The organism is Alcanivorax sp. (assembly GCF_002726155.1).
Lineage (GTDB): Bacteria > Pseudomonadota > Gammaproteobacteria > Pseudomonadales > Alcanivoracaceae > Alcanivorax.
The window spans coordinates 1-54,983 of sequence record NZ_PBSH01000025.1; the positions used below are offsets into that span (position 1 = coordinate 1).

Sequence of the window (54,983 nt, forward strand, 5' to 3'; positions counted from 1 at the left end):
GGCCCTTCCTCCGCTCGCCAATGGCCTGTCACCCTCTCACCCTCTAACGGTTTCCTGCCCGCGTAACGCGCAACGCCCCTGTCTTTTGGCCATTTCTGCCCCGCACTGATGCTTTCGGTCATTGTGGCACTCAGCCACGCCCCTATCATCGCTCAGAACTGATGAGTTTCGGAGCAGCTTATCCCATGACCGCACCAACCATTCTTGTTACCGGCGCCACCGGAGCCCAGGGGGGCGCCTTGATCCCGCACCTGCTCGACAAGGGCTTCCCCGTACGCGCGCTGACCCGCAACCCGGGCAAACCCGCCGCCCAGGCGCTGGCAGGCCGGGGCGTGGACGTGGTCGTTGGCGACCTGGATGATGCCCCGTCACTGGCCCAGGCATGCAGCGACTGTTATGGCGTTTTTGCGGTGCAGAATTTCTGGGAAAAGGGCGTCGGGTACGAGCGGGAAGTGGCTCAGGGCAAACGCCTGGCGGATGCGGCCCACCAGGCCGGCGTGCAACACTTCGTGCAAACCTCCGTAGCCGGCTGCGAAGAAGCCGGCGACGTGCTGCACTTCCGTAGCAAATGGGAAATTGAAAAACACATTCGCGACCTCGGGCTACCCAGCACCTTTCTGCGCGAAGTGTTCTTTATGGAGAATTTTTTCGAGCCCGTCATGGGCAACAGTGGCAAGAAAGCCGTCAACCCGGCACTGGTGCTCGCCACACTGGCCGGCTGCCTGAAACCGGATACCCGTTTTCACATGGTCACCGTGGACGACATTGCCCGTGCCAGCGCCGAGATTTTCGCTCAACCCGATACTTTCCTGGGAGAAATTGTCGACCTGGCCAGCGATGCGCTGACGGTTTCGGAAATGCAGACCGTCTACCGGCGCGTATCCGGCAAGCGCCCGCTGCCCTTCAAGATTCCCTTGTGGGCCTTGCGGCTGACCAATGCGGAAGCGGCCCGGCAATACGTGTGGAATAACACCGTGGGCTGGCAATTTCCGCTGGACCCGGTCCGCGACCAATTCCCGTTCCTCACCTCCTTCGAACAATTTCTGCAGCAGCGTCTGCGCCTGCAGCGCTAGCCGCCTGGCAAACGTACCCGCAGATAGCCCGACACAGGAGCCACCATGAGTGCCATCGATGTACAACAGGACTACCGGTTCAGCGCCGACAGCGTCTGGCAGCGGATCCACGGTTTCGGCGATTTACAGAGCTGGTTACCCGGCGTCACAGCTTGCCAGGTGCAAGGCGAAGGCATCGGTGCGGTGCGCACCGTCACCGTGGCAGACGGCAGCCAGGTGGTAGAAGAACTGGTGGCGCTGGACCCGGCGGCACGGCAATTTTCCTACCGCATTCTGCAAGGCCCCGGCGTGGACCAGCGGGCCAACTTTACCGCCACAGTCAGCATCACCGAGACCGCCGTTGGCTGCACGGTGCGCTGGCAGGCTGACTTCGACGCCGGCAATGCGCCAGAGGAAAAAGTGGAGAAAGCCCGGCAAAGCGCCACCCGGATGTACCAGTTTTGCCTGACACATCTGGGGCAATTGCTCGACCGGGAAAGGTAAGGATCAGGGTTCGCAGATCCAGGCTTTGGCAGCGTCGGCGTCATCACTGGGGAACACCTTCACCTCAATGGACGGCAGCAGCTTGTCTGCCAGCACCGACAGGCGGCGCATCCAGTCCTTATCGGTGACCACGGCTTCGCGGTCGAAATGCTTCCAGTGGGCAAGACCGAACTTCAGATCCTGAAACAATACATCCATGGACACCCCGCCAAAGGTTTCCATCTCTGCATAGAAACGTACCGTTTCATGTTTTTGCAGCGCGGCTTCCAGCGCCGTGGTCACAGAATCGAATTCTTCGCGGGTGATCTTGCCGGAGATACGTGCACCCACAACCCGGTCGTCATCAAAAGGAATCAACGTCAGCATGGTCCGTCTCCCGTCCCTGTGGTGCCTGCCTTGTGCGTCGGTGTCGATTCGCACGGCGCACGATCAGACACGTCATTGTGCCTGCCGCAATGGGTAGAGGGCGCTACTCCTGTTCCGGCGCGGGCGCCGTCAGGCTTTGCCAGCCCTGCTTGGCGGCCTCCCAGCTTTGCTGGAATTTTACCTTGGCCGCATCCCAATTGTCCTCACCCGCATTCTGCAAGGCCTGATAACGGGTTTCCAGCTGGGCCTGCTGCTCTTTCAGCGCGGTGAGCGCATCCTGCTTGTGCAGGCGTGCGTCCTGGGACAGATCGCGCCACTGGCTGTTGATATCACCCTGTAGCAGGGTAATTTGCTGATCCAGATCATCGATGGCATGGCGCGCCACGCGCATGGCCTGGTTCTTCTGTTCTACGGAATAACTCTGGATATCGTCCAGGGTTTCTTCCATCTGGGTTTCCACTTTTTCCGGTTCCGGCGTTTTCACGTTGGGAACGCCTTCGGTCTCAGCCCACGCCGTGGCGGTGGTGACCAACATCAGGGTGGCGGCGGCCAATAATCGGTGTGTCATCGGGACAACTCCTCGTTCTGCCTTTTGTGCCAAATCTGGCTATGCCTGTACTGGAATGTGACAAGTCAGACGGCAAAACGCTCCCCCGATCATGCAAAAAGCCGTAAAACGGGGCCGTAAGCCCCGTTTTACCGGGGAATTCATGCGTTGAGAATATACGCCAGCATCTCCACCACCTGCTCCGGGGTGCGCGCTACCGCATCGGCGGCGGCATCCACCTCTTTCAACGGATGATCATGCTCTTCATCGTGCAAAATGATCATCGGCGTGCCCAAAGCCGCCGTGTAGCCGGCATCAAATGCCGCATTCCATTGCTTATACTTGGGGCCAAAACGCACCACCACAAGGTCCGCCTCATCAATCAGCTTTCGCGTACGAATACCGTTGATGCCCGCCCCGAGACGGTCTTCCCAAAAACGCTTCTCTTCTGCACCGAGAATATTCACCCCCACCTTGTCACTGGCTTCGTGGTCCGTCACCGGCGCGCTGAATTCGATATCCAGCTCTTTGTCGGCACAGCCCTCAACAATGCGCTCGCGCCAGTCGGTGTGAATTTCCCCGGAAAGGTAAACGGTCCAGAAACTCATGGTGATTCTCCCGATTGATTCTGAAAAACGGCAGGATAGGCCCGCCGGATTGCAAAAGCCACCTTGTCGAGTACCACGCGCTCAACGCCTGATGCCTGACGCTAAATTAAGGAGCCTCTGTGCAGAACGCTGCAGCCACGTGATCCCATTACACCTTGAACCGGGGCGGTGGCTGCCGTTAAATGCCCCCATTCGTTCTCATTGATTTCAGGAAGGGTTTGCCATGCGTATGACACTTTTGCTCCTGCTCGCCACCGCGCTGCTGGCAGGCTGCGACGACCCGGACGCGCCAGCAAAACCCGCTGACAAACCTGCCACCACCACCAAGAGCGACGCTGCACAAGCCGGTGTCGCCCCGGAAACGCTGGTGCGCATCGTCCATACCTTGAATAAAACCGACGAACAATGTGACGCTGACGGCTGCCCGAAAGTGGACCTGCAATGGCTTACCTTCGAGAACCAGCCGGAGCTGAACGAGGCCATCACCCAGCACCTGGCCGCCATGCTGATTCAGGATGAAGGCAACGCGACCCACGATGGCACCATCGAAGGCCTGGCCGATGCGTTTTTGCAAGATGCGTCCGGCATGGCCATGGCCTCCGAGCAGGGCTGGGAACTTAGTGCCACTGTGAAGAAGCAAGGCCGTCGCGGCGATTTGGTAACCCTGTCCATGGAAACCTACGAATACACCGGGGGCGCCCACGGGTTACCCAGCGTGCAGTATTTCCATTGGGATTTGGCCAAACAGCAAAGCGTGAAACTGGACGACCTGCTGGTACCCGGTCAGCAGTCAGCCTTCTGGGAAAAGGCCAGCGAACAGCACACGGCCTGGCTGGATGAGGAAAACCTGGACCAGACTTTCCGTGACAGCTGGCCGTTCGACAAGACCGATAACGTCTTCTTCAATGACAAGGGTGTAGTGCTGCAATATAACGTGTACCACATCGCGCCCTACGCCATGGGCCAGCCCACCCTGACGATCCCCTATGCGGAGCTAGAAGGCATTGTGCGCGGGCAGTATTTGCCACAGCAGTAACGAGTTATGAGAAGCGAGTTTCGAAGAGCGAAGAGCAAAATAACCAGGCACGCATGTTTTTGCCTTTCGGGACTCGCTTCTCGAAACTCGCAACTTTTTCCCTCGCTTACGCGGCCACCAACGCTAACAGGAACACCAGCTCCGCCAGAATCACGCTAGCGCCCAACGCATCGCCGGTATACCCCCGCAACTGCCGCCACAGATACCCACCCCACAGCAACGCTACCAGCGCAACAGATAACAGTGCAGGCACCAACACCCCCGCCAGGGCAGCTACTGTCACCGTCATCGCGGTAGCGGCAGCCAGGCGTTTTGCGCTGAAGCCTTCTGCAACCGGTTTGCTTTTACTGGTGTCCGGGTCCGTCACATACGGCAGAAACCGCATCAACCACAGCGGCGTTAAACGGCTGATTACCGGGCTCAGCAACAGGGCCAGCCAAACGGGATTCGCGTCCGCCAGCAACAATCCTTTTAAACCCAGCGCCATGATCAACGCCACCGCCCCATAGGTGCCGATACGGCTGTCCTTCATGATTGCCAGACGGCGTGCCACGGTATAACCACCACCCAGCGCATCCACACTGTCTGCCAGTCCGTCTTCGTGGAAAGCCCCGGTGATCCACAGGTGGAACGCCAGCACCAGTGCCACACTGATACCGGTGTGCCAGTAGCTATCCACTACCACGAACAGCCCCGCGTAAAACACACCCAGCAGCAAACCCACCAGCGGAAAATACACGCCGGAACGGTTCATCAGTGCCTGGCTGTAATCAATGCGCACCAGCATGGGCACGCGGGTCAGAAACCCCACCGCCAGCCAGAACGCCTGCCATTCATCGTGAATACGCGGCTGCGAAGAACGGTTACTGCCTGTCGGTTGTGTCATCAATAATCCTGCTGTCGATAGGTGTCGGGGCTCACACCGTACCAACGGCGAAACGCCTTGCTGAAATTGCTGGCATCGGAAAACCCGAGCCGGTGAGCCACCTCTGCCAAGCTATCACCGCCGCGCACCAGTTGACCGGCCCGCTCTGCCCGCCAGGCATCCACCAGTTGCCGGTAACCGCTACCCAATTCGGCCAGCCGCCGGCGCAGGGAACGCTCGCTCATGGCCACCGCGACAGCCAGCTCACCCAAACCCGGCAAGACATCACCATTAGCGCGCAATAATCCCTGCAGGGTTTGAATTAACGGGGGGGTGGCATCCAGTGCGGCCAGCTCTTGCCGCGCCAACGTCTCGTGCTGCCGCCACAAACCAGCATCCCCCAGCAACAACGGTGCGGTCAGCCGATCGCGATGGTGCCAGATGATATTGCCCGGCTGACCGAACGTCACCGGGCACCCCAGAACCTGTGACCAAGGCGCAGAATCGGCAGGTGCCGAACGCTGCAATGCCACCTGCTGCACGCCACCCTCCGGTGACAGGCGCCGCAGGTTACTCACATGGGCCGCCACAAACGCATCGATGGAGGCCGGGTGCAGGGCCACATCCGGCAGGCAGCAAATCTCCAACCCCACCGCATCCGGGCGTTGCTGCAACCGCACCACCACCCCGGTGGAAATCAGCCGCTGATAGCGCACCGCCACATCCAGAATGTGGCCCAATGTCGGCGCAGTCTGGATCAGCAAACCCATCACCCGCAGATGCATGGGCAGGGACGTCTTGCCCACCCGGAGTCCCATGCCCGGGTCGTCACTCTGCTCGATGGCCAGCGTCCACAGTCGGGTCATGGCATCGGTGGGTACCCGCCCACCGGGGTTGGCGCGTAGCACGGCCAGGTCCAGCCCCGCCTGGGCCAGCAAAGCCGGGCCATCCACACCATAGCCATTGAGGGTTTCCAGCACCGCCAACGGCCAGGCGGCCACCGTCGTAGACGTCATTGGTGAGCGCTCAGTGGCCACAGAGCACTGCACTCTGGCCACCGGGAACCTTTGCCCAAAGCCGGGCCGACACTAGCCTGCAGGGATCACCCACAAAAAAAGAGAACACCATGCGCTACCTGTTTGTTTTATTGGCCGCCCTGCTGGCGGCATGCGGGGAAGAGCAACCCGTTAAGAGTACCACCCAGCTGGCCCCAGATGCGCTCAAAGCGCACAGCGAGCTGTTCCATAAAGGGGTGGAGAAGGTCACCGACGGGGTTTATGTGGCCATCGGCTACGGACTCGCCAACTCCATTATGCTGGAAGGTGACGACGGCATCATTATCGTCGATACCATGGAGAGTGCTGATGAGGCGCGCACTGTACTGGCGGAATTTCGCAAGATCACCGACAAGCCAGTGAAAGCCATCATCTATACGCACAATCACAGCGACCACGTTTTTGGTGCTGCCGGTTTTGCCGAGGGCAAAGACATTCCTGTTTACGCCCACGAAAGCACCAGCTATTACATCAACCGGGTGGTCAACCAGATTCGCCCCATCATTACCGCCCGCTCCATGCGCATGTTTGGCAACCATCTGCCCCATGGCGAACATATCAATGATGGTATCGGCCCGCATCTGAGCATCACCCCGGAAAGCGAGCTGTATGCCCTGCCGCCCACTCACACCTTCGATGACAAGTTGTCCGTCAACATCGCCGACATCCAGATCGAGCTGGTGCATGCCCCCGGCGAAACGGAAGACCAGCTTTTCGTCTGGCTGCCGGAAAAACAGACTGTCCTCACCGGCGATAACATCTACCAGACCTTCCCCAACCTCTACACCATTCGCGGCACCTACTACCGCGACGTGAAACAGTGGGCCAACAGCCTGGACCAGATCCGCGCCCTGGGCGCCAAGCATCTGGTGCCCAGCCACACCCGTCCGGTGCACGGCCAGGACAAGGTGGCTGAGCTACTGACCGACTACAGCGACGCCATCAACTTTGTACACGACCAGACCCTGCGCTACATGAACCTGGGCCTGACCCCGGACCAGATCGTCGAGAAAGTGCAGCTGCCCGAACACCTGGCCAGCAACCCCTGGCTGCAGGAGTTCTACGGCAAGGTCAGCTGGTCGGTGCGCTCCGTGTTCGATGGCTACCTGGGCTGGTTCAGCGGCAATCCCAGCGAGCTGCAGCCGCTGGCCGAACCGGAAGAAGCGCACCGCATGGCCACCCTGGCCGGCGGCAACGACGCCCTGCTGGAGAGCGCACAAAAAGCGCTGAATGATAGCGATGCCCAATGGGCGCTGGATCTCAGTGACCATCTGATGATCCTGATGCCGGACAACGATACGGTGAAAACCCTGCGTGCCGACGCATTGCGCCAGCTGGGCGAAAAAGAAGCCAACCCCAACGCGCGCAACTACTACTTCACCGTGGCCCGGGAAGTGCAGGACGGACTCAAGCCCGGCTTCCGCACACAGATGAGCGAAGACTTCCTCGCCACCCTGCCCATCGAGAACTTCCTGCATGCCATGCCCGCACTGCTCAAGGCTGAAGAGACCCTCGAGGAAAACGTGGCGCTGGGTTACGCCTTCCGGGAGAGCGGCAAGCAATTCACCCTGCGCATCCGGCGTGGTGTGGCCAAGGTACACAGCGGCATTGATGACGACGTGGTCGCCACGCTGGATACCACCGAAGTCACCTGGAAAGCCATTGCCGCCGGAGTCCAGAATCCGGCCACCGCCCTGGCCGGTGACGACCTGGATATCGACGGCAGCACCCTGGCCGCCATGAAAGTGCTGGGCTATTTCGAGAAAATTGACTGAATCAGGCGTCCTGCCTGATAACAAAATGCGTCGTGGGGTCCAGGAAGAACATCTTCTTCCAGCCCTGCGGCGCCTCGTCTGCCCGCCAGAACAGCGGCAACAGACTCACCAGAGAATAGTGCAGATGCGGCGGTTTGCCCGCCGCATTGCCACTGTCCCCCACGGTGCCCACCAACGCACCCGCCCCCAGCCAAATGCCACTGTCGGCGATGCCCTGCAAGTGGGCGTAGTAGTGCAGCCGCCATTTCGGCCCCAACATCAGCACCACCTTGCCGCCCCGCGACAGCTCCCCGCGATACAGCACCAGGCCGCCACTGCTGGCGATCACCGGCGTTCCCGCATCAGCAAAGATATCCACGCCCTTGTGGACCCCGGACTTGCCCCAGGGGTGATACCAGAAAGTCTGAGGGTGCCAGTCATTGCGGTCTGCGCCCTGCACCGGCACCTGCCGGGCCTCCGGCAGCAGCAAACCGGCCACCAGCACCAACAGCAGCAGCCACAGGCCGCGACGGATTACAGTACGGATTCGCGACATAATTCCAGCCACCTCTCAATGCCAGGGCTGCGGTACTTCTGCCGATGCAGCACAAAATAGAATTCCCGGCTGAAATCCCGGTGCGGCACCGCCAGCTCCACCAGCGAACCCCGCTTGAACGCCTCCTGCAGGCACACCCGCGACAGGCAACTGATCCCCAACCCGGTTTCCACCGCCCGCTTGATTGCCTCGGTATGCTCCAGCTCCAGTGCCAGATTCAGCTCCGGCACCAGGCCGTGCAATGCACGCTCAAAGGTCTGCCGGGTACCAGAGCCCGACTCACGGACAATCCAGTGCGCTGCGCGTAAATCCTCATCAGTAAGCGCTCCCTTACTTGCCAGCGGATGGTCCGGGCTGCAGAACACCACCAGCTCATCCTCCCGCCAGGGTAGCAGCTCCAGATCAGGGTGATTCAACTCGCCCTCAATCAGGCCCAGATCCAGCTCAAAGGTGAGCACCCGATCCACAATGGAACGGGTGTTGGCCACCTCCAGATGCACCCGCGCCCCCGGCTGCTGAGCCATATACTCCGCCATGATCGCCACCGCCAGGTAATTGCCGATGGTCAGGGTGGCGCCCACGTTCAGACGCCCCAGATCCCGGTGAGACTGTAGATCCGACTCCAGCTCCCGGGCCTGGGCCAGCAGCGCTTCCGCCCGCGGCCAGAATTGCCGGCCCAGCTCATTGAGCTTCAGCCGCTTGCCGGCCCGCTCGAAGAACTTCACGTCGTAAAGCCCTTCCAGCTCTTTCAACGCCCCGGAGGCCGCCGACTGGGACATGCTCAAGTGATTGGCCGCATGGCTCACATTTTCAAAGTGGGCGATGGCGAGAAAGACTTCCAGTTGCCTGAGGGTGTAGCGCATGACCACCTATCCATGATTAAATGAGAATCATTATTAACTGTGTGCAGTGTTCGGTATCGGCTTTCTCGATATCAACTATCGGAACAACCCATTTTACCGATAAATGCCATTCGGTTAAATTTCCACCATCTGGAATTTTGGAATAAGCGCTGATTTAACTATGTCTAATTTGAATACCGAAACCGTCAAAAGCGTTCGCCACTGGAACGACACCCTGTTCAGCTTTACCACCAGCCGGGACCCGGGTTTTCGTTTCAAGAACGGACATTTCACCATGATTGGCCTGGAGCAGGACAACGGCCGCCCGTTGCTGCGCGCCTATTCCATTGCCAGCGCCAACTATGAAGAAGAACTGGAGTTCTTCAGCATCAAGGTGCAGGACGGCCCGCTCCCCTCCCAGCTGCAAAACATCCAGCCGGGCGACAAGATCTATGTGAGCCGCAAACCCACCGGCACCCTCGTGGCCGACCACCTGCTGCCGGGCAAGAACCTGTGGCTGCTGTCCACCGGCACCGGCCTGGCGCCGTTCATGAGCATCATCAAGGACCCGGAAGTGTACGAGCAGTACGACCGCGTCATTCTCACCCACGGGGTGCGTCATGTGTCCGAGCTGGCCTACCAGGACACCATCGAGAATGAGCTGCCCAACAACGAATTCTTTGGTGAGTTCGTCAACGGCAAACTGCTCTACTACCCCACGGTAACGCGTGAACCGTTCCGTAACGAAGGGCGTCTCACCGACCTGATGACCAGCGGCAAGATCTTCACGGACCTGGGCCTGCCCAAGCCGAGCCTGGAAAACGACCGTTTCATGCTGTGCGGCAGCCCCGCCATGCTCAAGGACACCACCAAAATCCTCGACGATTGGGGCTTCAAGGAAACCCGCGGCGGCGAACTGGGTGAGTACGTGATCGAGCGGGCGTTTGTGGAAAAATAGGCGCAACACGCTTCACGCTGCATGCAACACGTTACGGGCCGCTTTAGCGGCCCGTTTTTTTATCTCCACCCGGCTCTCGGCGCCCCAGTCTGCTACTCTCCACTAGCCTTTTCGGGGAAGGGAAAGTTCCAGCCGTGCAACCACAATCCATTGCCATTATCGGGGCCGGTACCGCCGGGCTCGCAACTGCCGCGCTGTTGGCCCAGCAGGGCCACGCCATCACGCTGATAGAGCGCGCCCCCGCCCTGGAACCGGTGGGTGCCGGCTTGCTGTTACAGCCCGCCGGACTCAGCGTCCTCCACCGCATGGGCCTCTATCAGGCTATGTACCGTTACGGCGCGCATATCGATGCCCTGGTGGGACATACCTGTTCCGGCCGCGCCATCATGAACAGCCACTATCGCCCCCTTGGCGAACAGGCCCACGGTCTGGGCATCCACCGCGCCAGCCTCTGCCATGTACTCGATAGCCACCTGCAAACCCTGCCGCATCAACGGCGCATGGGCTGTACCGTTAGCGCCGTGGACGCCCAGGCACATCAAACCCTTGTCACCCTGGAAGAAAAGCAGCGCACGGACGTGCTCACCTTCGATGCCGTGCTGATTGCCAACGGCAGCCACAGCCAGCTGCGCCCCAGCGACTGGACTCGCTACGACCGCCTTTATCCCTGGGGCGCCATGTGGGCCATGCTGCCCATGGCCGCCCCCTTTGACGTGCCTCTGCTGCAACAGCGCTATCACCGGGCCAGCACCATGGCCGGCATTCTTCCCACCGGCAGTCGCCCGGACCAGCCGGAGACACCGCTAGCCAGTTTTTTCTGGAGCCTGCCGGTCACCGAGATCGCCCAATGGCAACAACCGGACTTTGCCGCCTCACCTTTTGAAAAATGGCGCGGCGCACTGCATACCTTCTGGCCGCAACTGGACGAGGTGCTGACACCGCTGACCCGGGCGCAGCAGCTAACCCCGGCCACCTACCGCGATGTGATCATGTCAAAATGGGGAGACAACCGACTGGGCGTTATTGGCGACGCCGCCCATGCCATGAGCCCGCAACTGGGCCAGGGCGCAAACATGGCCTTGCTGGACGCCTGGGCCCTTGGCGACGCCATGCAACAATCGGATAACTGGCATCAGGTCTGGACGCATTATCACCAGCATCGCGGCCCGCAGATTCGCTTTTACCAACGCATGAGTCGTTGGCTGACACCGGCTTTCCAGTCGCACAGCCGCGTCGTCGCCACCGGCCGCGACCTGCTGCTTCCAGTGCTGAACCACCTGCCCTGGATGCGCCTGCAAATGGCAAAAACCATTGCCGGCCTGAAAACCGGGCTGCTGCGTTAACGCCCCTTACCGCTTTCCCGAAACGCCTGCCGAATCAATCCTGGCCCGCCTGCTGATGACGCCACTGGCTGGGCGTCATGCCCATCCAGCCCTTGAACGCACGGGTAAAATTGGCCGGATCGGCAAACCCCAGCAGCTCGCTGATACGCTGAATTTCCATATCGGAACTGGCCAGCAGGTGGCGACTGTCCCGGTGTCGGGCTTCTTCCAGCAACGACTGGAACCCCTGCCCTCGTTCCTGCAACCGGCGACGCAACGTGCGAGGGGTCAGATGCAGACGCTCGGCAAGCTGCTCCGGTGCCGGATACCCGTGCGCACCCAGCACCAAAAGCTCACGCACCTGACGCAGCAAGGTATCACCGGGGGCCGTCAAGGCGCTTTCCCGCTCACACTGGGCCAGAGCCTGACTCAGCGCCTCCGGATTGGCGGTAGGCAGCGGGCTATCCAGCCACTGCACCGCTTCCGGCGCCCAGATACCTGCCCGTGCCTGGCGATAACGCACTGGCACCGCCCCGTCATCCATGGGCCGGCCAGAGCTGGGCGGCTCGCCCTGCAGCCAGATTTCCGGCACCAGCGACAAGTCAGGGAGAATAAACTGCATGCCACTGGCCATACTGCCCAGCATGGAACTGAGCAGCACATCGCGTACCGCAGCGGGCAACACCACTTCCGGCACCAACTCGAAGAACAGCCCGCCGCGCTCCTCCTTTACGCTGAGAACCACACTGCGACCCCGCAGGTGCCAAAACCGCTCCAGCAGACCAATGGCCTCGCGGGCACTGCCCGCGCACATGAGCACATAGCCCAGGCTGCCATGGGCTGTGAGCGGCATCCGCTGCCCCACCTCAAGGCCAATGGCCGCGTCACCGGTCAGCGCGGCAGCAGCCGCAAACACCTGCACCGTCTCCTGCAGGGACACCCGTCCGGAGGGGTCTTCCAGCAAGGCTGCCGACACCCCTGCGGTGGACAGCAAGGTCTCACGAGAAACACCCCGCTGCGCCGCCACTTCCATAAACATGCGCACATAGGTCACCGCCTGGCTGCGCTGGCGGGTCCAGTCAGGGAAACGGCTCCAGTCGATCAAGGTGAAGGGTTCAGACAATTTGGCCACCAATGACAAGCGCTTTGTCCGCCCAGCATCTCACGCACTCCGGGCACTCACCAGTACCGTATGGGCCAAGCGTCAACGTATCCTTTTCGCCAGGAGGCTCAAAATGAATGCACCGGCAAAACACCTTCATAACAATCCGACCGATGCCCGCCCGGCCATGGTGATTCCCACCGTCCGCCAGCCGGACTTCGACCTGGCCGACGATGTGCCCAAATACTGGTGGGACAATGACCCGCTAAAAACCCTGTTGCTGGGGGCGCTCTCCGCCAGCTTCCCCGCCGGGGAGCGGTTCTTTATCGATTCCGTACGCCACTTTCAGGACCGCATCGACGATCCGGAACTGAAAAAAGCCGTGCGTGCCTTTATCGGTCAGGAAGCCCATCACTCCAAGGAGCACAAGCTGCTCAATGGCTATCTGGAAGAGCGCGGGGTTGGCCTTGGCCGTCTGGATCGTGAAATTCAGGCTTTCATGAACTGGATGCGCAAGAACCTGTCACCGGAGCGACAACTGGCTCACACCGTGGCGGTGGAACATTTCACCGCACTGATGGCGGAAGAATTTCTGCTCAAGTATGACGCCCTGGATGAAATGGATCCGCGCATGGCACCGATCTGGGCCTGGCATGCCATTGAAGAATCCGAGCACAAAGCCGTAGCGTTTGATGTGTACAAACACATCGGCGGCAGTGAGTTTACCCGCATCACGGAGATGGCCTTCGTGAGTGTTCTTTTCCCGTTCTTTTCTACCTTGCATCTGACGCAATTAATGAAAGAACAGGGCGAGCTGACCAATGTGAAATCCTGGCTCGGCGGCCTCAATTACATGTGGGGCAAACCCGGCGTATTCCGCAAGCTGCTACCGTCCTACTTCAAGTTTTACAGCCCGCGCTTCCACCCCTGGCAGCACGATGCCCGCGATCTGGTGGAAAAGGCGAAGAAAAAGTGGCTGGGTGACTGGGCCTGATATCTGCTTTGCCGAATGCCAAACGCCGGATGCCTGACGCTTAAAATCACAAACCCGGAAAGGGTTGCGTGGTGAGATAAAGCGGCAAGGCTCATGACTTAAATCCAGGCACTACGGGCATTGACTTGAAGCAGGATCAGAGAGCGACGAAGCGCATTCGCGCTTCGTCCATTGTAAAATAGCGGGAACACTCTATTTTTTGGGGCCAGACTGCAGGGTCACTGGTTGGGCCAGTGCATCGATGGCTTCTGCTGGCTTCTCGTCCAGACTTTTTTCCGCACCGCAGGCAACACATTCCATCCACTGCTGATCACCGTCGATGATCCGCTGTATCTTGTCCATCTGCCCACATTCCGGGCAGGTTGCCCCGGCAATAAACTGGCGTTTCATAACATTCCTCCGCTTAACGGCAAACACCCGATGCCAAGCATCGGGCGTTTGTCACCAAACGTTTTATCCATTGATCCCGCAATGACGTAACAACGGTTCCACGCTGGGCTCGCGGCCACGGAACGCCTTGAACAGCTCCATGGGTTCCTTGCTGCCGCCTTTGGCGAGAATTTCCGTGCGGAATGCGCGGCCGGTTTCCTCGTTGAACTCCCCTTCTTCTTCGAACCGGGAATAGGCATCCGCAGACAACACTTCGGCCCACTTATAGCTGTAGTAACCGGCCGCATAACCGCCGGCAAAAATGTGCCCGAAACTGTTGGGAAAACGGTTGAAGGCCGGCGGCTGAATCACCGCTACCTGTTCACGCACTTCATTCAATACCTGATAAATATCCAGACTGGGTTGATACTCGGCGTGGATTCGCATATCGAACAGGGAAAATTCGATTTGCCGTACCATCTGCATGGCACCCTGAAAATTTTTCGCCGCGAGCATCTTTTCCAGTTTTTCTTTCGGCAGCGGTTCACCGGTTTGGTAATGGCCGGAAATCAATGCAATCCCGTCTTCGGTCCAACACCAGTTTTCCAGGAACTGGCTGGGTAACTCCACCGCATCCCAGGCCACGCCATTAATTCCGGAAATACCGGACACATCCTGCTCGGTCAGCATGTGGTGCAGGCCATGGCCGAATTCATGGAACAGGGTGACCACTTCATCGTGGGTCAACAGGCCCGGCTTGCCGCCCGCCGGCGGCGCAAAATTACAGGTCAGGTAGGCAACCGGCGTTTGCAGGCTGCCATCTGGCTGGCGACGACGAATACGCGCATCGTCCATCCAGGCGCCACCACGTTTCCCGGTGCGGGCATACATGTCCAGATAGAAGGCCGCGCGAACACTGCCGTCATCATCCACCAATTCGTAGAAGCGCACATCATCGTGCCAGGTATCCACATCCGTGCGTTGTTTAAACTGAATGCCGAACAACTTGCCGACCACCGAAAACATGCCATTGATCACCGTGTCCGCCGGGAACCAAGGGCGCAGCTCTTCTTCGGAAATATCGTAGCGCGCTTCACGCAAACGCTCGCTCCAGAAACCGATATCCCAAGGGTTTAAATCACCGGCGCCTTGCTCGGCTGCAAAGGCTTTCAGTTCTGCCAGTTCCTGTTCCGCCTGGGGCTTGGCGCGACGGGCCAGGTCTTCGAGAAACTGTACGACTTCACTCACATCCCGCGCCATTTTGGTGGCCAGGGATTCTTCCGCGTAGTTGGCAAAGCCCAGCAATTGAGCCTGCTTGTGCCGCAACGCAAGGATCTCATCCATGATCGCCGCATTATCAAACTGGCCAGCCTGCGGCCCTTGATCAGAGGCCTTGGTGGTCCAGGCGGTGTACATTTCCTTGCGCAATTCTGCATTCTTACAGTGGCTCATCACCGCGATAAATACCGGAGCATCCAGGGTCAGCAACCAGCCGTCTTTTTCGTCGGCTTTTGCGCGATCGGCAGCACCGGCCTTGGCGCTGTCCGGCAAGCCATCGAGCGCGTTTTCATCGGTGATGTGCTTGCTCCACGCCTGGGTGGCATCAAGCGCATTGTCCGAGAATTTACTGGTCAGTTCAGACAAGCGCTTGGAATTGGCCATGTATTGCGCTTTCTTTTCCTCCGGCAGATCTACCCCGGACAAACGGAAATCACGCAAGGTGTTGTCGATATCTTTCTGTTGGGCTTCGCTCAGCGTTGACCATTGCTCGCTATCACGCAGTGCCTGGTAAGCCGCGCAAAGGGCCGCATTTTGCCCCACCTCAGTCCCGTATTCGCTAAGCAGGGGCAGGCAACTGTTATAGGCATTACGCAAGGCTTCATTCTGGGCCACGGCATTCAAATGCCCGACCGGACCAAAGGCTTTACCCAGGCGGTCATCTTCCTGGTCCAATGCCTGAACCAGATGCGCGTAGTCGAAGTTTCCCTCCGCCAGCACCTGCTCAATACGGGCACGGCCTTCTGCCACCAGCTGCTCCACGGCAGGAAGCACGTGCTCGGGCTGAATCTGTGAAAAAGGAGGAAGTGCCGGGTAATCAATCAGCGGGTTGTTGCTCATGGGTGTCCTGTCCTGCTCTGGGTTCAGCGTGTGTCTGCGCGGCTGGCAGCCGATGGCGAGCGGTATCGTCCGGCTGCAACAGCGTCTGGAATATCAGCCACTTGCTTAGCAGAAAAACGCCAAGCAAGATCAATATGGCTATCAGTATACGAGCGGGCGTCTGCAAAAGGTGCCCCTGTAACCATGAATTTGAACTATCGAGTGTATCAGTGATGGGGATTCGCCGCTTTGAAGACAAGGCCCCGCAATTGGGGAAACGGGTATATGTGGACGAGGACGCTACGGTGATCGGCGAGGTCACACTGGGCGATGATTGCTCCGTGTGGCCGAAGGCGGTGGTCCGTGGCGACATGCATGCCATCCGCATTGGCGCCCGGGTCAGCATTCAGGATAACGCTGTGCTGCATATTACCCACGACTCCACCTTCAACCCCGGCGGCTTCGGGCTGCAGATCGGCGACGATGTGACCCTCGCTCACCAGGCCATGCTGCACGGCTGCACGCTGGGCAACCGGGTAATGGTGGGCATGCAGGCGATCATCATGGATGGGGCCATCGTGGAAGACGACGTGATCGTCGCCGCCGGTTCCCTCGTGGGGCCAGGCAAGCGCCTGGAAAGCGGTTATCTGTATCGCGGTCAGCCTGCGCGACAGGTGCGCGCGCTCACAGAGGAAGAAAAAGAATTTCTTCCCTATGTGGCGGGGAATTATGTGCGGTTGAAGGATCGGTATCTAGCGGATGGCGAGGATCAATAAATGCTCAATTAGCCTGAGCGTTCCGAGCCCTGTAGGTAGACTGTTTCGAGTAACGAGAAGCGAGTCTCGAAAACCTGCCAAGCCTTGAAAATCGGATGTGCGCTTTTGCCTTTCGTTACTCGTCACTCGCTTCTGCTATTATATCTGCCACATGAAAGACATGTTGCCGAAGCTGAAGGTGTCATCCCTGCTACGCAGAGGAGAGGTTGAACTTTGCAGTGTCAGGGTGAAAGAAAAATTGTCCCAGCGCACACCGCCTCCCACCACCAGAGCCAACACACCATCGCGGGCTTCCACATCGTACTCCTCTGCATGATTTTCCAGGTAGGAATAACCGATATATTCACCGAAGCTGCCCACAAACGCTTCCCAGCCAAAACCGCTGCCATCAAACAGGCCGACCAGTGAACCGGCTGTGCCGATACCGGCATAATCGGGGATAAAGTTCCGCGGCAGATTTCGGCCCAGCCGGAAAAATCCGCCAGCCGTTGCGGTCCCATGGAAATTGTTGGCATCCACACCCCAGGCATAACCCAGCTCACCCTGCAGCCCCGAGCCCCACTGAAACTGCTGGAAACGGCGGGCATTGATAAAATACGCACCGCCGATCAGGTCCGTCCCCAGCTGGTTATCCCAGCCTTGCGGCTCGGTGGAGCCGGTTATCTTGTGAACCAGTTTCTGGCTTTGCTCCGCCCCGGACTCCGGGCCAACGACCCCCAAACGCGCGCCATAACCAAACAGGCTGTCGCCGTTCCAGCTGAACAACCCCATCTCCAGATTGCTGTAACCCGCATAAGGCAGATCATTGTAATCCGGGGCGCTCTGGCTGATATCCGCCGGGGTAATCATGACCTGTTCCAGACTCAGCGTCAGCGCATGCTTTTCATCGTTGAGGCTGATGCCGGGTAAGGGAGACAACGCGCTCGCCAGGCTGCAGGTAACACTGCCATTGCGTTCACAATGGTCATGCGCATCACCCACCCAGCTGATCCGCACGCCATTGGTGTACTGCCCATCGGCACCGACGAACAGATCGTTATCCCAGGAAAACCCCAAGGTGGCAGCCAACACAGGCAGCGGAAAAAAAACGCTTAATAAGAGAAAAAAACGCAGGGACATATTTCACCCAGTGGTAACGGCCCCAAGAGCCCCCAGCACGTACGACACCGTCGAAACGTGATTAAAAACGCCAGCGGCGCTGCATAACCAGAAACGCGAACGACGCTGACCAGGTGATGAGTATCAGACCATTCAGGGCTTCCACCCCGGCGATCAGGCGCAGGGTCCCCACTGGAAACAGGTCCCCCAGACCCAACGACGTATAACACGCCGCGGAAAAATACAGATGATCCAGAAAACTGCCATTCACGGCGCCACCGATGCTCATGGCGGTGTCCCCCACATCCAGCAGCAGGTACACCCAAGCATAGAGGGTAATTTCCACCATATGGGCGGCAAACATGGCGATAACGACCACCAGGATTTCACCCCGGAAATTCGGCCAGCGCTTGAGCAAGCGGGACAGGCCTGCCAGCGTCCAGTAATGCAGCGTCACGGTGGTCAGCACCATGGCCAGACTGACCACGGAGGCATACACCACTTCGTACATGACTGCGCCCTCTGCCATGACAGGCTAGCGCAGCGAAGCCATGACAGGGGCCGTGTCCGGGCGCCAGCCACGCCAGATCTCAAACGCTTCGGCGGCCTGCTCGACCAGCATACCCAGACCATCCGCGGTGGCGCTGACACCTTGCTGTTCTGCCCAGCGCAAAAACGGTGTCGGCTCATTGCCGTAAACCATATCGTAGGCCACGGCACCCTCTGCCAACAGGCCATCCGGTAGCGCGGGCATCTCGCCCTGCAAACCGGCAGAGATGGCGTTGATCACCAGGTCGAACTGCCCCATAAGATTGTCCAGCCCACCTCCCAACACCGGCGGGCCTTCGCCTTTCATGACGTTGGCGGCCAGCGCTTCCGCTTTCTCTTTGGTTCGGTTGGCAATGCGCAACAAGGTGGGCTCTTCAGCCAGCAACGGGCCCAGCACACCGCGCACCGCCCCGCCCGCGCCCAGGATAAGCACCCGTTTCTTGTGGATGCTCCAGCCTTGATTATCACGGATATCCTTCACCAGCCCGGCACCATCGGTGTTATCACCGTGCAGCTGTTCGCCATCCCACCACAGGGTGTTCACCGCACCGGCCTGGTCGGCCCGCTCGGTGATGGCATCGCATAACGAAAAAGCCTGCTCCTTGAAAGGCACAGTGACATTGGCACCCTGCCCACCCGCTTCTCGGAAGGCCTGCACTGCCCCGGCAAAATCGTCCAGCGGCGCTTCGCGTTTTTCATACTGCACAGCGTCACTGCGCTGCGCGGCAAATGCATGATGAATATCCGGCGAGCGGGAATGGTTCACTGGATTGCCAAAAACACAATACAACCCAGTCTCTAGCGCGGTTTTCTCAGCAGTCATACCCACTCCCGATGAATCAGAAATTTCTGGTAAAGCTCAATCTCGGCACTGTCCGGTTCGGGGTGGTAATCGTAGTCCCAACGCACCAGCGGCGGCAGTGACATCAGGATGGACTCGGTACGGCCGCCGGATTGCAGACCAAAAATCGTGCCGCGATCGTAAACCAGATTGAACTCCACATAACGGCCGCGACGGTACAGCTGGAACTGACGCTCGCGCTCGCCATAATCATGATCTTTACGGCGCGCCAGAATCGGCTGGTAGGCAGGCACATAAGCATCGCCAACACTGCGCATCAGGGCAAAGCTGGTGTCGAATTCAAAGCGGTTCAGATCGTCAAAGAACACCCCGCCGACACCACGGGGCTCATCCCGGTGCTTGAGGTAAAAGTAGTCATCACACCAGGCTTTGAATTCCGGGTAGATCTCGCTACCGAACGGCTCACAGGCATCGCGGGCCGTCTGGTGCCAATGCACCACGTCTTCTTCAAAACCATAGTAGGGTGTCAGATCGAACCCGCCGCCAAACCACCACACCGGCTCCTCACCGTCTTTTTCCGCCACGAAAAAACGCACGTTGGCGTGGCTGGTCGGTGCATAGGGGTTTTTCGGATGAATTACCAGTGACACGCCCATGGCCTGAAAACTGCGCCCGGCCAATTCGGGGCGGGCCGCCGTCGCAGACGGTGGCAACTGATCGCCAAACACATGGGAAAAGTTCACCCCGCCTTTTTCGATCACCGCGCCATTTTCCAGCACCCGGCTGCGGCCGCCGCCACCTTGCTCGCGCTCCCAGCTGTCTTCACGGAAGGTGGCGGAGCCATCTTCGGCGCCCAGTGCGTCGCAGATACGATCCTGCAGATCCAGCAGGTAATCTTTCACCGCCTGCAGTGAAACCTCTGACATGGTGCTTTCCCCGGATGCGGTCGGTGTGTTCACGGACGCAAGACGCGCCCGCTTTCCAGATCAATAATGGTAGAGGGTTTGCTCGCCCGGTCACAGGCGCCGCTGACAATAAAGTCGAGTTGGTCACCCAGCTGCCGGGCCACCTGATAGCGATTGCGGGCGGCCGGACGGCCGCTGATGTTGGCACTGGTAGAAATGATCGGTTGCCCGGCCAACCGGCACAGCTGGCGAGCCAGCGGATGGTCCGGCACGCGCACCGCCACCTTGCGGTGTTGCCCGCGCACCCAGGCAGGCAGATGCTCATTGGCCTCAACCAGATAGGTTACCGGCGCCGGCCATTGCTGCTGCAACCGGGCCGCCTGCTGGTCGTTCAAGCGCAGATACGGCGCCAGCTGCGCCAGGGTTTCACCAATCAGAATCAACCCTTTGCTCACCGGTCGCTGTTTGATCGCCAGCAACTGCATCACCGCGCCCTGGTTGAATGGGTCGCAGCCAAGGCCGTAGACAGACTCCGTGGGGTAGGCGATCACGCCGCCCGCCTGAATGATCTGTGCCGCACTGAGCAGATGCTGGTCCATGACGAAGCCCTGAATGCAAAAGCGGCAAATTACCCTGCACGGGCCGGCGACTCAAGTCTGCCGATCCACAGCCTGCTTAAGCTTCGCTGGTCTGGCGTTTCAGATAGCCGCCCGCTACCCGTTCCACCCAGCCCTCCAGCTCCAGATCCGCCAGCTGCCCGGCCAGCTCCGGCATGGGCATCCCGGTCCGCTGCTGCAATGCATCCAGCGAATTCAGGCCGCTGGTCAGGTAGGCAAGCAGGGGCGGAGGGTCACAACGAATACCGCTGGCTTCCACGCTACGCTGGAAATCCCCAAAGGCCTGGAAAATATCATCCACGGACTCCAGCCAGTTGGCGCCATCACGCAACAACTGGTGGCAACCCTTGCTAAGCGGATTATGGATACTGCCCGGAATCGCAAACACCTCACGGCTCTGGGACAACGCCGTGCGCGCCGTGATCAACGAGCCACTCTTGATCGCCGCCTCCACCACAATGGTGGCCAGGCTGAGCCCACTGATAATGCGATTACGCATGGGAAATTGAGCAGGCAGCGGGCGCGACCCCGGCGCGAATTCCGATACCAGCGCCCCGCCGGTTTCCACAATCTGGCTGGCCAGCAGGCCATGGCGCGGCGGGTAGATACAATCCGGGCCACTGCCCATGACCGCCACCGTGCGCCCGGCATTCACTGCACCGCGATGAGCGGCCGCATCAATGCCCAGCGCCAGGCCGCTGACAATCACAAAGCCGCTACCGGCCAGCTGGCGGGCAAAGCGGCGGCTGTTGTCGAGGCCGTCCGCAGAGGCATTCCTCGCGCCCACCATGGCCAGCGAAGGCGCATTCAATGCCTCCACGCTACCGCGCACGGCAATCACGCCGGGCGGGTCGTTGATCTGTGCCAGCAGCGGCGGGTAATCCGCATCCCCCAGCGCAATCCAGCGCCAGCCCTGCTCACGCAGTTGCTCGAAGTACACGGGCAGCTTGCCAGTATTGTCCAGCAGCCGGGCACGCTCTTTCAGGCCGGCCGGTAGCAGGGGAAGAAAATCCGATACCGGTGCAGAAGCAATCCGGTGTTGTTGCAGGGCGCGGCCAAGGGCCGCTGACGACGGGGAAAACAACGCCTGCAATAGCAGGCGTTTAAATTGTCCGTCCATTCGCCCACCTCCTTGTGTGCGTTGACGGTTTTGTCGGGCGCCTAAACGCCGGCAGTGAGCGCTACCGCAGAGAAATCAGTAACTGCCCGCCGGGCTTTCGGCGATATCGTTCATATAGATAGGCCGCATGGACTCCATGATCAAGCCGTAGCTGACCTTGTCGAACACCCGGAAGATCACCATGGAACCGGTTTTCTCACGGGGCAGCTGAACCATGTCACCTTGCTGACGATCGCGGACCACTTCGCCCTGGCCATAGATATCCAGCACGTTGCCTTCTTTCAGGCCGTCACGCAGGCCCTTGTTGATCACCACCACATCGTTACGCGCTACGCTGTTGAGGCGATCGAAGAAGCGAATCACTTTTGCCTCGATCTTGGTGTCCGGGGCCGACGGGTACAGTACGGCGCGCACGCGGCGATCTTCAGTGGAGAACAGGCGATCATCAATCCGCAGGTCTTCACTGGAGTCCGTCACCCGCAGGGTAATCATGTCGCCATCGTGGCTGGCCACCCGGCCCAGGCCGATCTGGCGAGCTTCGTAGCCCAGCACTTCATTGGTATCCGGGTCCACATATTGCTCACCGGTGCGGTAGAAACCGTAACCCTGATCCAGGTCTTCCCATTGGGTAGCGGTATCACGAGCGTAAACGGTATCGCCTTCACCAAAGATCACACGGCGATCGCGGCCACCCACCAGATAGGGAGCCTCGACGATGTCCTTGCGGTCTACCACCAGACCTTCCTTCAGGTAAGACTGGATCGCACTGGCAGGAATGGCCGGAATCGCTTCGTCATTGGCAATTTCACGCACCCGCGGGGTGAGTTTCACTGTACCATTGGACATCACGGTCTCTTCCACGCCCCGTTTTACCGACAGGCGCGGCTCACCGTTAACATAGGAAAGCCGGATTTCGTCGCCGGGATAGATCAAGTGAGGGTTACTGATTTCCTCATTGATCTGCCAGATTTCCGGCCACTGCCACGGCTCTTGCAGAAAACGGCCGCTGATATCCCAAAGGGTATCGCCGTTTTTCACGAAATACTTGCTGGGGTGCCCATCTTTGAGCACCACCGCTGCGGAGGCCATACCGGACACCGCCAGCACCAGGCCAAAGGTCAAGGCGCGCTGGACCGATTTCATCATCATCGGATTCCTTTTATCATTATTGGACTCATCCCCGAGAGCGGCCGCGATCCCTTATTGTAGACGCGGTTCCTTTTGGATATTAGCAATGCGATCATATATTTAGCAACCGAAATTCGAGTACTACCGCAACTTCCGAGAAGGTACATGGCTAAACTGGAAATACTGGAATTCCCTGATCCCCGACTACGCACAGTAGCAAAGCCGGTGGAAAAGGTAGATGACGAGCTTCGCAAACTGATCGACGACATGATTGAAACCATGTACGCCGCCTCCGGGATTGGCCTGGCGGCCACCCAGATCAACGTGCATATTCAGCTGATCGTCATGGACCTGTCCGAAGAGCGCAACGAGCCCAGGGTGTTTATCAATCCGAAAATCACCCCGCTCACCGAGGAAATGGCCCCTTACGAAGAGGGCTGCCTGTCGGTGCCCGGCTTCTACGAAAAGGTGCCACGCCCGGCGCGTGTGCGCATTAACGCTCTGGACCGTGACGGCAACGCCTTCGAAGAGGAAGCGGACGAACTGCTCGCCACGTGTATCCAGCACGAAATGGATCATCTGGACGGTAAGCTGTTCGTGGACTACGTCTCCCGGCTCAAGCGCGACCGCATCAAAAGGAAGCTGGAAAAGATCCACCGCCAGCAGGGCTGAGAAGGCTCGCCGAGTTTCGAGTTTCGAGTTTCGAGTTTCGAGTTTCGAGTTTCGAAGAGCAAAGCCCGGAAAAATGGCTTAGCCAAGGTTTTCGTTTCTCGTCACTCGTCACTCGCTTCTCACCCACCGTCTTAAACTATTCAGAGGCCGCTCATTGAAACCCTTACGTCTCGCCTTCGCCGGCACCCCGGACTTTGCCGCTTCCAGCCTGCAGGCCGTGCTGAATAGCGATCATCAGGTTGTCGCGGTCCTCACCCAGCCCGACCGGGCCGCCGGGCGCGGCAAGAAAGTGCAGCAAAGCCCGGTAAAACAGCTGGCCGCACAGCATGACATTCCTGTATTGCAGCCGGAAAACCTGAAAGGCGAAGACACTCGACAGCAGTTGCGCGACCTGAACCTGGATGCCTTGGTGGTGGTGGCCTACGGTCTGATCATCCCCCAGGCGGTGCTGGATATTCCTCGCCTGGGCTGTCTCAACGTGCACGGCTCGCTGCTGCCGCGCTGGCGTGGCGCCGCCCCCATTCAGCGCGCCATCACCACCGGCGACACCCAAACCGGCAACACCATCATGCAGATGGAAGCGGGGCTCGATACCGGCCCCATGCTGCTCAGTGAAGCCCTGCCCATCGGCGACACGGAAACCGGCGGCGAACTGCACGACCGCCTGGCCGCCCAGGGCGCGCGCCTGCTGGTCACGGTACTGGCCGATCTGGAGCATTACCTGGCCAACGCCACGCCACAACCAGACGAAGGCGTCACCTACGCCCACAAGCTGAGCAAGGCTGAAGCACGGCTGGACTTCCGCCTGCCCACCCGCGCGCTCTACAACCGCATCCGCGCCTTCAATCCCTTCCCGGTAAGCTGGGTGCCACTGAATGGCCAGCCCATGCGTATCTGGCAGGCCAGCGAAAGCCCGCAACCGGGGCAGGAACACGACGAACCGGGGCATATCCTGAGCGTCGATGAGCAGGGCATCCATGTGGCCACCGGCGATGGCAGCCTGATCCTCGAAGAGCTGCAACTCCCAGGCAAGCGACGCATGAAGGTGTCAGACCTGCTGCGCGGCAACCCGGCCCTGTTCACCATTGGCGAACCGCTGGGCGATGCCATTACCCATGAGTCTGGTGATCAATGTGGCAACGCCTGACCCGCGCCTGAGCGCCGTGCGTGCCCTCAACCGGGTGCTCCCCGGCAAGGGCGATGGCGAAAGCCTGCGCGAAGTGCTGCGCGACTTTCCCCTGCAAGGCAGCGACGGCGGCCAGATGCGCGATATCTGTTTCGGCGTGTGCCGCCACCTGCGCCCCCTCAACCACTGGCTCAACCAGCAACTCTCCAAACCCCTCAAGGCCAGCGCCCAACCGGTGCGGCTGGCCTTGCTGGCCGGCCTCTATGAACTGTGGTTCAGCGACCGGCCAGCCCACGCCATCGTCAACGCCTACCCACAACTGTGCCGCAAGCTCAAAGCCCCCTGGGCCGCCGGCCTCAGCAATGCCGTGCTACGCAAGGCCAGCCAGATTACCCTTGAAGAGGCCGTGGCCGACGCCCCCGCCAATATCCAGCTGAGCCTGCCAGACTGGCTGTTTAAACGCTGGCAAAAAGATTGGCCCGACGAGGCCGACGCCATGGCCCGCGCCAACTTGCAACCGCCCCCGTTCACCCTGCGCGTCAACCGTCAGCAGCAACAACGCAGCGAGGCACTGGCCGCTCTGGGCGAAGGCGCCCGCGCCGGCAGCATTGCCCCGTACAGCATTTACCTGCAGCCCGCCCGGCCGGTATTTCAGCTGCCCGGTTTTGAGCAAGGCGCCCTGTCCGTGCAGGACGAAGCCGCCCAACTGCCCGCCGAATTGCTGCAGGCCCCGTCCAACGGCCGCATTCTGGACGCCTGCGCCGCCCCCGGCGGCAAAACCGGACAACTGCGCGAGAAATTCCCCGCCGCAGACCTCTCCGCCCTGGAGCTGGAAGGCAAGCGCCTGGCCCGCATCCGCGAGAACCTGGCGCGGCTGGGCACCGACGTCACCCTGCTGCAAGGCGACGCCAGCGACCCGCACTCCTGGTGGGACGGCACCCCCTTCGATGCCATCCTGCTGGACGCCCCCTGCTCCGCCACCGGCATCCTGCGCCGCCAGCCGGATGTGAAATGGCACCGCAAAGCCTCGGACATCGCCGCACTGGTTGATTTACAAGCGCGCATGCTGGATGCACTATGGCCGCTGCTCAATCCCGGCGGCATGCTGGTATATGCCACCTGTTCGGTACTGCGCGACGAGAACGACCACCAGGTTCGTGACTTCCTGCAGCGCCAGCCGCAGGCCCGGGATGTGACGCCACGGCCGGAAGGGGCCACAATGGTGGACGCAGGGTGGCAGCTGTTCCCGGAACAACACGGTCCGGACGGCTTCTACCTGGCTTGCCTGCGTAAAGAATCGGGGGCCCGACTCAGTTCATGAAAATCATTATTCTCGGTGCCGGCCAGGTGGGCGGCACACTGGCCGAGAACCTGGCCAACGAACGCAACGACATCACGGTTATCGACACCGATGATGAACGCCTGCGCGAGCTGGGTGACCGCCTGGATATCGGCACCGTGCGCGGCATGGGCTGCTACCCAGCCGTACTGAAGGAAGCCGGCGCCGAAGACGCGGACATGCTGATCGCGGTGACCAACTCTGACGAGGTCAACATGATCGCCTGTCAGGTGGCCTACTCCCTGTTCCGCACCCCCTCCAAGATTGCCCGCATTCGCACCGCCCACTACACCAGCCGCTCGGAAAAACTGTTCAACGAAAACGCCCTGCCCATTGATGTGATCATCAGCCCTGAACAGGTGGTGACCGACTACATCAAGCGCCTGATCGAACACCCAGGCGCCCTGCAGGTGGTGAACTTCGCCGGTGGCCGGGTACAGCTGGTGGCAGTGCGCGCCTATTACGGTGGCCCGCTGGTGGGCAACGAGCTGCGCGAACTGCGCAAGCACATGCCTAACGTGGACACCCGGGTGGCCGCGATTTTCCGCCGTGGCCGTCCCATTATCCCGGAAGGCAACACCGTGATCGAAGCGGACGATGAAGTGTTCTTCATTGCCGCCAAGAACGATATCCGCGCGGTCATGAGTGAGCTGCGCCGCCTGGAACATAACTACAAACGCATCGTTATCGCCGGCGGCGGCAACATCGGTTACCGGCTGGCGAAAACCATTCAGCACCGCTACAACGTCAAGGTGCTGGAACGCATGCCCAAACGGGCCGAATGGCTGGGCGAGAAACTGCACCAGACCGTCGTCCTGCAAGGTCTGGCCACTGACCGTGACGAACTGCTTAAGGCCAACATCGAAAACACCGATGTATTCTGCGCGCTGACCAACGATGACGAAGCCAACATCATGGCGTCCCTGCTGGCCAAGCGGCTGGGCGCCCGCAAGGTGATGACGCTGATTTCCAACCCGGCCTACGTGGACCTGGTACAGGGCCACGACATCGACATCGCCATCTCGCCCCAGCAATCCACCATCGGCAGCCTGCTCAGCCATGTACGGCGCGGCGATGTGGTCAACGTCTATTCCCTGCGCCGCGGCGCGGCGGAAGCCATCGAGGCTATTGCCCACGGCGATGCCAAATCGTCCAAGGTGGTAGGGCGTGCCATCGATGAAATCGATCTGCCGGAAGGCACCACCATCGGCGCTGTCGTACGCGGTGAAAAAGTACTGATTGCCCACGACCACGTGGTGATTGAACCGGACGATCACGTGATTCTGTTCCTGATCGACAAACGCCGCACCCGGGACGTGGAAAAATTGTTCCAGGTCGGGTTTACGTTTTTTTAGGATGAAACGCCAGATGCCGGACGCAGCAGGACGCCCGACAAAAAAAACAAAGCGCGCCTTTTCAGCGTCAGGCGCCTCTTCTCCTGAGGGGCTTCCATGCACTTCGCGCTAATTTCGAAAATTCTCGGCCTGCTGCTGGTGGTCTTCAGCTTTACCATGATGCCGCCGGTAGCCGTGTCCTACTGGTATCAGGAAGGCAGCGAAACTCCGTTCCTGATCTCCTTTGTCATTACCCTGGCGCTGGGCTTAAGCCTGTGGCTGCCGTTTTTCCGCAACAAAACCGAACTGCAAACCCGCGACGGCTTTCTGGTCGTTACCCTGTTCTGGTCCGTGCTCGGCGTGATCGGCGCGCTGCCGCTGATTATCAGTGACGATGTTCCGGTGGGCTTCACCGATGCGGTATTCGAATCCGTTTCCGGCCTCACCACCACCGGCGCCACCATCCTGTCCGGCATCGACTTTCTGCCCAAATCGGTACTCTTCTACCGCCAGCAATTACAGTGGCTGGGCGGCATGGGCGTAGTCGTTTTAGCGGTGGCCATTCTGCCCATGCTCGGCATCGGTGGCATGCAGCTCTACAAAGCTGAAATCCCCGGCCCCATGAAAGACGCCAAACTCACCCCACGCATCGCCGAAACGGCCAAAGCCCTGTGGTTCATTTACCTGTTCATCACCATTGCCTGCGCCCTGCTCTACTGGGCCTTCGGCATGACCCTTTTCGACGCTATCTGCCACAGCTTCAGCACCGTAGCCACCGGCGGTTTTTCCACCCACGATGCTTCCTTGGCCTACTGGGACAACCCACTGATCGACTGGACCGCCACCCTGTTCATTCTGATTGGCGGGCTTAACTTTGCCCTGCATTTTGCAGTGTGGCGTGGCCGCTCCCTGTTCGCCTACCTTCGTGATCCGGAATTTCGCTTTTTTATCAGCCTGTTCCTGATCTACACCGCCATCATCACCGCCGGCCTACTGTTCTTCCATTACGACTTTGAAGTGGACGATGCCCTGCGCCACTCCGCGTTCCAGGTAGCCTCCTTCAGCACCGGCACCGGGCTAACCAGTACCAATGCGGCTGCCTTCCCCGGCTTTATCCCCTATCTGCTGATACTGACCAGCTTTATCGGCGGTTGCGCCGGCTCCACTGGCGGCGGCATGAAAGCTGTTCGGGCAGCACTGGTATTCCATCACAGCATTCGCGAACTGCGCCGTTTGATTTACCCCAACGGTGTATTTGCCCTGCGTTTTGGTCGCCAGTCCATTCCTGACCGGGTACTACAAGCCGTGTGGGGATTCGTCGGCGTTTACATCACCATTTCGGTGATCTTTACCCTGCTGTTCACCATGACCGGCATGGATCTGGCTACCGCGGTGAGCGCCGTGGCCGCCAGCCTCAACAACCTGGGCGTAGGCATTGGTCAGGTCGGTGGCGGCTTCGCCAACATCACCGACAGCGCCAAGTGGATGATGACGGTATTGATGATTGCCGGACGACTGGAAATCTTTACGCTGCTGGTCCTGTTCACGCCGATGTTCTGGAAACAGTGAAGCAAGGGGTGACGTGAGGAGGGGAGACCCTGTCATGTCTTACTGCCTCGTGCTTCGCACGGTTCGTGCCCTGAACAGTGCTCCTACAGCCACTTCGTTGAAAGAGTGCTAGCGACCATAAAAAAGCCCCGGCAATGCCGGGGCTTTTTTACTTTCAACTATCCACTGTCAACTATTCGTCAAGCGATATTGTTGACCCGCTTGCTCTCACGGAACAGCTGATCCAGCTCGCCTTCGTAATAGGCTTCAACACGCGGGTTCATTACCTTCTTCCACAGCGGCGGAATCAAGGCCAGTACATACATGGTGGCGTAGCCTGCCGGCAACTGCGGGCTTTCTTCGTAATGACGCAGCACCTGATAACGACGCTTGGCGTACGCATGGTGATCGCTGTGGCGCTGCAGCTGAAACAGGGCCAGGTTGGTCAGCAGGTAATTGGAATTCCAGCTGTGCGCCGGGGTCACCCGCTCGAAGCGACCTTTGTCATTCACACGACGGTGCAGACCGTAGTGCTCGATGTAGTTGATGATTTCCAGTGCCAGCGCCGCAAAGAAACTCTGCCCCAGGAAGAACACGACACCCTGCCAGCCCCACAGCAGCCCGAAGGTCACCGCGAACAAGGCAGAAATGCTGTACCACCAGATCAGCTCATTGTAGATGCTGATATTTTTCTTGCCCTTACGCTCCAGGTATTTCTTTTCCAGGCTCCAGGCGTTGATGAAGTTATGCACGAACGCCTTGGGAAGGAAATTGTAGAGGCTCTGGTTGTAGCGGCTTGAAGAGGCATCATCCGGAGTAGAGACGTGCACATGGTGACCGCGTACGTGCTCCACCTTGAAGCCCGCATAGGTCACGGTAGACAGCAGCAGGCCGCCCATCCAGTTTTCTACTTTGGGATCCTTGTGGATCAGCTCATGGCCCAAGTTGATGGCGATAATGCCGCCCACGGTACCGATAGACACGATCCAACCAATCTTGCCCAGCAACCCATAGTCATTGGTCATGAAGATGTGGCCGGCATAGAACAGCACCCCAATCCACACAAACCCCATGGCAATGGCTGACACCCGATAGAAGATTTCCTCACTCATGGTGGGCACCTGTACATCTTCACTGGGGTTGGTCGGGTCTTTCCCCACCAGATAGTCCAGTACCGGGATAATTCCGAAAATGAAGACATACATGAACCAGGCCCAATAATCCTGAGTCCCGCTCTCCACGCCGATATAGGCCGAGAAAGGCACAAGCGGCACCATAACCGCCCAAAAAGCCAGGTAGCCGTATTTTTTCATTTTTAGCATTACATCAGCATTCATATTCTCGAACATGGCTCACACCTCGCTAGTTCAAGCCAAACAGTAACAGTCATCAATGTGACGGTGAGACTATCCCTGATTTCTTGAATTGTCAAACAACTCAATTAATGAGATATTAGAGCCCTATGACGGAGAGTGGCCACATGCCACCGAGCCCACCATCCCCACCAAGGACCCTCCATGTCGTTACAAGCGGTCAGCCTCAGCGAGCAAATCGCCCGACACCTGGGCGAGCAGATCATTACCGGTGAGCTCGCCCCCGGCAGTCGCCTGCCGGAAAACGAACTGGCCAAGCAGCTTGATGTAAGTACCAACTCACTCCGGGAAGCTTTCAGACTGCTGGAAAAGCAACACATGATCGAATTGCAGCCGCGCAAGGGAGCCCGCGTTTGTGAGGTCACCGACGAGCAAGTGCGCGACCTTTACGAATTCCTGTTCATGCTGTTGTCACGACTGGCCGGCCAGGCCGCTGCCCGCTGGCAACCCGGCGATATCGAAGATTTGGTGGAAATGCTGCCCCAGTTGGAGCAGCACTTTGTGAATGACGACCTGCGCTCTGCGCACCAACTGGCGTTCCGGTTTGTAGAAATCGCCACCGTACGCTTCGCCCATAACCGCTACCTGACCACAGACATTCAGGACCTGATTCCCCTGCTCAAACGCTATTCGTTTATCGCCTTGCAGGAAGACACCTCGGAATTCGACGTGTCCCTGCAGATTTTCAAGCGCCTGCTGGTGAATGTGGTTGGTCGCAACGTGGCTGATGCCGAAGCGGACATCCGCGAATACGGCGAAAACCAGTGCCAGATCGTCCTGCGCGCCATCGCCAAACGCAGCGCGGCGTAAAAGCAGTTCCGAGTTGAAAGTTCAAAGTTGAAAAGGGAAAACAGAGCGTAATGTCAGACAGGCGAACCAGTCGCCATCATGGTTAGATACTGCAATTGGGGCCATCCAGCGCGGACGCCCACGGCAAGTTTCACCGCCAGACCTTGCTCGCGTTTTAACTTTAAACTTTCCACCTTCAACTCTCTTTCCCCCACACAATCCCCATAAAGCACCCTCATCCCCTTGCCATGCTGGCCCCCATCAAAAGGAGGCCACCATGAAAATCACTCTTTTCTTCTCACTACTGCTACTGACGTTCACCGCCCAGGCAAACGGGCAACGTTGGCAGGACGAGGCTGCCACCGGCGCCTTGCTGCTGGCCGATGACCATGGCCAGATTCACCCCGCCACCCTGCTGGACACCGACGCCCACATTACCGTCAGCGGCCCAGTGGCAGAGGTCACGCTGACCCAGCGTTTTCACAATTCCAGCCAGCAGTTTCGCGAAGGGCGCTACCTGTTTCCGCTGCCGGAAAACGCCGCCGTGGACGGCATGGTGCTGACCATCGGAGACAGGCGAATTGTCGGCCGCATCGACGAGAAGGCCGAAGCTGAAAAGACCTACCGCCAGGCCCGCGCCAGCGGCAAGAAGGCCAGCCTGATCAGCCAGCAACGCCCTAACCTGTTTACCACCGCCGTGGCCAATATCGCCCCCGGCGAAACGGTGCAAGTGGAGCTGCATTACCAGCAGACCCTGAATGTGGATGGCCACCGCTTCCAGCTGCGCCTGCCCCTCACCCTGACGCCGCGCTTAACCCCACCCACGGAGGCACCCCACACACTGGATTCCCTGCTACGCAACACCGTGGCAGCCCCCGGCGGCACGGCCGATGCCGGCACCGCGTCCATCCACATCGACCTGGACGCCGGTGCGCGGCTGGCCACGCTGGGCAGCCCCAGCCATGCCATCCGCTACCAAAGGCACGGACGGCGCTACACCATTACCCCAAAAGCCGGCGCCATCGCCATGGACCGGGATCTGCTGCTCAATTGGGAACTGGAAGACACTGGCGAACCACTGGTGGCCAGCTTCCACGAAAACATCGACGGCGAGCACTATGCGCTGTTGATGGTGGTTCCGCCGGAAGCCGGCCAGTCGACCACCCTGCCACGGGAAACCCTGTTCATCATCGACAGTTCCGGCTCCATGGGCGGTGCGCCCATGCGCCAGGCCAAGGCCAGCCTGCAACTGGCCCTCCAGCGCCTGAAACCCGGCGACCGTTTCAACATCACCGACTTCGATAGCCAGCACACCCTGCTGTTTGAAACGCCGGCCACCGTCAACGACAACAGCCGCCAACAAGCACAGCAATTCGTGGCGGGCCTTCAAGCCAGTGGCGGCACTCATATGCTGCCCGCCCTCAGCGCCACCCTGAGCCAGCCCGCCAGCGACGGCTACCTGCGCCAGGTAATCTTTATCACCGATGGTGCCGTGGGCAACGAGCACGGCATCTTCCAGGCCCTACACCAGCAACTCGGCGAAGCCCGCCTGTTTACCGTGGGTATTGGCTCCGCCCCCAACAGCCACTTCATGACCCGCGCCGCTCAATTTGGGCGCGGCAGCTTTACCTATATCAACGACCAGAACCAGGTGCAGCAAGGCATGGACACCCTGTTTCGCCGCCTGGAATCACCGCTGATGCGCAACCTGCAGGTGCAACTCCCGAACGGCATCGTCACCGAACGTTGGCCGCAAAAGCTGCCAGACTTGTATGCCGGTGAGCCCTTGCTGGTGGCCATGAAACTGTCCGCGCCAACGGAACACATCACCGTTAGCGGCTACAACACCCGACACTGGCAACAGTCGGTCACCTTGCCCACCGACAGCAACCACCCGGGCACCGCGAGCCTGTGGGCCCGGCGCAAGATCGCCGACCTGATGGACCGTATCACCCTGGGTGCCGCGGAAACGGATATCGCCCCACTGGTCACCGACGTGGCCCTGCGTCACCAGCTGGTCAGCCGCTACACCAGCTTTATCGCCGTAGAAGAGAGCGTCTCCCGGCCCGCCCATGAGCCGCTGCTGCACGACACCGTTCGCAACCAGGCACCGCACGGCACGCAACGCGCTGCGGCCTGGCCCAGCACAGCTACACCGGCGCCACTATTGTGGCGGCTGGCTGGCGTGCTGCTGATCGTCTGTTTGCTGCTCTGGCTTCACCAGCGGAGGGCGAAACATGGTACGGCTTGAACGACGGCTGCTGGCTTTCAGCTTGGCGGCGCTGCTGGGGCTGGCAGGCTGGGCCAGCTGGCTGGATGGCAAGGCCTGGCTGGCCCAGCACTTGATCGCCCACGCCTGGCAAACCACGCTTGCACAAGGTGCCCCCCAACGCCCCTGGCCCTGGGCAGACACCTGGCCGGTGGCGCGCCTCACCACCCCCGCCGGGGAAACTTTCTATGTGCTGGAAAGTACCAGTGGTGAAGCCCTGGCTTTCGGGCCCGGCCGGCTGGCCGGCGGCATCGGCAGCGACCAGGCCCTCACCCTGGCCGGCCACCGCGACACCCACTTCGCCTTTCTGGAAACGCTCGACGCTGGCCAGCCCCTCACTGTGCAATTGGCCAACGGTTCACAGAAACATTTTCAGATCAGCAGACAGCAAGTCATCAACAGCCAACAACACCCCCTACACATCCCTCGGGACGACCAACAGCTAATACTGATCACCTGCTACCCCTTCGATGCCCTCACTCCCGGCGGCCCACTGCGCTACGTGGTCACCGCCACATCGGCACCCACCAGCAACACGGAAAATAACCAGACGGAACGATGAACAAGCAAGGAAAAAGGGAGAAAGGGAAAAGCAGAAAGGAACAGGCCGAATGGCCAGCAAGGAAGGTATCAGTCAGGCGCGAGGCGCGAACATGATGATGGCCATCCCCAACAGTGCCACACCGGAACCCAGCAAATCCCATGCCGTCGGGCGGATACCGTCCACCGCCCACAACCAGAAAACCGCCATAAAAATATAAACGCCCCCGTAAGCGGCATACACTCGACCCGCAGCAGTGGGGTGCAAGGAAAGCAACCAGGCAAACAGCGCCAGGCTTAGCGCCGCAGGCACCAGTAACCAGACTGACTTGCCTTCACGCAACCACAGGTACGGCAAGTAACAGCCCACGATCTCCGCCAGCGCCGTAATCACAAACAGCGCAAACGTCTTTATTTCCGGCACAGTCCAGCCCTTTCTCTGCTCATCCATTCACCCTTGGGAACAACAATCCACATTCCACCTCATGAGGCATTCCGGCAAACAGCCAGCTTCGCCTGCACAAGGTAAACGCAGAACGCAACTACATCCGGATTACTAAACTCACTGGAAATGAACTCACCCGGGATCAGCCCTTCATCCCAGCGCGTCGTCACCAACAGAGGGTTGCCCCCATCATCACCGGGGAAAATCTCCACCACCGCATGGGTCTGGTGAATATAGATATCACGGAGATCTTTGCGGCAGCGAAAATCCTCCGTATCAGAAGCCAACTTGCACTGGTAGCCTGCGTCAGAAAAGAAATTATTAGCCTCGGAAAGCAGCGCCACATAGTTGACGGGAGGATCAGACAAAGGCACCAGCGTCTTGATGACATCACCTGAAACGTTGGTACAAGAAGAAAAAAACGGCAAGGAAAAAATGAATAGAAGGTGCATTACTCTTTTGGACATAGAATATCCGCAACTGACAGAAAAAAATAAAAAGAATGACCGACGCTTCAACCTGCACATTACTGGGAGTTCTCATCTTCCCTTTTTTTCGCCTTAATAGTGGAACCAAGCGTAAAAACAGCCGCCATGTAACCAAAGACAAAGAAAAACAGAGAAGCAATCAGGCTAATAATCACATTGCCACTGGATACAACACCATTAGCGGCACACAAGATAAGGCATGCAAAAGAAAAAGGCACAGAAATAGCGAGCAGGAAAACGCTAGCCATAACAATATCATCACTATGCACAGGAAAATTGGAGTCGAACGCAATCCTGAGGCTTATCCCGACAAAGAAAACCAGAAGAGAGGCCAATATAAAAGACACTGCCACCCTGTGGGTTATCGTTATTGACTTCACCTAGCACCATTTTTATACGAATAATTCGACAGATAAAGACCCGATTTTATATAAAAAGAATAAAGAGCGCCGATCAGTCTATCGAAAATAGAAGATATGGCGCCCCTTATTCCTATCTATTAATTACTTATTCAGCTTAACGACATCACCAGAGACAGTGGTTTTATAACCGTTCAACACATAAGCCCAGAACCAGTTTTCCTGAACCTGTGTGTTAATCATTGCATCACCATTTTTGGATTCAATGGCCGCTTTTTGCGCCCGCACAAAACGGCTATTTTGCTGAATCGGAATAAAGTTAAACAGCATGATCCCGGTAGCAGTCGCTTCACCGTGACCGACAACAGTGTATTCATCACTGTTAAGTTGCTGTGTTTTCATTGGTGTTCCAGCACAACCCGACAAAATTGCAGCTGCAAGAAAAGCGCCAGCCGTGAATTTCATTTTTTTCATTTGAGTCCCCTCATAATGTGATATTGAATGACAGCCTAAGCTGCGTTGATCACCCAACGAATGGGTCGGGCAAAGTGGCAATACGCAAAGGGACCACTATCAACCTGGTCTTTTAATCCCTTTGTTTATAGATATTTTTCATGAAACTGGGAATCATCCCCTAAACAGCTAACGCTTATTAAAACCGCTGACACTACCCTCTCAGGCATTAGCCAGCCCTTGTTAGCTTTTTCAATTTGGAAAATGGAACACGGGAGCATCCTTACTATGACAATCACCGTAGTATCGGATATTGACACCCCCACCGTTTGGAAGCTGTGTCATCACAACGGAAAGACCCGATTTATTATCGGTGCGCTTTGATAGAGGGTCATTAAATACCCAAACCTCATAAAAAACTGGGGCGTCGTGCTTCACTATACGAGTTTCAGCCAATGCAGAAGATTGAAGACCACAATTCTTCATTATGGCGCCAAATATGTCCCGCCTGACCTGAGGCGCTAGCTCAGATATGCTTTTCCCGGGCACCCCTGCCCACTCAACATTTGCCACTGGCCTCCCACCATCAGATGGCGTCACCACATATCGAAAGGGCGAAAATTGATTTTCCAGCGTCTGATTGGCCGAGCGTAAAGCTGTATCACTAGTCGGATTTCCAGCACACCCTGAAAAAAACATCGCAGCAAATATTACTATTAATAAAAATCTGGTCATCAAGAAATCCATCTTTAATTTTAATGCAGGGCTAGCGGATTAATACCCTATTTTTACCATTGAAACACGGGGTAAGCCCTGATCCCGAGCCCTTGCTTCCGCATAAATTGCACAAAGTTGACCGCCGACCTGCAGCGCTTTTATACGCTCTCACTTCCAGAACTCCCAGAACCGCTTACTATTTCGCTTTTTCCATTCTATATACCTTCGCGAAACCCTCTGACTTATAATTTTTTGGTTTTCCCATGTGTAGGGAACATGAAATTCTGAAGGTAACTTCTTAACCAATAACTCTGAGTAATCGGAAATATATTTCCCCTTATCGAAATCGAAGTAATCTGAGGCAAACGCGTTAGCTTCTTCTGAGAGCATTTCGCCCATTAAACATCGGTCCCACCACTCATAGACATCGATAGCAGTTTTAGCCTGAGACTTGTATTTATTGATCAGGTCCGAGCTTTCATATTCAAACTCATCACTGCATAAGTCATTTTCAATAAGCCAGCCAAGAAAAAAAGCCGTGTGAACAGAGGCTCTCTCTTCTGGAAGACCGCTATTCATCACAGTTTCATCATGATACTTCGCTTTGTCGTAGACAATGGAATTCCCCATCTTTACCTCGTATAACGCCCGAGTTAAGCCGACTTGCGTAGCAAGTTTTATCTGCCACGCTGTCGGTATAGCGAAGCAAGTTCGGCTTGAACGAATTGTTAGGCGACACGCTAGTAGCCGTGCGCCTCTGCCACCAACTGATCGTTCACGAACACCTTGTAACTTTGAGGCCGAAGACCCGCTAGTAAGAGCGGGCGGACTTTCTCCACCACAACGCTCTGCCCCTCGATTCGACCTTTCCATGATTGCTTCAGCCGCGTGGAAAAGTGAGTGAGCGGATTAGCCGGATGTTGTAGCAGGGCTGTCTCGTGCGGAGTGACGAGGCGCATACCACCGAATAACCAGTTGCGCTGAAACTTGATAGGGGTATTTCCAATTTGGAACTCAATTTCCATTGATGCCTCCAGTGACGCCTAACAGCGTATTCAGTCGAACGGTTCGACATATCTTTTTTCGACATAATTCTTAACCAGGCAGCACTCAGATCAACCAAAATATCCAGCATGAACAATGATATGGAGCACCGTCGAGAATTTATCTCGTCTGACAAAAGTCGACACAACGGGTTATTTCCTGAGTGAACTTGGTTCCCCTTATCCCTGGAAATCACTTTATATCAACCGCTTAGATTTTTATGTAAGCCATATCCTACAAATTCGCACCCAGTTCTGTTGAGCACGGGCTGGTCAGGATTTGTCTGCACCAAGGTTCGCACCTCAAGAGGTACTCCTACAGAAAAGCAGAGACAAAAAAACGCGGCCTTTGCCGCGTTTTTTGTGGAGCATGAAGGGAAAAATTAACGCCCGATAATGTCCCGGGAGATAATTTCTTTCATGATTTCGCTGGTGCCGCCGTAGATACGCTGGATGCGGGCGTCCACGTAGTCGCGGGAGATGGGGTATTCCTGCATGTAGCCGTAGCCACCGAACAGTTGCAGACATTTGTCGGCAACCACTCCTTGCAGCTCGGTGGTGGTGAGCTTGGCGATGGAGGCGTTGGTGGCGGTGAGTTCGTTGCGATCGTACTGGTCGATGCACTGCTCACCGTAGGCGCGGTTGACGACGACCTGTGCGTGCAGGTCCGCCAGCACGAATCGGGTGTTCTGCAGGCTGGAGATCGGCTTGCCAAACGCCATGCGCTCCTTGGTGTATTCGATGGTGCGCTCGATCATGCCTTCGCAGGCAGCAATGGCGCCCAGGGCCAGGATCAGGCGTTCGCGGGGCAGTTCGTTCATCAGGTTGGCGAAGCCTTTGCCTTCACCGCCGAGAATCTGGTCGGCGCCGATTTTCACGTTTTCGAAGAACAGCTCGGAGGTGTCCGCCGCGTGGTGGCCCATTTTTTCCAGGTTGCGGCCACGGGCAAAGCCGTCCAGTGCACAATCCACGTTGAACAGGGTCATGCCTTTGGAACCGGCATTGGGGTCGGTCTTGGTGGCGAGCACGATCACGTCGCAGTGCTGGCCGTTGGTGATGAAGGTTTTCTGGCCGCTGATGCTGTAGCCATCGCCATCCTTGTCGGCACGGGTTTTCATGCCCTGCAGGTCAGAACCGGCACCGGGTTCGGTCATGCCGATGGCGCCTACGGCTTCACCGGTGACCATTTTCGGCAACCAGGCTTGCTTCTGCTCTTCGTTACCCAGGTGCAGGATGTAGGGAGCGACGATGTCGGAGTGCACGGAAATGTTGGACGCCAATGCACCAAAACCGGCGCGGGAGGCTTCTTCCACAATCACCGCAGACAGGCGGAAGTTGGCGCCAAAGCCGCCGTATTCTTCCGGGACGTCCACACACAGCAGGCCATTTTCGCCCATCTTGTTCCACAGCTCACGGGGGAACATTTCGGCTTTTTCCCACTGGTCGTAGTGAGGAGCGACTTCGTTTTCGAGGAATTTTTTGACGTTATCGCGAAACAGTTCGATTTCGTTCTGATCAAGCATCTTGGCTAGTCCTGTGGGTGAACGGCAACGACCCACGCAGGGGGGCCGCGAAACAATGGTCCACATTCTAGCCATAAGGCGTGACGGTCACATCACTGCCGGGTGACTGTCCGGTCTCGACGGGTGAGGCGAATCGACGCCTTTGGCTTGCGCCAGTAAATCTGGAGTTTGGGTGTTTACGATTAGCGTGCGGGGGTTCGCGCCCTGGAAGGGCGCTCCTACAGAATCCGTCAGGTTTGAGGGAAACCCGATCGGCTAGGTTGGCTCTATGCGCACGTCCGCCTTCAAGGAATTGGCCACGAAGCAGTTTCGATGGGCGCTGTCGTGGAGTTTTTCCAGAGCTCCGCCATCCGGTTCTTCACCATCAAACACCACCCGGGGGCGCAGCACGATCCGGGTGATTGCCATGCGGCCTTCCGGGTTCTTTTCTACTGTGCCTACCGGCTGGTCGATATAGCTGAGGACGGTGAGGCCACGCTTGGCGGCGATGGACAGGAAGGTCAGCATATGACAGCTGGCCGTGGCGGCAATGACAGCTTCGTCCGGGTTCACCCGGTTGGCGCAGCCGTAAAACTCCGGGGACCCGGAGGCCTGCACCACTTCGCCGCCGGCGAAGGTCCATTCGTGGTCCCGGTTAAAGTGTTCATAATCGAATTCAGTGCCCCGCTGCAGGTGCCAGGCCACTGTTGCGCCGTATTCACTCATGGTCGAACTCCCTCTCTCGCGTTTTCACTTTCACCATGATCCGGCAAGAGAGGAAAGGCAACCATGCTGCAGATCAATGTCTGATCAGCTGTCCTTGATCGGGGCCAGAAGGCAACGCTCTACCTGATCCATCACCCGCGTGCTGTACAGCAACGCGCAATGGCCCAGATACGGAACATGGATATTTTCTTCGGCACCCTGCAATACCGCCGTGGACACCGGCAGCACAAAATTATCCATGTTGGAAAAGACGGAAAAGTACCGCGCCCCCCCTGGGCAGGTTTCTTCGCTAGCCAGCTCCCGGATAAAAGGACTCTGGTAACGCAACTGGGCGGCAGCCCCTAATGGCGGGAACAGGCCAGCCACCCGCGAACCATAGTGCGGGCTGCCCAGAGTGATCACCCGATCCACCTTGCCGGCCAGGCCCAGGTTTTTCAGGGCGTAACGGGTCAGGGGGCCGCCCATGGAGTGGCAAATCAGGTGGGCTTTCTCCGCACCCGTGGCTGCCAGGATACGCTCCACATGATCCACCACCTGCTGGGATAACTTGCGGGCATTGATATGCGGCGGTGTATAACTCACTGAATACACATTAGACCAGCCGCGCCATTTCAGGCGCCATTGCATGAACAGGAAGTTGGCACTGTTGCCGCCATAGCCATGGACCAGAATCACCGGTGGCTCACCGTGATGGCGGCTGCGCGCCGGGGCCGTATCGTGGATCAACCGCAGTGGGTAGCTAGCCACCAACAGTGTTAGCGCCGCCGCTTCCTTGGCGACACCAAGCAGCACGGCCAGTAGCCGCAAGGGCTGCTCGCCTGGCAATACCGACTGCTCCGGAAAACTGCGGCGGTCGTAGTACCAGCACAGGTAAAACACCAGGGTGATAGACACCGTGGTAAGCACCAACAGTGCCAGCAAAAAAAGAATCAGACCCATCCCGTCATTACTCCGTTGTTATTTTTACCGACGCTAGGCCAGTGCCGGTGAGGATAAAGCGCGGCTGGTATGACTGTCGGACAAAGCGTAAAGAGAATTCACAATTGACTGCGGCAACGCTGCGGAAAGTAATCGCCCACACCGCTCCCGCCTGCCTCCACACCGGCCCAGGAAACCTCTGAAAACGCCTTACACGCTCAGTTTTCAGAGGTTCCCTCGTTCAGGCCCTGCTCTTTTAGCCAGACGGTGCAGTGTTCTACCGCTTCAGCCAGTTTGTCGTTTTGGCCAAAGTAATAATGATTGGCACCGGCCACTTCGCGCAGGGTGGCTTGCCCTGATTGGAAGCCATCGAAAAGCCGCTGGGTATGGCTGGGGGTACAGGCGTTGTCGGCGGTGTTGCCGATGACCAGGGCTGGCACCTTGATGCGCCCGGCACAGGCCGGGCCGTTGGCGCGGGAGTCATCGAAACTCCACTGACTCAACCAGCCGCGCAAGGTATTGAAACGCGCCAGCGCCACCGGACCGTTGTTCACGGTTTCCGGGTCACCCAGGTAACAGGTGCCGGGGGCACGCTCGTTGCTGTCCTGCTGTGGATCCAGCCAGCGCACATCGCACATGGTGCGGTGCACGATGAAGCCGTACTCCTCGGTGTGCAGGCCCCTGGCGTGGAAATCCGCCAACTTGCCTTTCACCCAGTCGGAAATACGACGATTACGGTCAATCTGGGCCTGGCGGAAACGGGCCACAAAATCGGCACTGTAGGGCGGCTGATTGGGACAATCCGGATGGTAGATATCCAGCTCCCGGTCGCGATCCTCCGGGTTGTTCTCGTCCTTCACGGACGGGTCCAGCCATTCGGTCATGGTGATGGCGCGAGACACATGGGCCGCCAGCAGCATGATGCCATCGGCGGGAATCAGGTTCAGAGCCGCAAGATCGTACGGGTCCCCCGCCGGGGTCTCGGTAATCTGCGGGTCTTCCGCTTCGGCCTGGTAAAGCAGGCTCAAAGAGCCGCCACCGGACCACCCCGCCAGCACCACTTTTTCAAAACCCAGCCGCTCTTTGGCATCGCGCACGCAGGCGCCCAGATCCGCCACGACTTTTTCCATTAACAAGGCGCTGTCGGCGCCACGGTACCGGCTATTGCAGTAGATGACCGACAAGCCGGCCCTGGCCAAGGCGGAAACCATGGGCAGGTACGCCCCGCCGCCTACCGGGTGCATGAAAATCACCACGGTCTTGCTGGCGCCTGCTTTTGGGGTAAGCAGATGCGACTCCAGCGCCACCAGATCCATGGGGCCGGCGTAGGTGTCCTTGAAGCTGGATTGCTCCATGAAGGTCACCAGGTACGGGGTGCGATCGTAATGCTTGCTCATTGGGGAGCGTCCTTTTGTTCTTCTTTTGGTTTGCCCTTCTGCTGGTCCATGGCGCCCTTCACTTTCGAGAAGTCAGTCTTGCTCATGTCCAGGCCGCGCATGTCCAGGGCCTCAGCGCCAAAATTCTCTTCTTTCAGCGCGCGGGTCTTTTGGGTCCATGCCTTCAACACCCCATGGGCGTTGGCCGCATCTTCCGCCACCACGGCATCGTAACTGGCATCCTTGATGGTGATTTCCAGTGGAATGCCGTTGGGGTCGAAGAAATAGATGGAATGAATAAACTCGTGGTCGATGGGGCCGAAGCAGGGGCGGCCCGCCTTGTTGATACGGCGGCGCCAGTCCTTCAGTTCTTCGCGGGTATCCACTTCAAAAGCCAGATGCAGGTCAAAGGCACTGCGCGGGCGGAACATTTTTTCATCCGCCCCATCCGGGGCATCGAAGAAGGCAATGAAGTTGTCATCGCCCATCTTGAAGAACAAATGCATGTAGTCGATCTTGCGGCCGGTGCCAGGTTCCTCATCGAATACCATGGCCATGGTGAGCGGCAGGCCCAGCACATCTTCATAGAACCAGCGGGTCTGTTCAGCGTCGCGGCAGCGGTAGGCGCTGTGGTGCACATGTTTAAGCGTGGCACAGGGAGGCAGGCTGCTCATGGTTAGCTCCTGTTATTGTTAGTGGCGGCAATGATGCTCTTTATCCCCAAGATTGCCGCAGACGCCGCCACCAAGGAAAACCGAAACCACCAAGAACCTGTCAGTTCTGGCCACCCTGCCAAACCACCGTCTGTCCGCCCAGGGTGCACAAAGCCAACACCGATGGCACACTTGCGGGCCCTTTTCGGTACGACGGCAAGCACCATGACAGACCAGGCAATCATCAACGAAGTGGGGCTGCGCGACGGCCTTCAGAATCAACCGGTAACCGTGGACACGGCCACCAAGGCGAAGCTGGCCCAGTTACTGGTCGACGCAGGCATGCGCTACCTGGAACCGGTGAGCTTTGTGAGCCCCAAGGCCATTCCGCAGATGGCCGATGCCGCCGCCCTCACGCCACTGCTGCCCAAAGGGGACAACCTGCATTTCCCTCTACACTACACGGCCCTGGTCCCCAATCTGAAGGGCTACCAGCTGGCGCGGGATGCGGGGTACCCCACCGTGGCCCTGGTGCTGTCCACCACCGATTCCTTCAACGAGCGCAACCTGCGCATGAGCCTGGAGCAGGCCGCACAAAGTTGCGAGGCGATCATTGCCGCCGCGCGCGCCGATGGCATTGCTACCCGCACCTATATCTCTGGCGCTTTTGCCTGCCCCTACGACGGGCCAGTGCCCGTCACCCTGCCGCAACAACTGAGCGAGCGCATGTTTGCCGCCGGTAGCGACGAAGTGGCCATCGCCGACACCATTGGCGCCGGCAACCCGCAGCAGATGAAGGACATCATGGCGCCGCTGATTCGGGAATTCGGCGCAGAGAAGTTCTACGTACACCTGCACGACACCCGCGGGCTGGCCGCGGCCATGGCCTGGGCGGCGGCCGATATGGGGGTACGCCGTTTTGATGCCTCCGTGGGCGGCCTGGGCGGCTGCCCGTTTGCGCCGGGCGCTACCGGCAACATGGCCACAGAGGATCTGGTGTACTTGCTGGAAAGTGCCGGGCTGAAGACCGGCATTGATGTGCAGGGCCTGCGCGAAGCCGTCGCGTTGGCCGCCGAGGCAACCCAGCGACCGCTGGGCGGACGCATTCTGAACTGGATGGCATCCCAGGAGAAACAGGGTAAGACACCCTGCATAGGGTAATCCCGTACTTCCGTAGGAGCGTCGCTGGCGGCGCGATACGATAACTACAGTCTCGAGTTGCGAGAAGCGAGTTTCGAAAGGCAACCCCAAACCAGGGGAAAACCCAACGATTTTCGCTTCTCGTCACTCGTTACTCGCAACTGGGTTATCGCGCCGCCAGCGACGCTCCTACAGCAGACGCTTAAGGGCGCGGAGCCACAATCATGCAAGTGCAGGTAGCGTGGGCGTACAGCTTGCCTTCATCGTCCACGATACGCCCTTCCGAGATCACCAGATTACGCCCACGGTTAATCACTTTCCCTTCTGCTCGGTAAGCCTTATCGAAGGTCAGCGGCCGGCACATCTTGATGTTCAGATCCGTGGTGCCATAGCTCTCGCCCGCGGCCAGTACCGTGTGGGTGGCGCAGCCAGTAACGGAATCGAGCACCGTGGCAGCAAAACCGCCATGCACTCCACCCAGCGGGTTGGTGTGGCGCTTGTCTGGAGTCGCGATAAAGACCACACGGCCCTCTTCCACGGTATCCGGGTCCATGGGGATGGTGTCAGAAATGGGGGCACGGGGAATCTTGCCGGCGGCGAAGGCCTGCATGATTTCCAGGCCGGTCATGGTCGCAGGGTTCATGGTCATTCTCTGGGGTAATGGCATTGTCTGCATTATAGGTTCCAATTAGGAACTTACAACTTGAACGTAGCCCCACTTATAGCCGCCCCACCCCTGAACGCGTCCCCAAAAGCCCGGGAAACACGCTCAGCGATCCAGATTTAAGAGATTCAAAGCAACGCAGTGCGCACGCGGTTGCGGCCAGCCTCTTTAGCCGCGTACAAAGCCTGATCCGCCGCACTCAATAACGCTTCCGGGTCTGCAGCGGCGGAGGCGTTTCCGCAGGGCATGAATGTGGCCACGCCAACACTCAAGCTCACCTCCTTGTTCAGGGTGGCAATGCCCGCCACGGCACGGCGACAGCGTTCCGCCACACCCTCTGCCGCTTGCACATTGGCAGTGGGCAGCAAGGCAACGAACTCTTCGCCCCCGTAACGCGCCAGCACATCGGTATCACGGATCACCGGGCGCAACGCCGCCGCCACGGCCTGCAGCGCCACATCCCCTTCCATGTGCCCGTAGGTATCGTTGTAGTGCTTGAAGTAATCCACATCCATGAACACCACAGAAATTGGCTCACGGCTGCGCTCACAACGGCGGAATTCCTGACGCAGATTTTCCATCAGCACCAGCCGGTTATTCAGCCCGGTAAGCGGGTCGGTGCGGGCCATGTCAGCCAGCTCCTGATTGAGCTGCTCCAGTTCGTCCTGTTTCTGACGCAAAGCACGCTCTGCGGTGACTTGAGCGGACACATCTTCAATCTGCGAAAGAAAATACCGGGGCGTGCCATCTGCATTACGGACAATAGACACCGCCAGCAACACCCAGACGATATGACCGTCCTGGTGAAAATACCGTTTCTTCATCCAGTAACTGTTGCGCTTGCCCGCCAACAGCGCCTGCACGTGGTTCAGGTCCTTTTCCAGGTCGTCCGGGTGGGTAATGGTCTGAAAATCACTTGCCAGCAAGGCCTGTTCGTCATAGCCCAGAATGTTGCACAGCGCCGGATTCACCCGCATCCAACCCCCTTCCGGGGACACAATGGCCATGCCAATGGCCGCATGACGGAACGCGCCCTCGAACAGGGCCATGTTCTCTTCCATCTTGTTGACGGCCAATTGCCGCTGCTGATTCAGGTGGTCCTGCTCCAGCGCCTGGCCAAGGGACTTGCCCATCAACTCCAGAAATTCCATTTCTTCGATGCCGAACGGCTCGTGGCGGGGTACCGGATCACTGAAATTGAGGGTGCCAAAAATCTCGCCCTGCACATAAAGCGGCACGGCCATGTAGGACTCCAGCTTCATCCCCACATAAACCGGGTGCGAGCGCATTTCTTCCAGCTCGCCCACATGGTGTAACGCCACCGACCCCTGTTTGCTGACCACGGTAGAACAATAGGTATCACCCAGCGGGAAATGATCGCCAGTGCTGATTCCCCCATCGCCCGGTTGCACCGCGAGGACTTCGTAGTCTCCGTCTTTAATACGGCTGACAATACCAATGGACAGGCCCAGCAGACGACGCCCCACCTCCAGATAAGCGGCATACAATTGCGCAAAGTCACGACCAGACAGCAATGACAGGTGGTGTAACTCTCTCAGCCCGATCAGACTGAAATCTGCACGGTTTTCCATCTTTTTCCCCGGGATTAGCGCCCAACGCGGTACGCCGTTGTTATTTCTCTTTTGTAACCAAAGCCGCTGGGCAAGTAAAAACCCTTGCAACGTTTTGCACCAGAAAAAGGCCGGTTTTTGGGTACCACTGAAACAAAAAAAGGCGCCATACGGCGCCTTTTTGCTATTTGGCAGATTAATGCAGTTTGAACAAAATCTGCAGGAGCTGGATGCCCAACAGCACAATCAGCGGGCTCAAATCAAACCCGCCCATGGGCGGCAGCAGTTTGCGAATCGGTGCCATGATCGGCTCGGTCACCTGCACAATGACCCGTACCACCGGGTTATACGGGTCCGGGGCGACCCAACTGAGAATCACCCGAATCAACACCGCCCAGAACACATAGTTGAGGATCAGGCTGGCCAGCTCCTGCAGGCTGTAGATTACCAACTGCCCACCGATACCGGCCGGGAAGCCACCCACCTGGATGCCGAGAATCAGCACCGCCTTGAGCATGATCAGCACCACTACCAACACCAGGGACGCCACATCCAGCCCACCGTAGCCAGGAATGATCCGGCGCAGAGGCTTGAGTAGCGGGTTGGTAGCCTTGAGCACGAACTGGGAGATCGGATTATAAAAATCCGCACGGGCCAGTTGCAGCACGAAGCGAGTCAGTACGATGAAAATGTAGGCGCTGAACGCAAAATCCAGCAGAAAAACCAGGGCACCCTGCGGGTTCATGGATCACTCCGTTGCGATGTCTTGACCGGCGTTTAGCCAGAAGCTGGGACAGAGTTTGGGGCAATGGGGGCAAATTTCAAAGGGTGGACAAAAAACAGTAACGAGAAGCGAGTTACGAGTTGCGAAAATCAAGACCACCTTCGGGGTTCGTTTCTCGCAACTCGTTACTTGCCTTTTACCCCGCCAGCTCTTCCGAGCGCTCCCGGGCAGCAGCGACGGCCGCCTGCACCTGCTCGCGGAAACCGGCTTCTTCGAACACATTCAGCGCGGCAGCGGTGGTACCACCGGGGCTGGTGACTTGCTGGCGCAGTACATCCGGGCCGGCTTCGCTGGTAATCGCCAACTGGGCGGCGCCCCAGGCGGTTTGCAGTACCATCTGACGGGCGGTGGCGGCATCCAGCCCCTGGGCTTTGGCCGCTTCGATCAGCGATTCCATCAGCAGGAAGAAGTAGGCCGGGCCGGAGCCAGACACCGCGGTGACCGCATCCAGTTCTTTCTCTTCGTCGAACCAGAAAGCAATGCCCACAGAGCCCAGGATCTCCCTGGCCATGGCTTTTTGTGCATCGCTCACGTCATCGGCGGCATACAAACCAGTGGCACCGGCCTGAACCAGCGACGGCGTATTGGGCATACAACGCACAATCGGGGTGCTACCCAGCCAGTGGCGCAGGTTGCCCACCGTCACACCGGCAGCGATGGAGATCACCAGCGGCTGGCGCTCAGCAATCAGGTCGCGCAGGTCGGTACACACCTGCTCCATCATCTGCGGCTTCACCGCCAGCACCAACACATCGACCCGACCCGCCACATCACGGTTTTCGGTGCTCACATGCACCCGGTGCAGCTGGGCCACTTCGTCCAGGCGGTCTTTGGAGGGATCGCTCATCCAGATACGGGCCGGGCGAATTCCTTTCGCCACCATGCCGCCGGCCAGGCTGGTTGCCATATTGCCGGCGCCGATAAATCCGATTAGTTGTTGTGCCATAACTGCGCAGTCCTTGTTGTCAGGCCTTGGGCGGGCGCGGGCCGAACAGGGCGGTGCCCAGCCGGATTACGGTGGCGCCTTCTTCAATGGCCACCGAATAGTCCGCGCTCATGCCCATGGAGAGCGTATCGAGGGCGGGCATTGTATTGCGCAATTGTGACAGTGTCATGGCGAGCTGTCGGAAGGCGGCGCGGTTGCCGTCCTCATTGTCTGCCCGGGGAATGGCCATCAGCCCCCGCAGGCGCAGGTTGGGCAGTGATTCCATCGCAGCGGCCAGCTCGGCCACACCCGCCAGGGGCACCCCACTCTTGCTGGCCTCATCATCCACATTGACCTGTATACACACATTCAACGGCGGTAGATCCGCCCCGCGCTGCTCGCCAAGACGCCGGGCCACCTTCAGCCGATCGACTGAGTGCACCCAATCAAAGTGGGCGGCGATATCACGGGTCTTGTTGGACTGGATCGGCCCGATGAAGTGCCACACCAGCCCTCGCCCCTGCAGAGCGTTGATCTTGTCCAATGCCTCCTGCAGGTAGTTTTCCCCAAAATGGCGCTGCCCCTGGTCTGCCAGTTGGGCCAGTTCGTCTGCGGTGCGGGTCTTGCTGACCGCCAGAAGCTGCACACTGTGCGGATCGCGGCCTGAGCGCGCGCAAAGTGCATTTATTTGCTCATCAATGTGCAGCAGTGGTGATTTGACGTCAGACATTATTGAACGGCTCAAGAGGTCGGGTTACTTTAGGCATGCGACGATTTTCTGAGGGGCCTGCTAACAGGCCCCCAACATAATAACAAAGGGCTGTCCCTTGGCGGCTCTTTCCAAGCCATAACAGCAAGTATAAATCATGGATATTACCGAGCTGCTCGCTTTCAGCGCCAAAAACGGCGCCTCTGACCTTCACTTGTCCGCCGGCCTGCCCCCGATGATCCGGGTGGATGGCGACGTGCGCCGCATTAACCTGCCGGCCATGGAGCACAAGGAAGTCCATTCATTGATCTATGACATCATGAATGACAAGCAGCGTAAGGATTTCGAGGAATTCTACGAGACCGATTTCTCCTTCGAGGTACCCGGCGTGGCCCGTTTCCGGGTAAACGCCTTTAACCACAACCGCGGTGCCGGTGCGGTATTCCGGACCATTCCCTCGAAAGTGCTGACCATGGAAGACCTGGGCATGGGCAAGGTCTTCCAGAAAATCTCCGAGATGCCGCGGGGCATTGTGCTGGTCACCGGGCCCACCGGTTCCGGTAAGTCCACCACCCTGGCGGCGATGATCGATTACATCAACGATTCCCGCTACGAGCACATCCTCACCATCGAGGATCCCATCGAATTCGTACACGAATCGAAAAAGTGCCTGGTCAACCAACGGGAAGTCCACCGCGACACCCTGGGCTTCTCCGAAGCCCTGCGCTCGGCCCTGCGGGAAGACCCGGACATCATTCTGGTGGGTGAGCTACGGGATCTGGAAACCATCCGCCTGGCACTGACTGCAGCAGAAACCGGCCACCTGGTGTTCGGCACCCTGCACACCACCTCTGCGGCCAAGACCATTGACCGGGTCATCGACGTATTCCCCGCGGAAGAAAAATCCATGATCCGCTCCATGCTGTCGGAATCCTTGCAGGCGGTGGTCTCGCAAACGCTGATGAAGAAAAACGGCGGCGGCCGGGTAGCGGCCCACGAAATCATGATGGGCACTGCAGCGATCCGGAACCTGATCCGCGAAGACAAGGTGGCGCAGATGTACTCCGCCATCCAGACCGGCGGCGCCCTGGGCATGCAGACCCTCGACCAGTGCCTGCAAGGGCTGGTGCAAAAAGGCCTGGTGGCCCGTGATGTGGCCCGTGAAAAAGCCAAGAGCCCGGACTCAATTTAACCCCGAACGCACGGCACTGGCGCCCACTGAGGGCGCCGGCGGAATCAGCACAGGCAGGCCTTAAGCATGGAATTCGAAGAGCTTCTCAAATTAATGGTACAGAAAGGCGGGTCAGACCTGTTTATCACCGCCGGCGTCCCCCCAAGCATGAAAATCAACGGCAAGATCCTGCCGGTGACCAAGAGCGCGCTGACCCCGGACATGACCCGGGACATCGTGTTCGGCGTGATGACCGAGCAACAGCGCAAGGAATTCGTGGCCAACCACGAGTGCAACTTTGCCATCTCCGCCCGGGGCGTGGGCCGTTTCCGGGTCTCCGCGTTCTACCAGCGCAACCTGGTCGGCATGGTGCTGCGGCGTATCGAAACCAAGATTCCCAACGTGGACGATCTGCGCCTGCCGCCGGTGATCAAGGAACTGGCCATGACCAAGCGTGGCCTGGTGATTTTCGTGGGCGCCACCGGTACCGGTAAGTCCACCTCGCTGGCCTCCATGATTGGCCACCGCAACAAGAACTCCAAGGGTCACATCATCACCATCGAGGACCCCATCGAATTTATCCACCAGCATCAGGGCTGCATCGTCACCCAGCGTGAAGTGGGTATTGATACCGAGTCCTTCGACGTGGCCCTGAAAAACACCCTGCGTCAGGCGCCGGACGTAATTCTGATCGGCGAGATTCGTACCCCCGACACCATGGACAAGGCCATCGCCTTTGCGGAAACCGGGCACTTGTGCCTGGCGACCCTGCACGCCAACAACGCCAACCAGGCGCTGGACCGGATCATTCACTTCTTCCCGGCAGACCGACACGGCCAGCTGTGGATGGACCTGTCCCTGAACCTGAAAGGCATCGTCGCCCAACAGTTAATTCCCACCCCGGACGGCAAAGGCCGCCGTGCGGCCATCGAAGTGCTGCTGGGCACGCCGCTGGTCCAGGACCATATCCGCAAGGGCGAAGTACACCAGCTCAAGGCGCTGATGAGCAAATCCCGCGAGCAGGGCATGCAGACCTTCGACCAGGCCCTCTACGACCTGTATTCCGCCGGCGAAATCACCTACGAAGACGCCATGCTCCACGCGGACTCTCCCAACGACCTGCGGCTGATGATCAAGCTGGGCAACGAGACTGACGCCTCCAGCCTGGACGTGGCCACGCGGGGACTGAGCATCGAGGATACGGAATAGGAGACGCAGCAGGGCTCACGCTTCACGCAACAACGCGAATCAAGTGCCCTGTACTCTCCAGACAAAGAGGCCGCGCCCAGCCACCGGGCGCGGCTTACTCATTTCAGAGAAACGCTCGCGTTACCGCTTTACGCTTTGCGTTTACTACTGAATCTCGCGATAACAAGGACGCTTTTTACTTTACCAACGGAGGGGGAAACCCATGCAACAAGAAAAGGAAACACACCTGACACCTATCGGCTACCTGCTATGGTTTTTTGGCGGCCTGTTTGGCTATCACCGGTTTTACTATGGTCGTCAGCTCACCGGCTTGCTGTGGATGTTTACCCTCGGCGTCTTTTTCATCGGCTGGGTCGTGGACGCATTCCTGATTCCCCGCATGAATCAGGATGCCAATAATCAGTTCAAAAGCGGCGACACCGACTACAGCGTAGCCTGGGTACTGATGCTATTTCTGGGCGTATTTGGCGCACACCGTTTCTACATGGGCAAGATGGGCACGGGCATTCTTTACCTGCTGACCTTCGGCCTACTGGGTTTCGGCGTGCTTTACGACCTGTTCACGCTCAATGGCCAGGTTTCCGAGCGCAATGGCGAGGCTGCCCGGAGCGAGCCCGTTCCTGCCTGAAGAAAAGCAAACCTCAAACGGCAGCGCGAACTGGCTCCTTGCTGTAATAAAACAGGCCGCACCCATCTTTTGGGCGCGGCCTGTTTCATTTGCGTATAGCGCCGTGCGTGGGGCGTGGGGCGGGCAGCTTGCTGCCTCAATAATGCGGCGGCGGTGCGTCTTCGACCTGAGTGGCCTCGAACGCCTCTGACAAATCCATCAGCCGGTCGGCCATCTTTCGGCAGGTTTTTTCCAGCGCATCGATCTGGCGTTGCTGGTCGCTGACCACCTTGTTCAGCGACTCCACCAGATCCTCCTGATAGGCCAGCTTGGTTTCGATATCAAGAAAACGGTCTTCACTCATATTCTGCTCACTTATAACCACCGTCGGGCTGGACGCCTTTCTGTCTGCATCGCACCGCCAGCGACGCTCCTACAAACATCATCTGCGCCCATTGTACTGGCCCTTTACCCATAATTCCGCTATGGTTTTGCCGTCTTGGGGGAGTAGTCGCTCGATCGCTTTCACGTAAAGCCCCTTGGCGGTCATCAACATAGTTGCGCCTCATGCGCATGGTGGCTGCGTCCGTATCTGGGGAGCCTCTGTATCGCTCCCCCAGGATTGACGAGACCTGAGACATCGCAGGCATTCCGCAGGGGCGGGATTGGCCGGTGATGTCTCTTGTCGTTCAATCCCGCCCCTCTGGAACCGTTCATGGAAGCCCTGCTCAGCTCTTTTCTGCTCGTTGCCCTTGGTGAAATTGGCGACAAAACCCAGCTGTTATCTCTGGCCCTGATTCTCAAATTCCGCAGACCCTGGCCCATCCTCGCCGGCGTGGTCATCGCCACCCTGCTCAACCACGGCGCCTCCGTCTGGTTTGGCGACTGGCTGGCCGATGCCATCCCGATGGAGTGGCTACGCTGGATTCTGGGCATCAGCTTTATTGGCCTGGGCCTGTGGATGCTGATTCCAGACGGCGATGAGGCCGTGGATGACAACCCGCGCTTCGGCCCCTTCCTCACCGCACTGGTGCTGTTCTTTATTGCCGAAATCGGCGACAAGACCCAGCTGGCCACCATTGCCCTGGCCGTACAGTTCAAGGACCAATTCTGGCCGGTGCTGAGTGGCTCCACCCTGGGTATGGTTGCCGCCAACCTGCCAGTGATCTGGCTGGCCCACCAGTTCGGCAACAAGCGCTTTGAAACCTGGGCCCATCGCATCAGTGCGGTGTTGTTTATCGGTTTCGGGGTATGGGCGCTGGTTTAAGCCTGAGGTAGCAGGTGGCATGCATAAACCCTGATACAATCAGCCCACTTTTGCGTGCATGCGTGTTGCGTGCCGCCTGTTTGCGAGTCCTGTGCCATGGCCCTCACCGCCACCATCTACAAAGCTGAACTGACCGTCTCCGATATGGACCGGGATTACTACGCCACCCATAACCTGACGGTGGCGTTGCACCCTTCGGAAACCGAATCGCGAATGATGTTGCGGCTGCTGGCCTTTGCACTGAATGCCCATGAAGATCTGGCGTTCTCACGGGGCCTGTCCAACCCGGAAGAGCCGGACCTGTGGCAGCGCCATCCCAACGACACCCTGGCACACTGGATCGAGCTGGGCATGCCCGACGAGAAGCGCCTGCGCAAGGCCTGCGGCCTGGCCGAGCAGGTCACTATCTATTGCTACGGCCCGCGTGCCCCCCAGGTGTGGTGGGACAGTATGAAGAACAAGGTACGTCGTTTCGACAATCTGACCATTGTCCATGTGGATGCGGACAGTGAAGCCGCGCTGGCCACCTGTGCCCAGCGGGCCATGCAGTTGCAGGCCATGATCCAGGACGGCCAGGTCTGGTTCGGCACCACCGAACAGAGCGAGGAAATAACGCTTTCACAGTGGTACCCCTGACGTACAACCTTGCCACTGCTGGTGTTATCGCCGCCTACCGCGGCGGCGCCAACGCAGCACCCAGCTAAATCCCAACGTCTCGCCGCCGTCCGTGTTACTCTGTTTGCCGTTTAACCCCACCGCTTAGTGGGGACGTCTCGCTGCTCACCGGTGCCTCAAACCGGCCCATCGCCATTGCCCCTCTAAGCTTCGTGCCCCCAGAGGAGCCACCATGAGTACCGTTTCCCCGATTTCGTTACGCCCCCGTCCCTATTCAGCCCAGGCGCCGCCCGCTAGCACCCAGCCTTCGCCCGCTAACACCCTCACCCCCCTGCATAACGCCCACACCCTGCCCCAACCTGCTATCAGCCGCACCGCCACCGCGATCATCTATTGCGAAGGCCAGTTCGGCGACATCGACGGTAAAACTGCCAACGGCCTGATTCGTCACTCGGAAAAATATACCGTGCTGTCAGTGATCGACAGCACCCAGGCCGGGCTTGATAGCGGCATGATTCTTGACGGCACCGCCAACGGCATCCCGGTATGCCGGGATATGGACGACGCCCTGAGCCAGACGACCACCCTGCCGGACTTTCTGATTTTCGGCATGGCACCGGCCAGCGGTCTGCTCTCCGAGGTCCAACGCGATGTGGTGCTGGCCGCCATGAGCAGGGGCATGAGCATCGTTAACGGTCTGCATGAATTCCTTAACGACGACCCGGAGTTTGCCGCCGCCCGCATTGCCCACAAAGTGGATATCATCGATGTGCGCCGGCCCCGGCCGAAGAAATTTCTGCGCATGTTCAGCGGCAGCATCCATCAGGTCACCTGTCCTCGCATCGCCGTGCTGGGCACCGACTGCGCCATCGGCAAACGCACCACCGCCACCGTGCTCACCGCCGCTCTCAATGCCATCGGTCTCAAGGCAGTGCTGGTGGGTACCGGCCAGACCGGACTGATCCAGGGCGCCCGCTACGGCGTGGCACTGGATTCAGTGCCCTCGCAGTTTTGCGCCGGGGAACTGGAAGCCACCATCGTCGAGGCGTTCGACAATGAACAGCCGGACGTGATCATCATCGAAGGCCAGGGCGCCCTAAGCCATCCAGCGTTCTCCACCACCTCCTTTATTCTGCGCGGCGCCTGCCCGCAAGCGGTGGTGCTGCAGCATGCGCCAGGGCGAGCTTTCCGCTGCGACTTCGACACCATGGCCATGCCAAACCCGGCGGACGAAGTCACCCTGATCGAAACCTTTGCCGACACCCGCGTGATCGGCCTGACCCTGAACCATGAACACATGGATGACGACCAGGTCAGCCAGGCCATGGCCCGCTTCAGCCATGAACTGGGCATCCCGGTCACTGACGCCCTGAACCGGCCGGTGCGGCATCTGCTGGAGATGGTGTTCGCCGCCTTCCCCGCCCTGCGCCACGAACTGACAGACGCACCGCAATGAGCGCGCCGCGACTGGACATCAATCTGGACAAGATCAGCCACAACGCCCGTATGCTGGTGGAGGACCTGGGCGATCGGGGCATCGCCGTCACCGGCGTCACCAAGGCAGCCCTGGGCTCACTGGACATTGCCAAGGCCATGTTGCGGGCCGGCATGAGCGGGTTGGGGGATTCG

60 protein-coding genes (1 of these 60 running past the window's edge) are annotated in these 54,983 nt (G+C 58.7%); 25 read left to right on the forward strand and 35 right to left on the reverse strand.

Going from position 1 to position 54,983, the window contains the following annotated elements; genetic code table 11:
- The first annotated feature begins 185 nt into the window (after positions 1–185).
- Positions 186–1,073, forward strand: coding sequence for an NmrA/HSCARG family protein (locus CL546_RS07270; RefSeq protein ID WP_290493909.1), 888 nt, complete (start codon positions 186–188; stop codon positions 1,071–1,073).
- A gap of 45 nt (positions 1,074–1,118) precedes the next feature.
- A complete protein-coding gene (locus CL546_RS07275) occupies positions 1,119–1,556 on the forward strand; it encodes an SRPBCC family protein (RefSeq protein WP_290493910.1) in 438 nt (145 codons plus the stop codon).
- A gap of 3 nt (positions 1,557–1,559) precedes the next feature.
- On the opposite strand, the gene CL546_RS07280 is transcribed toward CL546_RS07275, so the two are convergent.
- The 3 genes from CL546_RS07280 to CL546_RS07290 form a co-directional block, all read right to left on the reverse strand.
- Entirely contained in the window at positions 1,560–1,922 is a 363-nt protein-coding gene (locus CL546_RS07280; RefSeq protein WP_290493911.1) for a SpoIIAA family protein, read from the reverse strand.
- A gap of 103 nt (positions 1,923–2,025) precedes the next feature.
- The gene (locus CL546_RS07285) at positions 2,026–2,490 is read right to left on the reverse strand and encodes a sll1863 family stress response protein (protein ID WP_290493912.1); all 465 of its coding nucleotides are present in this window, start codon (positions 2,488–2,490) and stop codon (positions 2,026–2,028) included.
- Between the two features lie 140 nt (positions 2,491–2,630).
- Entirely contained in the window at positions 2,631–3,077 is a 447-nt protein-coding gene (locus CL546_RS07290; protein WP_290493913.1) for a YtoQ family protein, read from the reverse strand.
- 223 nt (positions 3,078–3,300) lie between these two features.
- On the opposite strand from CL546_RS07290, the gene CL546_RS07295 reads away from it, so the two are divergent.
- The gene (locus CL546_RS07295; protein WP_290493914.1) at positions 3,301–4,113 is read left to right on the forward strand and encodes a DUF3298 and DUF4163 domain-containing protein; all 813 of its coding nucleotides are present in this window, start codon (positions 3,301–3,303) and stop codon (positions 4,111–4,113) included.
- A 106-nt stretch (positions 4,114–4,219) separates the two neighbouring features.
- Here the strand turns inward: CL546_RS07295 and CL546_RS07300 are convergent, their stop codons facing one another.
- Positions 4,220–4,999 carry an adenosylcobinamide-GDP ribazoletransferase gene (locus CL546_RS07300; RefSeq protein ID WP_290493915.1) on the reverse strand — a complete coding sequence of 260 codons (780 nt, stop codon included), beginning with the start codon at positions 4,997–4,999 and terminating at the stop codon, positions 4,220–4,222.
- Positions 4,999–5,994, reverse strand: a complete 996-nt coding sequence (locus CL546_RS07305) for an AraC family transcriptional regulator (RefSeq protein WP_290493916.1) — start codon at positions 5,992–5,994, stop codon at positions 4,999–5,001. The genes CL546_RS07300 and CL546_RS07305 overlap by 1 nt, the downstream gene beginning before the upstream one ends.
- Positions 5,995–6,104: 110 nt before the next feature.
- Here CL546_RS07305 and CL546_RS07310 point away from each other — a divergent pair, with 110 nt between their 5' ends.
- On the forward strand, positions 6,105–7,808 hold the full coding sequence (locus CL546_RS07310; RefSeq protein WP_290493917.1) for an alkyl sulfatase dimerization domain-containing protein: 1,704 nt from the start codon (positions 6,105–6,107) through the stop codon (positions 7,806–7,808).
- Position 7,809: 1 nt separating this feature from the next.
- Here the strand turns inward: CL546_RS07310 and CL546_RS07315 are convergent, their stop codons facing one another.
- Positions 7,810–8,343, reverse strand: a complete 534-nt coding sequence (locus tag CL546_RS07315; protein ID WP_290493918.1) for a M23 family metallopeptidase — start codon at positions 8,341–8,343, stop codon at positions 7,810–7,812.
- The gene (locus tag CL546_RS07320; RefSeq protein ID WP_290493919.1) at positions 8,322–9,206 is read right to left on the reverse strand and encodes a LysR family transcriptional regulator; all 885 of its coding nucleotides are present in this window, start codon (positions 9,204–9,206) and stop codon (positions 8,322–8,324) included. The genes CL546_RS07315 and CL546_RS07320 overlap by 22 nt, the downstream gene beginning before the upstream one ends.
- Before the next feature lie 160 nt (positions 9,207–9,366).
- Here CL546_RS07320 and CL546_RS07325 point away from each other — a divergent pair, with 160 nt between their 5' ends.
- Positions 9,367–10,143, forward strand: coding sequence for a ferredoxin--NADP reductase (locus tag CL546_RS07325; RefSeq protein ID WP_290493920.1), 777 nt, complete (start codon positions 9,367–9,369; stop codon positions 10,141–10,143).
- Between the two features lie 134 nt (positions 10,144–10,277).
- Complete coding sequence (locus tag CL546_RS07330) at positions 10,278–11,486, forward strand: FAD-dependent oxidoreductase (RefSeq protein ID WP_290493921.1); 1,209 nt, start codon at positions 10,278–10,280, stop codon at positions 11,484–11,486.
- Positions 11,487–11,520: 34 nt separating this feature from the next.
- Here the strand turns inward: CL546_RS07330 and CL546_RS07335 are convergent, their stop codons facing one another.
- Positions 11,521–12,597 (reverse strand): helix-turn-helix transcriptional regulator, encoded by a 1,077-nt coding sequence (locus tag CL546_RS07335; RefSeq protein ID WP_290493967.1) that lies wholly within the window; start codon positions 12,595–12,597, stop codon positions 11,521–11,523.
- 103 nt (positions 12,598–12,700) lie between these two features.
- Between CL546_RS07335 and CL546_RS07340 the strand changes: the two genes are divergently transcribed.
- Complete coding sequence (locus tag CL546_RS07340) at positions 12,701–13,561, forward strand: metal-dependent hydrolase (protein ID WP_290493922.1); 861 nt, start codon at positions 12,701–12,703, stop codon at positions 13,559–13,561.
- 192 nt (positions 13,562–13,753) lie between these two features.
- Here the strand turns inward: CL546_RS07340 and CL546_RS07345 are convergent, their stop codons facing one another.
- Together CL546_RS07345 and prlC are read right to left on the reverse strand one after the other, a co-directional pair.
- On the reverse strand, positions 13,754–13,951 hold the full coding sequence (locus CL546_RS07345; RefSeq protein ID WP_290493923.1) for a YheV family putative metal-binding protein: 198 nt from the start codon (positions 13,949–13,951) through the stop codon (positions 13,754–13,756).
- Positions 13,952–14,014: 63 nt separating this feature from the next.
- Positions 14,015–16,048, reverse strand: coding sequence for an oligopeptidase A (gene prlC / locus CL546_RS07350; protein ID WP_290493924.1), 2,034 nt, complete (start codon positions 16,046–16,048; stop codon positions 14,015–14,017).
- A 212-nt stretch (positions 16,049–16,260) separates the two neighbouring features.
- Here prlC and CL546_RS07355 point away from each other — a divergent pair, with 212 nt between their 5' ends.
- Positions 16,261–16,803 (forward strand): gamma carbonic anhydrase family protein, encoded by a 543-nt coding sequence (locus CL546_RS07355; RefSeq protein ID WP_290493968.1) that lies wholly within the window; start codon positions 16,261–16,263, stop codon positions 16,801–16,803.
- 138 nt (positions 16,804–16,941) lie between these two features.
- On the opposite strand, the gene CL546_RS07360 is transcribed toward CL546_RS07355, so the two are convergent.
- The 7 genes from CL546_RS07360 to CL546_RS07390 all read right to left on the reverse strand — a co-directional run bounded on the left by CL546_RS07360 (position 16,942) and on the right by CL546_RS07390 (position 23,040).
- Entirely contained in the window at positions 16,942–17,922 is a 981-nt protein-coding gene (locus tag CL546_RS07360) for a lipid A deacylase LpxR family protein (protein WP_290493925.1), read from the reverse strand.
- Positions 17,923–17,983: 61 nt separating this feature from the next.
- Positions 17,984–18,412 carry an ion channel gene (locus CL546_RS07365; protein WP_290493926.1) on the reverse strand — a complete coding sequence of 143 codons (429 nt, stop codon included), beginning with the start codon at positions 18,410–18,412 and terminating at the stop codon, positions 17,984–17,986.
- 24 nt (positions 18,413–18,436) lie between these two features.
- Positions 18,437–19,273 carry a shikimate dehydrogenase gene (aroE, locus tag CL546_RS07370; RefSeq protein WP_290493927.1) on the reverse strand — a complete coding sequence of 279 codons (837 nt, stop codon included), beginning with the start codon at positions 19,271–19,273 and terminating at the stop codon, positions 18,437–18,439.
- Complete coding sequence (gene hemF / locus CL546_RS07375; RefSeq protein WP_290493928.1) at positions 19,270–20,178, reverse strand: oxygen-dependent coproporphyrinogen oxidase; 909 nt, start codon at positions 20,176–20,178, stop codon at positions 19,270–19,272. Before hemF ends, aroE begins: the two co-directional genes overlap by 4 nt.
- A 29-nt stretch (positions 20,179–20,207) precedes the next feature.
- Positions 20,208–20,756 (reverse strand): L-threonylcarbamoyladenylate synthase type 1 TsaC, encoded by a 549-nt coding sequence (gene tsaC / locus CL546_RS07380; protein WP_290493929.1) that lies wholly within the window; start codon positions 20,754–20,756, stop codon positions 20,208–20,210.
- A gap of 76 nt (positions 20,757–20,832) precedes the next feature.
- Positions 20,833–21,894 carry a DNA-processing protein DprA gene (dprA, locus tag CL546_RS07385; RefSeq protein ID WP_290493930.1) on the reverse strand — a complete coding sequence of 354 codons (1,062 nt, stop codon included), beginning with the start codon at positions 21,892–21,894 and terminating at the stop codon, positions 20,833–20,835.
- Between the two features lie 75 nt (positions 21,895–21,969).
- Positions 21,970–23,040, reverse strand: coding sequence for a LysM peptidoglycan-binding domain-containing protein (locus CL546_RS07390; RefSeq protein ID WP_290493931.1), 1,071 nt, complete (start codon positions 23,038–23,040; stop codon positions 21,970–21,972).
- 147 nt (positions 23,041–23,187) lie between these two features.
- Between CL546_RS07390 and def the strand changes: the two genes are divergently transcribed.
- The 5 genes from def (at position 23,188) to CL546_RS07415 (ending at position 29,062) form a co-directional block, all read left to right on the forward strand.
- Positions 23,188–23,694 (forward strand): peptide deformylase, encoded by a 507-nt coding sequence (gene def, locus CL546_RS07395; RefSeq protein WP_290493932.1) that lies wholly within the window; start codon positions 23,188–23,190, stop codon positions 23,692–23,694.
- Between the two features lie 154 nt (positions 23,695–23,848).
- Positions 23,849–24,841: a methionyl-tRNA formyltransferase gene (gene fmt, locus CL546_RS07400; protein ID WP_290493933.1), complete on the forward strand. Its 993-nt coding sequence runs from the start codon at positions 23,849–23,851 to the stop codon at positions 24,839–24,841.
- Positions 24,810–26,141, forward strand: coding sequence for a 16S rRNA (cytosine(967)-C(5))-methyltransferase RsmB (gene rsmB, locus CL546_RS07405; protein WP_290493934.1), 1,332 nt, complete (start codon positions 24,810–24,812; stop codon positions 26,139–26,141). Before fmt ends, rsmB begins: the two co-directional genes overlap by 32 nt.
- Positions 26,138–27,514, forward strand: coding sequence for a Trk system potassium transporter TrkA (gene trkA / locus CL546_RS07410; protein ID WP_063538233.1), 1,377 nt, complete (start codon positions 26,138–26,140; stop codon positions 27,512–27,514). Before rsmB ends, trkA begins: the two co-directional genes overlap by 4 nt.
- A gap of 96 nt (positions 27,515–27,610) precedes the next feature.
- Positions 27,611–29,062 (forward strand): TrkH family potassium uptake protein, encoded by a 1,452-nt coding sequence (locus tag CL546_RS07415; RefSeq protein WP_290493935.1) that lies wholly within the window; start codon positions 27,611–27,613, stop codon positions 29,060–29,062.
- A 179-nt stretch (positions 29,063–29,241) separates the two neighbouring features.
- Here the strand turns inward: CL546_RS07415 and CL546_RS07420 are convergent, their stop codons facing one another.
- A complete protein-coding gene (locus tag CL546_RS07420) occupies positions 29,242–30,390 on the reverse strand; it encodes an alkane 1-monooxygenase (RefSeq protein ID WP_290493936.1) in 1,149 nt (382 codons plus the stop codon).
- Between the two features lie 168 nt (positions 30,391–30,558).
- Here CL546_RS07420 and CL546_RS07425 point away from each other — a divergent pair, with 168 nt between their 5' ends.
- From CL546_RS07425 to CL546_RS07435, 3 genes are all read left to right on the forward strand, one after another.
- Positions 30,559–31,224, forward strand: coding sequence for a GntR family transcriptional regulator (locus CL546_RS07425; protein WP_290493937.1), 666 nt, complete (start codon positions 30,559–30,561; stop codon positions 31,222–31,224).
- A 256-nt stretch (positions 31,225–31,480) separates the two neighbouring features.
- Positions 31,481–33,454 (forward strand): marine proteobacterial sortase target protein, encoded by a 1,974-nt coding sequence (locus CL546_RS07430; protein WP_290493938.1) that lies wholly within the window; start codon positions 31,481–31,483, stop codon positions 33,452–33,454.
- Positions 33,441–34,034, forward strand: a complete 594-nt coding sequence (locus CL546_RS07435; RefSeq protein ID WP_290493939.1) for a class GN sortase — start codon at positions 33,441–33,443, stop codon at positions 34,032–34,034. The genes CL546_RS07430 and CL546_RS07435 overlap by 14 nt, the downstream gene beginning before the upstream one ends.
- A 72-nt stretch (positions 34,035–34,106) precedes the next feature.
- Here CL546_RS07435 and CL546_RS07440 read toward each other — a convergent pair whose 3' ends face one another.
- Positions 34,107–34,436, reverse strand: a complete 330-nt coding sequence (locus CL546_RS07440; protein ID WP_290493969.1) for a YnfA family protein — start codon at positions 34,434–34,436, stop codon at positions 34,107–34,109.
- 59 nt (positions 34,437–34,495) lie between these two features.
- Positions 34,496–34,924: a hypothetical protein gene (locus CL546_RS07445; RefSeq protein ID WP_290493940.1), complete on the reverse strand. Its 429-nt coding sequence runs from the start codon at positions 34,922–34,924 to the stop codon at positions 34,496–34,498.
- 35 nt (positions 34,925–34,959) lie between these two features.
- Between CL546_RS07445 and CL546_RS07450 the strand changes: the two genes are divergently transcribed.
- A complete protein-coding gene (locus CL546_RS07450) occupies positions 34,960–35,319 on the forward strand; it encodes a hypothetical protein (protein ID WP_290493941.1) in 360 nt (119 codons plus the stop codon).
- Between the two features lie 129 nt (positions 35,320–35,448).
- Here CL546_RS07450 and CL546_RS07455 read toward each other — a convergent pair whose 3' ends face one another.
- The 9 genes from CL546_RS07455 to CL546_RS07495 all read right to left on the reverse strand — a co-directional run bounded on the left by CL546_RS07455 (position 35,449) and on the right by CL546_RS07495 (position 42,713).
- Positions 35,449–35,778: a putative periplasmic lipoprotein gene (locus CL546_RS07455; protein ID WP_290493942.1), complete on the reverse strand. Its 330-nt coding sequence runs from the start codon at positions 35,776–35,778 to the stop codon at positions 35,449–35,451.
- 231 nt (positions 35,779–36,009) lie between these two features.
- On the reverse strand, positions 36,010–36,492 hold the full coding sequence (locus CL546_RS07460; protein WP_290493943.1) for a hypothetical protein: 483 nt from the start codon (positions 36,490–36,492) through the stop codon (positions 36,010–36,012).
- Between the two features lie 150 nt (positions 36,493–36,642).
- Positions 36,643–37,104 (reverse strand): DUF7832 domain-containing protein, encoded by a 462-nt coding sequence (locus CL546_RS07465; RefSeq protein ID WP_290493944.1) that lies wholly within the window; start codon positions 37,102–37,104, stop codon positions 36,643–36,645.
- Between the two features lie 110 nt (positions 37,105–37,214).
- The gene (locus CL546_RS07470; protein ID WP_290493945.1) at positions 37,215–37,499 is read right to left on the reverse strand and encodes a hypothetical protein; all 285 of its coding nucleotides are present in this window, start codon (positions 37,497–37,499) and stop codon (positions 37,215–37,217) included.
- Between the two features lie 401 nt (positions 37,500–37,900).
- Positions 37,901–39,040 carry an acyl-CoA dehydrogenase family protein gene (locus tag CL546_RS07475; RefSeq protein WP_290493946.1) on the reverse strand — a complete coding sequence of 380 codons (1,140 nt, stop codon included), beginning with the start codon at positions 39,038–39,040 and terminating at the stop codon, positions 37,901–37,903.
- 255 nt (positions 39,041–39,295) lie between these two features.
- Positions 39,296–39,745, reverse strand: a complete 450-nt coding sequence (locus CL546_RS07480) for an OsmC family protein (protein ID WP_290493947.1) — start codon at positions 39,743–39,745, stop codon at positions 39,296–39,298.
- A gap of 84 nt (positions 39,746–39,829) precedes the next feature.
- On the reverse strand, positions 39,830–40,684 hold the full coding sequence (locus CL546_RS07485; protein WP_290493948.1) for an esterase/lipase family protein: 855 nt from the start codon (positions 40,682–40,684) through the stop codon (positions 39,830–39,832).
- Between the two features lie 197 nt (positions 40,685–40,881).
- Entirely contained in the window at positions 40,882–42,060 is a 1,179-nt protein-coding gene (locus CL546_RS07490; RefSeq protein WP_290493949.1) for an alpha/beta hydrolase, read from the reverse strand.
- Positions 42,057–42,713: a VOC family protein gene (locus CL546_RS07495; protein ID WP_290493950.1), complete on the reverse strand. Its 657-nt coding sequence runs from the start codon at positions 42,711–42,713 to the stop codon at positions 42,057–42,059. The genes CL546_RS07490 and CL546_RS07495 overlap by 4 nt, the downstream gene beginning before the upstream one ends.
- Positions 42,714–42,917: 204 nt before the next feature.
- On the opposite strand from CL546_RS07495, the gene CL546_RS07500 reads away from it, so the two are divergent.
- Positions 42,918–43,853, forward strand: a complete 936-nt coding sequence (locus tag CL546_RS07500) for a hydroxymethylglutaryl-CoA lyase (RefSeq protein ID WP_290493951.1) — start codon at positions 42,918–42,920, stop codon at positions 43,851–43,853.
- Between the two features lie 181 nt (positions 43,854–44,034).
- Here the strand turns inward: CL546_RS07500 and CL546_RS07505 are convergent, their stop codons facing one another.
- The 5 genes from CL546_RS07505 to CL546_RS07525 all read right to left on the reverse strand — a co-directional run bounded on the left by CL546_RS07505 (position 44,035) and on the right by CL546_RS07525 (position 48,506).
- The gene (locus tag CL546_RS07505) at positions 44,035–44,475 is read right to left on the reverse strand and encodes a PaaI family thioesterase (RefSeq protein ID WP_290493952.1); all 441 of its coding nucleotides are present in this window, start codon (positions 44,473–44,475) and stop codon (positions 44,035–44,037) included.
- 149 nt (positions 44,476–44,624) lie between these two features.
- Complete coding sequence (locus tag CL546_RS07510) at positions 44,625–46,088, reverse strand: sensor domain-containing diguanylate cyclase (RefSeq protein ID WP_290493953.1); 1,464 nt, start codon at positions 46,086–46,088, stop codon at positions 44,625–44,627.
- A 175-nt stretch (positions 46,089–46,263) separates the two neighbouring features.
- A complete protein-coding gene (locus tag CL546_RS07515; protein ID WP_007150807.1) occupies positions 46,264–46,812 on the reverse strand; it encodes a YggT family protein in 549 nt (182 codons plus the stop codon).
- 175 nt (positions 46,813–46,987) lie between these two features.
- Positions 46,988–47,797 (reverse strand): pyrroline-5-carboxylate reductase, encoded by an 810-nt coding sequence (gene proC / locus CL546_RS07520; RefSeq protein WP_290493954.1) that lies wholly within the window; start codon positions 47,795–47,797, stop codon positions 46,988–46,990.
- A gap of 19 nt (positions 47,798–47,816) precedes the next feature.
- Positions 47,817–48,506 (reverse strand): YggS family pyridoxal phosphate-dependent enzyme, encoded by a 690-nt coding sequence (locus tag CL546_RS07525; protein WP_290493955.1) that lies wholly within the window; start codon positions 48,504–48,506, stop codon positions 47,817–47,819.
- Between the two features lie 136 nt (positions 48,507–48,642).
- Between CL546_RS07525 and CL546_RS07530 the strand changes: the two genes are divergently transcribed.
- The 3 genes from CL546_RS07530 to CL546_RS07540 all read left to right on the forward strand — a co-directional run bounded on the left by CL546_RS07530 (position 48,643) and on the right by CL546_RS07540 (position 51,493).
- Positions 48,643–49,677 carry a type IV pilus twitching motility protein PilT gene (locus CL546_RS07530; RefSeq protein WP_007148309.1) on the forward strand — a complete coding sequence of 345 codons (1,035 nt, stop codon included), beginning with the start codon at positions 48,643–48,645 and terminating at the stop codon, positions 49,675–49,677.
- A 66-nt stretch (positions 49,678–49,743) separates the two neighbouring features.
- Entirely contained in the window at positions 49,744–50,865 is a 1,122-nt protein-coding gene (locus tag CL546_RS07535) for a PilT/PilU family type 4a pilus ATPase (RefSeq protein ID WP_007148919.1), read from the forward strand.
- Between the two features lie 202 nt (positions 50,866–51,067).
- Entirely contained in the window at positions 51,068–51,493 is a 426-nt protein-coding gene (locus CL546_RS07540; RefSeq protein WP_290493956.1) for an NINE protein, read from the forward strand.
- A 136-nt stretch (positions 51,494–51,629) separates the two neighbouring features.
- Here the strand turns inward: CL546_RS07540 and CL546_RS07545 are convergent, their stop codons facing one another.
- The gene (locus tag CL546_RS07545; protein WP_007150683.1) at positions 51,630–51,836 is read right to left on the reverse strand and encodes a SlyX family protein; all 207 of its coding nucleotides are present in this window, start codon (positions 51,834–51,836) and stop codon (positions 51,630–51,632) included.
- A gap of 318 nt (positions 51,837–52,154) precedes the next feature.
- Between CL546_RS07545 and CL546_RS07550 the strand changes: the two genes are divergently transcribed.
- From CL546_RS07550 to CL546_RS07565, 4 genes are all read left to right on the forward strand, one after another.
- Positions 52,155–52,739, forward strand: coding sequence for a TMEM165/GDT1 family protein (locus tag CL546_RS07550; protein ID WP_290493957.1), 585 nt, complete (start codon positions 52,155–52,157; stop codon positions 52,737–52,739).
- A gap of 96 nt (positions 52,740–52,835) precedes the next feature.
- Positions 52,836–53,375, forward strand: a complete 540-nt coding sequence (locus CL546_RS07555) for a YaeQ family protein (protein WP_290493958.1) — start codon at positions 52,836–52,838, stop codon at positions 53,373–53,375.
- Positions 53,376–53,586: 211 nt separating this feature from the next.
- A complete protein-coding gene (locus tag CL546_RS07560) occupies positions 53,587–54,810 on the forward strand; it encodes a DUF1611 domain-containing protein (protein ID WP_290493959.1) in 1,224 nt (407 codons plus the stop codon).
- Positions 54,807–54,983: the beginning of an alanine/ornithine racemase family PLP-dependent enzyme gene (locus CL546_RS07565; RefSeq protein WP_290493960.1), read on the forward strand. The gene runs 912 nt beyond the window's last position; only the first 177 of its 1,089 coding nucleotides appear in the window; its start codon is at positions 54,807–54,809; the stop codon falls past the right edge of the window. Before CL546_RS07560 ends, CL546_RS07565 begins: the two co-directional genes overlap by 4 nt.

What these genes read in the sequence shown, in the direction of transcription:
- CL546_RS07485 (WP_290493948.1), bottom strand. Translation starts at nt 40,684, where the DNA reads ATGGGTCTGATTCTTTTTTTGCTGGCACTGTTGGTGCTTACCACGGTG.
- CL546_RS07480 (WP_290493947.1), bottom strand. Translation starts at nt 39,745, where the DNA reads ATGAGTGAATACGGCGCAACAGTGGCCTGGCACCTGCAGCGGGGCACT.
- rsmB (WP_290493934.1), top strand. Translation starts at nt 24,810, where the DNA reads ATGAGTCTGGTGATCAATGTGGCAACGCCTGACCCGCGCCTGAGCGCC.
- prlC (WP_290493924.1), bottom strand. Translation starts at nt 16,048, where the DNA reads ATGAGCAACAACCCGCTGATTGATTACCCGGCACTTCCTCCTTTTTCA.
- CL546_RS07345 (WP_290493923.1), bottom strand. Translation starts at nt 13,951, where the DNA reads ATGAAACGCCAGTTTATTGCCGGGGCAACCTGCCCGGAATGTGGGCAG.
- tsaC (WP_290493929.1), bottom strand. Translation starts at nt 20,756, where the DNA reads ATGGACCAGCATCTGCTCAGTGCGGCACAGATCATTCAGGCGGGCGGC.
- CL546_RS07295 (WP_290493914.1), top strand. Translation starts at nt 3,301, where the DNA reads ATGCGTATGACACTTTTGCTCCTGCTCGCCACCGCGCTGCTGGCAGGC.
- dprA (WP_290493930.1), bottom strand. Translation starts at nt 21,894, where the DNA reads ATGGACGGACAATTTAAACGCCTGCTATTGCAGGCGTTGTTTTCCCCG.
- CL546_RS07290 (WP_290493913.1), bottom strand. Translation starts at nt 3,077, where the DNA reads ATGAGTTTCTGGACCGTTTACCTTTCCGGGGAAATTCACACCGACTGG.
- CL546_RS07460 (WP_290493943.1), bottom strand. Translation starts at nt 36,492, where the DNA reads ATGACCAGATTTTTATTAATAGTAATATTTGCTGCGATGTTTTTTTCA.
- CL546_RS07435 (WP_290493939.1), top strand. Translation starts at nt 33,441, where the DNA reads ATGGTACGGCTTGAACGACGGCTGCTGGCTTTCAGCTTGGCGGCGCTG.
- CL546_RS07475 (WP_290493946.1), bottom strand. Translation starts at nt 39,040, where the DNA reads ATGCTTGATCAGAACGAAATCGAACTGTTTCGCGATAACGTCAAAAAA.
- CL546_RS07325 (WP_290493920.1), top strand. Translation starts at nt 9,367, where the DNA reads ATGTCTAATTTGAATACCGAAACCGTCAAAAGCGTTCGCCACTGGAAC.
- CL546_RS07360 (WP_290493925.1), bottom strand. Translation starts at nt 17,922, where the DNA reads ATGTCCCTGCGTTTTTTTCTCTTATTAAGCGTTTTTTTTCCGCTGCCT.
- def (WP_290493932.1), top strand. Translation starts at nt 23,188, where the DNA reads ATGGCTAAACTGGAAATACTGGAATTCCCTGATCCCCGACTACGCACA.
- CL546_RS07340 (WP_290493922.1), top strand. Translation starts at nt 12,701, where the DNA reads ATGAATGCACCGGCAAAACACCTTCATAACAATCCGACCGATGCCCGC.
- CL546_RS07270 (WP_290493909.1), top strand. Translation starts at nt 186, where the DNA reads ATGACCGCACCAACCATTCTTGTTACCGGCGCCACCGGAGCCCAGGGG.
- hemF (WP_290493928.1), bottom strand. Translation starts at nt 20,178, where the DNA reads ATGTCAGAGGTTTCACTGCAGGCGGTGAAAGATTACCTGCTGGATCTG.
- CL546_RS07555 (WP_290493958.1), top strand. Translation starts at nt 52,836, where the DNA reads ATGGCCCTCACCGCCACCATCTACAAAGCTGAACTGACCGTCTCCGAT.
- aroE (WP_290493927.1), bottom strand. Translation starts at nt 19,273, where the DNA reads ATGACTGCTGAGAAAACCGCGCTAGAGACTGGGTTGTATTGTGTTTTT.
- CL546_RS07355 (WP_290493968.1), top strand. Translation starts at nt 16,261, where the DNA reads ATGGGGATTCGCCGCTTTGAAGACAAGGCCCCGCAATTGGGGAAACGG.
- CL546_RS07535 (WP_007148919.1), top strand. Translation starts at nt 49,744, where the DNA reads ATGGAATTCGAAGAGCTTCTCAAATTAATGGTACAGAAAGGCGGGTCA.
- CL546_RS07470 (WP_290493945.1), bottom strand. Translation starts at nt 37,499, where the DNA reads ATGGAAATTGAGTTCCAAATTGGAAATACCCCTATCAAGTTTCAGCGC.
- CL546_RS07300 (WP_290493915.1), bottom strand. Translation starts at nt 4,999, where the DNA reads ATGACACAACCGACAGGCAGTAACCGTTCTTCGCAGCCGCGTATTCAC.
- CL546_RS07315 (WP_290493918.1), bottom strand. Translation starts at nt 8,343, where the DNA reads ATGTCGCGAATCCGTACTGTAATCCGTCGCGGCCTGTGGCTGCTGCTG.
- CL546_RS07430 (WP_290493938.1), top strand. Translation starts at nt 31,481, where the DNA reads ATGAAAATCACTCTTTTCTTCTCACTACTGCTACTGACGTTCACCGCC.
- CL546_RS07305 (WP_290493916.1), bottom strand. Translation starts at nt 5,994, where the DNA reads ATGACGTCTACGACGGTGGCCGCCTGGCCGTTGGCGGTGCTGGAAACC.
- CL546_RS07500 (WP_290493951.1), top strand. Translation starts at nt 42,918, where the DNA reads ATGACAGACCAGGCAATCATCAACGAAGTGGGGCTGCGCGACGGCCTT.
- CL546_RS07445 (WP_290493940.1), bottom strand. Translation starts at nt 34,924, where the DNA reads ATGTCCAAAAGAGTAATGCACCTTCTATTCATTTTTTCCTTGCCGTTT.
- CL546_RS07560 (WP_290493959.1), top strand. Translation starts at nt 53,587, where the DNA reads ATGAGTACCGTTTCCCCGATTTCGTTACGCCCCCGTCCCTATTCAGCC.
- CL546_RS07530 (WP_007148309.1), top strand. Translation starts at nt 48,643, where the DNA reads ATGGATATTACCGAGCTGCTCGCTTTCAGCGCCAAAAACGGCGCCTCT.
- CL546_RS07320 (WP_290493919.1), bottom strand. Translation starts at nt 9,206, where the DNA reads ATGCGCTACACCCTCAGGCAACTGGAAGTCTTTCTCGCCATCGCCCAC.
- proC (WP_290493954.1), bottom strand. Translation starts at nt 47,797, where the DNA reads ATGGCACAACAACTAATCGGATTTATCGGCGCCGGCAATATGGCAACC.
- CL546_RS07495 (WP_290493950.1), bottom strand. Translation starts at nt 42,713, where the DNA reads ATGAGCAGCCTGCCTCCCTGTGCCACGCTTAAACATGTGCACCACAGC.
- CL546_RS07310 (WP_290493917.1), top strand. Translation starts at nt 6,105, where the DNA reads ATGCGCTACCTGTTTGTTTTATTGGCCGCCCTGCTGGCGGCATGCGGG.
- CL546_RS07420 (WP_290493936.1), bottom strand. Translation starts at nt 30,390, where the DNA reads ATGTTCGAGAATATGAATGCTGATGTAATGCTAAAAATGAAAAAATAC.
- CL546_RS07280 (WP_290493911.1), bottom strand. Translation starts at nt 1,922, where the DNA reads ATGCTGACGTTGATTCCTTTTGATGACGACCGGGTTGTGGGTGCACGT.
- CL546_RS07365 (WP_290493926.1), bottom strand. Translation starts at nt 18,412, where the DNA reads ATGTACGAAGTGGTGTATGCCTCCGTGGTCAGTCTGGCCATGGTGCTG.
- CL546_RS07275 (WP_290493910.1), top strand. Translation starts at nt 1,119, where the DNA reads ATGAGTGCCATCGATGTACAACAGGACTACCGGTTCAGCGCCGACAGC.
- CL546_RS07415 (WP_290493935.1), top strand. Translation starts at nt 27,611, where the DNA reads ATGCACTTCGCGCTAATTTCGAAAATTCTCGGCCTGCTGCTGGTGGTC.
- CL546_RS07455 (WP_290493942.1), bottom strand. Translation starts at nt 35,778, where the DNA reads ATGAAAAAAATGAAATTCACGGCTGGCGCTTTTCTTGCAGCTGCAATT.
- CL546_RS07505 (WP_290493952.1), bottom strand. Translation starts at nt 44,475, where the DNA reads ATGAACCCTGCGACCATGACCGGCCTGGAAATCATGCAGGCCTTCGCC.
- CL546_RS07390 (WP_290493931.1), bottom strand. Translation starts at nt 23,040, where the DNA reads ATGATGAAATCGGTCCAGCGCGCCTTGACCTTTGGCCTGGTGCTGGCG.
- CL546_RS07450 (WP_290493941.1), top strand. Translation starts at nt 34,960, where the DNA reads ATGACCGACGCTTCAACCTGCACATTACTGGGAGTTCTCATCTTCCCT.
- CL546_RS07545 (WP_007150683.1), bottom strand. Translation starts at nt 51,836, where the DNA reads ATGAGTGAAGACCGTTTTCTTGATATCGAAACCAAGCTGGCCTATCAG.
- CL546_RS07540 (WP_290493956.1), top strand. Translation starts at nt 51,068, where the DNA reads ATGCAACAAGAAAAGGAAACACACCTGACACCTATCGGCTACCTGCTA.
- CL546_RS07425 (WP_290493937.1), top strand. Translation starts at nt 30,559, where the DNA reads ATGTCGTTACAAGCGGTCAGCCTCAGCGAGCAAATCGCCCGACACCTG.
- CL546_RS07490 (WP_290493949.1), bottom strand. Translation starts at nt 42,060, where the DNA reads ATGAGCAAGCATTACGATCGCACCCCGTACCTGGTGACCTTCATGGAG.
- CL546_RS07525 (WP_290493955.1), bottom strand. Translation starts at nt 48,506, where the DNA reads ATGTCTGACGTCAAATCACCACTGCTGCACATTGATGAGCAAATAAAT.
- CL546_RS07510 (WP_290493953.1), bottom strand. Translation starts at nt 46,088, where the DNA reads ATGGAAAACCGTGCAGATTTCAGTCTGATCGGGCTGAGAGAGTTACAC.
- CL546_RS07285 (WP_290493912.1), bottom strand. Translation starts at nt 2,490, where the DNA reads ATGACACACCGATTATTGGCCGCCGCCACCCTGATGTTGGTCACCACC.
- CL546_RS07515 (WP_007150807.1), bottom strand. Translation starts at nt 46,812, where the DNA reads ATGAACCCGCAGGGTGCCCTGGTTTTTCTGCTGGATTTTGCGTTCAGC.
- trkA (WP_063538233.1), top strand. Translation starts at nt 26,138, where the DNA reads ATGAAAATCATTATTCTCGGTGCCGGCCAGGTGGGCGGCACACTGGCC.
- CL546_RS07465 (WP_290493944.1), bottom strand. Translation starts at nt 37,104, where the DNA reads ATGGGGAATTCCATTGTCTACGACAAAGCGAAGTATCATGATGAAACT.